The following is a 55743-nucleotide window of genomic DNA, read 5'->3' as shown; positions in this document are numbered from 1 at the left end:
GCGCTTGGCCCCGTAGTTGTAGCTGACGATGGGGGTGAGGCCGTTGTTCATGCCGAAGATGGGCATGAACACGAAGGACTGCACCTTGAAATAGGCCCCCATGATGAAGACGCCGGTATCCGAGAAGAGGGCCAGGATCTTGTTGGTCCCCAGGGTCATGATGGTGAAGAGGGACTGCATCACGATGGCGGGCAGTCCGATGCGGTAGATGTCGGCCACGATGGCCCCCTGGGGGCGGAAGCCCCGGAAGGAGACGTGGACGATGGGGCTGCGTGCCACCATGACCAGGCCGATGACCATGCCCACCACCTGGCCCAGCCCGGTGGCGATGGCCGCGCCGGCCACCTCCAGACGGGGGAAGCCCAAGAGGCCAAAGATCAGAATGGGGTCCAGGATCAGATTGACAATGGCCCCCACGCCCTGGATCACCATGGGGCCGATGGAGTTGCCGCTGGCCTGGAGGACCCGCTCGGCGGCAAACTGCATGCAGGAACCCAGGGAGAACAGCACCACGATGCGCAGGTAGGTCACGCCGTACTCGATGACCCGGGGCACATCGGAGTAGAGCTCCATAAAGGGACGGGCAAAGAGCATGCCCAGGGTGAGAAAGACCACCCAGCACAGGAAGTAGAGGAAATAGCCGTGGCAGGCCACGGCGCTGGCCTCCTCGGGCCGCTTCTGGCCCAGACGGCGGGAGAGCATGGTGTTCACGCCCACGCCGGTACCGGCCTGGATGGCGGTGATCAGGCTCTGCACCGGAAAGACCAGGGAGAGGGCCACAAAGGCGTCGCTGTTGAGCTGTGCCACAAACATGCTGTCCACCATGTTGTAGAGGGCCTGGACCAGCATGGAGAGCATCATGGGCCAGGACATGGTGAGCAGCAGAGGACGGACGGGCATGACGCCCATCTTGTTTTCGCTGGGAGACAAGGGGGAATCCTCCTTTCCATTGGGGGACAGATGGACAAAAACAGCGGGCTTTCCATGGGAAAACCCGCTGTCCGGCTTCTGTCACAGGCTGTGCGGGGGGACGACGGGGCAAAATCAGCACAGCCAGTATGTAAACTTACACGTTTATTATAAGGGAAAAGGAAGGAAAAGTCAACCGGGAAGGCCCCTTACAGGGTTCTGGTATACCGCAGGTCCACACAGATCATGTCGTGGGGGAAGGGGATGTCCTTGTGGGTACCGTCCCAGGCGAAGCCGTGGCGGGCATAGAACCGGCGGGCCCGGGCGTTCTCCTCCAGCACCAGCACGAAGCAGGAGGCGAAGCCGTCCGCCTTCAGGCGGCGGAGGGTCTCCTCCATCAGCATGGAGCCGTAGCCCCGGCCGATCTCGGCGGGCTCGGCATAGAAGGAGCACACCTCGCCCCAGCCGGAATAGGCCGCGTCTCTGGGCAGGGAGAGCCGGGCGGGGCCGTAATTGCAGCAGGCCACCGGGGTGTCTCCCCGGTAGAGGAGCAGTCCGTGGCACTTCCCGGTGCGGTGGTCCTCCCGAAAGATGGGGACCCAGTGGTCCTCGGTGATGACGTCCCGCAGGTAGTCCTCGGGGACGTAGCCGGGGTAGGTGTCGTGCCAGCCCCGGGCGTGGATGGCGCTCATGGCACGGAAGTGCTCCTCCGTGCAGGCGTCCACAAAGTGCAGCTCATCCATCTTAGGCCTCCACGGGTACCCGCTCTTCCCCGGCGGGGGCGTGAGAAGCCGAATCGGCCTCCTTGGCCAGGGCACGGGCGTTGGCCAGCATGAGCTTGATGCGGTTCTCCTGGTTGATCTTGGTGGCACCCGGGTCGTAGTCGATGGCCACGATGTTGGACATGGGATAGTCGTCCTTCAGCTTGCGGATCATGCCCTTGCCCACGATGTGGTTGGGCAGGCACCCGAAGGGCTGGGTGCACACGATGTTGGGGGTGCCGGAGTGGATGAGCTCCAGCATCTCGGCGGTGAGGAGCCAGCCCTCGCCCATCTTGTTGCCCTCGCCCAGGTAGCCCCGGATGAGGCGGCGCAGGTCGTCAAAGGTGCCCGGCGCCCGGAAGCCGCCCGCGCTCATGGCGGCGATCATGGCCCGCTGGCACTTCTTCACATAGTTCTCAAAGAGCTCGCACACCTTCTTCTTGATCCACTTGCCGCCGTAGAGATCCACGTCCACCTCGCGGTTGTTGATCTTGAAGATGATGAAGTCGGTGAGGCCGGGCACCACGGGTTCGGCCCCCTCGGAGAGGAGGAACTGCTCCAGATTGTTGTTGCCCAGGGGGGAGTACTTGATGTAGATCTCGCCGACCACGCCCACACGGACCTTGGGCTCCCCCTGGACGGGGATGTCCCGGAAGGTCTGGACGATCCACTTGAAGTTCTCACACATCTGGGGGTAGGAGAGGCCCTTGCCCTGGTCCATGCCGTCCAGCAGGCGCTGCATGCAGGACTCGATGGCCGCGTCGGTCTGCCCGGCGGTGACCTCGTAGGGGCGGACCTGGTTGGAGGTCTGCACGATGATGTCGCCGTACATCATGGCGAACACCGCCTTGCGGATGAAGGGGAGGGTCAGCTGGAAGCCGGGGTTCTTCTCCAGGCCGGAGAGGTTGACCGACACCACGGGGACGAACTCCAGCCCCGCCTTCTTGAGGGCCTTGCGCAGCAGGTGGATGTAGTTGGAGGCACGGCAGCCGCCGCCCGTCTGGGTGATGAGGAGGGCCACCTTGTGTACGTCGTACCGCCCGCTCTGGATGGCGTCAATGAGCTGGCCGATGACCAGGAGGGCGGGATAGCAGGTGTCGTTGTGGACGTACTTCTGTCCGGCGTCCACGATGCTCTTGCCGGAGGTGTTGAGGGTCTCCACCTTGAAGCCCTCCCGCTCCAGCAGGCGGGCCATCATGCCGAAGTGGACGGGGAGCATCTGGGGCATAAGGAGGGTGTACTCCTCTTTCATCTCCTTGGTGAAGAGGAGCCGCCCGGTCTTATCATATACTAATTCAGCCATAGCTTGCTTCCTTTCGATGGGGTGAGGTTCACTGCCGGGCCTTCCGGGCCTCGATGGCGGCCATCAGGGAACGGATGCGGATGGTCACAGCGCCCAGGTTGCTGATATCGTCGATCTTGAGCTGGGTGTAGAGCTTGCCGCCCTCCTCCAGGATGTCCCGCAGCTCATCGGTGGTGATAGCGTCGGTGCCGCAGCCGAAGGAGACCAGCTGGATGGCCTGCATGTCGTCCTGGGTGCACACATAGCGGGCGGCGTTGTACATCCGGCTCTGGAAGGTCCACTGGTTGAGCACCTTCCGGGGGGCGTAGCCCTCCAGATAGCTCAGGGCGTCCTCGGTGACCAGGACGAAGCCGAAGGAGGTGATGAGGTCGTTGATGCCGTGGTTGATCTCCGGGTCGATGTGGTAGGGGCGGCCGCACATGACCAGGATGGGCATGTCGTGGGCCCGGGCGTACTCGATGTACTCCTTGCCGGTCTCCCGCACCACGTCCAGGTAGTTCTCGTAGGCGGTGTAGGCCGCCTGGGCGGCCATGCGGGTCTCCCGCTTGGGGATCTGGAACTCCCGCTCCATGAGGGCGGAGATCCGCTTGATGAAGTCCTTGTGCCGCCACAGGCCCACATAGGGGTCCAGGAAGCGGGTCTTCTTCAGAGAGGGCACGTTGGCAGCCAGCAGCTCCGGGTAGTAGGCCACCACGGGGCAGTTGTAGTGGTTGTCGCCGATGCCCTCGTCGTTGTTGTAGGACATGCAGGGGTACCAGATGGCGTCCACCCCCTCCTCCACCAGGGCCTCCACATGGCCGTGGAGGAGCTTGGCGGGGTAGCACACCGTGTCCGAGGGGATGGTGCGCTGGCCCTTCAGGTAGAGCTTGCGGGAGGACTCGGGAGAGAGGACCACCTCAAAGTTCAGCTTGGTGAAGAAGGTGAACCAGAAGGGGAGGTTCTCGTACATATTCAGGCCGAAGGGGATGCCGATGCGGCCCCGGGAGCCGTCCCCCACGCCCATGCCCTGGAGGGAGCGGAGCTTCTTGTACTTGAAATTCATCAGGTCGGGCAGCTGGGTCTTCTCCTTGCCCAGGGGGCGGGAGCAGCGGTTGCCCGAGATGAACTTGCGTCCGCCGTCAAACTGGTTGACGGTGAGGGAGCAGTGGTTGGTGCACAGGCCGCAGGTGACGGGCTTGGCGGTGTGGGTGAAGGACGCCAGATCCTCCCGGGTCAGGAGGGTGGAGCGCTCCAGATGGAGGTCCCGGGCGGCCAGGGCCGCGCCGAAGGCCCCCATAAGGCCCGCGATGGTGGGACGGGTCACGTCCCGGCCCAGCTCCTGCTCAAAGGCCCGGAGCACGGCGTCGTTCAGGAAGGTGCCGCCCTGCACCACGATGTGGCGGCCCAGGTCGTCGGCCGAGGCGGCCCGGATGACCTTGTAGACCGCGTTCTTCACGATGGAGATGGACAGTCCCGCGCTGATGTCCTCCACGCTGGCGCCGTCCTTCTGGGCCTGCTTCACGGAGGAGTTCATGAACACGGTGCACCGGGAGCCCAGGTTCACCGGGCGGGGGGAGAAGAGCCCCAGCTTGGAGAAGGAGGCGATGTCATACCCCAGGGCCTTGGCGAAGGTCTCGATAAAGGAGCCGCAGCCGGAGGAGCAGGCCTCGTTGAGCATGATGGAGTCCACCGCGCCGTTGCGGATCTTGAAGCACTTCATGTCCTGGCCGCCGATGTCGATGATAAAGTCCACGTCGGGGTTAAAGTGGGCGGCAGCCTTGTAGTGGGCCACCGTCTCCACCAGACCCAGGTCGCAGCGGAAGGCGTTCTGGATGAGGGCCTCGCCGTAGCCGGTGACCGCCGCGCCCTTGATCTGGATGCGGTCCCCGCACAGCTCGTAGAGCTTGCGCAGCTGCTCCAGCACGATGGCCACGGGGTTGCCCTGGTTGGAGTGGTAGTAGGTGTAGAGCAGTCCGCCGTCCGCCGTGATGAGAGTCATCTTGGTGGTGGTGGAGCCGGCGTCGATGCCCAGCCACGCGGGACCGGCGTAGGTCTCCAGGTCGGCCTTGGGCGGGTGGTTGGCGTTGTGGCGCTCCAGGAAGGCGGCGTAGTCGGCCTCACTGGTGAAGAGGGGGGGCATGGTGTCCACGGTGGTCTTGGCGTCCACGCTCTCCTCCAGCAGCTTGAGGACCTCCTCAAAGGGGCGCTCCCGGTACTCGTCGGCGCAGAGGGCCGCGCCGATGGCGGCGAAGCAGTCGCCGTCCTCGGGGAAGATGGCGTGCTCCCCGTCCAGGTGGAGGGTCTCCACAAAGCGCTCCCGCAGGCCCATGAGGAAGTGCAGGGGGCCGCCCAGGAAGACGATGGTCCCCTTGAGCTCCCGGCCCTGGGTCAGGCCGGCCACGGTCTGGTCCACCACGGCCTGGAAGATGGAGGCAGCCACGTCCTCCTTCCGCCCGCCCTGGTTGAGGATGGGCTGGATGTCAGTCTTGGCGAACACGCCGCAGCGGGAGGCGATGGGGTAGATCTTCTCATGCTGGAGGGAGAGCCGGTCCAGCTCGTCCGCGGTGACGTTCATCAGGGTGGCCATCTGGTCGATGAAGGCACCCGTTCCACCGGCACAGGAGCCGTTCATGCGCTCCTCCAGGGCGCCGCCGAAGAAGATGATCTTGGCGTCCTCGCCGCCCAGCTCGATGACGGCGTCGGTGGCGGGGTAGTACTCCCGGACGGCGGCGGCGGTGGCGTAGACCTCCTGCACGAAATCGATGTTGCTGGCCTTGGCCACGCCCAGGCCGGCCGAGCCGGTGATGACCAGCTTGACCTGCTGGCCCCGGAATCGGTCCTCGATGGAGTGGAGGGTCTCGCAGGCCCGCTCGCGGGTCTTGGAGTAGTGCCGCTCATAAGAACGGAAGAGCAGTTTGTTGGATTCATCCAGCACCACGACCTTGACGGTGGTGGAGCCGATATCAATGCCGATGCGCAGGCTCATAGCCGAAATCTCCTTCATGTTCCCGGGGCCGGACCGGCCCCGCTCGGAAAATATGAAATACACGTAACTTACATAATAGTACAAAATTTTTCATTTTACAACCCCTAAAAGCGGGAATACAGGATGTTCCGGTGTTGGAAATGAATTTGGAATTGTGCAGGATAGACAAAGATAACCGGGTGGGAGAGGGGCTGGTCGACAAGGAAGCAAATCCGGACAGGCGTCTGCGTCCAGGGACATTTTTAATCCGATTTTAAAGAAGGGAGCCTTGTCTGTGGGCCGGGGATATTATATGATAGCACCGAACAACCACAGGACAGCGGGAGGAAAGGAAATATGACGAAGGAAGCCTATTTGCAGGGGCTGTGGAATGCCCTGATCCTCCGGGTGGATCGAGCGGAGGCCGAGCGCCTGGTGACCTATTACGAGCGCACCCTGGCGGAAGCGGGGGCGGAGGGAGAGGCGCGCCTGATGGAGCAGTGGGGCACGCCGGAGGAGCTGGCGGCGCGGCTGTGCGGCGTGTCGGACCAGCGGCGCCGGCCGGACCGGCGGACCCGGTGGACGGTGGGCGCGGTGCTGTGCGTCCTGGTGGCGGCCTCCATCTACTCCGGGGCCCGGCAGATCTCCCGCTGGATGGACTGGGGCGCGCACCGGTCGGTGGACGTGGTGACAGAGGCCCAGACGGAGACCACGGTGCTCCTCCCGGGAGAGAGCGACGAAGCCCATGTCTATTATGAGTACACCCTCACCCCCCAGGAAGGGGTGGCCATGTACGGAGACGCGCAGGAGTCGGGATGGGAAGGCAGCGTCTATATAGACGAGAGCACCGTGCAGATACAGTAAAAAAGAATGGCCCTCCGGCAACAAGCCGGAGGGCCGTTTTCTTATTATGCAGTGGGCAGGCCGAAGGCATCGAAGGCCTTCCGGCTGCCCCGGAAGACGTTCAGGTCGATGCGCTGCTCCCGGCCCTGATAGCCCTCCAGCCGGGCGGCGTGGCTGTACTGCCAGAAGTCCCAGTCGTGGAGCAGGGGGGCCACCAGGGGACTGCTGATCCAGAGGGGGTAGTCCTGATACTCCCGCCCGGAGAGATAGAGCTGGTAGGAGCGGTAGGTGGCGTAGAGGATGGGCTTGACGCCGTAGTGCTCCTCCAGCACCTCCAGGAGGGGGTCCAGAATGGCCTTGGTGGCGGCGGCGTCGGCCGGCTCATCCAGATAGGAGCCGTAAAACTCGATGTCCACCACCGGGGGGAGGGAGCCCGGCGTCACCGGCACGGTCTCGATGAAATTCTGGGCCTGGGTCTCGCCGGGGCTGTCGTAGCTGAAGAAATGGTAGGCCCCGGGGCGGATGCCGGCGGCCTGGGAGCCGCTCCAGTTCTCCGCAAAGCGCACGTCCTTGAGGCCGCTGCCCTCGGTGGCCTTGATGAAGGCAAAGTCCACCCCCTGCCCGGCCAGGGAGGTCCAGTCCACCTCCCCCTGGTAGGTGGACACGTCCACGCCGAAGACCTGCCACTCGGGGGGATGGACCTCGTCGGGCAGGAGGATGTAGCCCCGCCAGCGGAGAAAGGCCAGGGTGAGCGCGGCCAGGGCGGCCAGAGCGGCCGCAATGAGAATGAGCCGCAGTAGGATACGAAAAACAGATTTCACAATGCGCACCGGAAAACGAGCCTCCTGTTCGGTTGGGTTGCTTGCGCTTCTCCCCTATCATAGCGGGCTGTGACCCCTTTGGCAAGGGCCGGGGGATGGAATTTATTCCCGCTCAGGGGTGTAGCAGGTGAGCTCCTCCGCAATATAGTGTTCCCCGTAGAGGATGTCGTAGACCAGGGAGCGGTAGATGGAGACGGTCTCCGCGCTCTCCTCGGGCGGAGCGGCGTAGGGCATCCCCGCGCCGTCCACGAAGAGCCGCTCCCGGTAGAGCAGCATGTCCTCACCGGCCTGGTCCACCCAGGTGAACCAGAGGGGCTTCCAGAGCCCCGCCCAGTCCAGGATCTGGGTTCCCATGCCCGAGACGCTCACCAGATCGGGGGCCTCCAGCTCCGCGCCGTAGTTGTTCCACACCACATAGGAGGTCTGGTGCATCCGGAAGAGCTCCTGGGTGTCCCAGTCCTCGGTGTTGGGGGAGGAGGAGTAGCCCAGCTTGGAGTAGATGGAGTCCGAAGTGCCCAGAGAGAGCCCGGGCAGGTGGTCCCCCAGGAAGACCAGGAGGACGGGCTCCCCGCAGTCCTCCAGGGCGTCCACCAGCTTGCCCAGCATGGCGTCGGCGTCGTGGAGGCCGTGGATCAGGGAGTCCAGGGCCCCCAGGTCGGCTCCGGTCAGACTGGGACAGGTATAGTCTATCCCGGAGGGGGAGGAAAATTTCCCGTCGTAATAGGGCTGGTGGTTCTCCATGGTCAGACCGTAGAGGAAGAGGGGGGCGTCCCCCTTCTCCACGAAGAGGGTAAGGAGCTGGTCGGCCAGGGTGTCGTCCGAGAGGTAGCCGCCCGCATACCGGGGCTCCACGGTGAAGTCCTCGTCGTACACCAGCCGGTCGAAGCCGATGGCGGGCAGGTTGGCGGCGCGGTTGTAGAGGCTGTCGTTGTAGGAGTGCACCATGGCGGTCTCATAGCCCTGCCCTTCCAGGGCCTTGACCAGAGAGGGGAGACGGGAGTAGGTGGTGCGGTCGCTGAGGGTGGTGAGGCTCTCCGACGCGCCGGGGAAGGCGGAGGGGACGCCGGTGAAGAGCTCCATCTCCACATTCCCGGTGCCCCCCGCATAGGCGGAGGAGAGGAAGGTCCCCCCGGCGGCCTCCTGCTGGAGGGCGTGGAAGTTGGGGATGGGGTCCTCCGCAAAGGTGATGCCGGGGAGGGCGGTGATGTCGAAGAAGCTCTCCGACAGGATGAGGATGATGTTGGGCTGCTGGGCCTGGGGATCGGCGGGCTCCTGGGCAGCCTCCAGCTGGAGGAGGATGCGGTTGAGGTTGTTCTCGGTGTAGGCATCGGGGGCCTCCATGGCGCTCTCGCACAGGGCGCTGTACATGCCGGAGAGCAGGCCCAGACGCTGGTTGCGCTCCCCCTGGCTCTCCCCCTCGGGGCCGGAGAGGAGGGCGCGGGAGCCGGGCATCCACAGGAGATTGCCCAGCAGGGAGAGGGTCAGGGTCAGGCAGCCCAGGCGGCGGGGGAGCCGGTTCCAGCGGGGAGAGGGCTCCCCCTTGGAGAAGAGAAAGGCCAGCACCAGCAGGAGGAGGGCAAGCCCGATCCCCTGCCAGGTGGCCGTACCCAGCTCCATCCCGGGGCGGAGAAATCCGGCGATCTGCCCGGCCTGCCCGGTCATGGCCAGGTCGCTGGCCAGGATGGGGGCGCCGTTGAGGACCTCCTTCAAGTGGTTGGCGATGGAGAAGAGGAGCAGGGGCAGCGTGAGCATGGCCGCCGCCGCGAAGAATCGCCGGGTCAGAAGCAGGAGCAGCTGCTGGAGCAAAAAGAGAAAGCAGTATGTAAAAAAGACGGCCTGCACATGGCTGTCCATCCAGGCCGCGGCCTCCGGTGCGCCCTGTAAGGTGATGAGCTGGCACAGGTAGAGGAGGAGCAGCGGGGCAAAGCCGATGACGGGAAGGCGGAGCCATGGATTGCGTCTCCATGGTCCCCGCCAGAAACGGAGGATACGATCACGGGTCACGGGGCACATTCGATCCTTTCTGGCTGGAATATCGCGTTTGAGCAAGTATTTTCCCATTGTAGGCGGAGGAAATGGCATTTGTCAATGGCAAAGAGACACAAAAACAGAAAAAGCACCCAGAAACGCCCGAAAAAAGCCCCGGCCCGGATCAGGGAACCGGGCCGGGGCAAACTGCGTCTCCGCAAGAAAAGACTGCATGTTTGAGAAGTGTTCAGCGGGACTGGTAGTACTGGATCAGGGCCTGGGTCCCCTCGTTCTCCAGGCCGTCCTCCGCCATCTTCTCATAGAGGGCGCAGACGGTGTTGAGCATCTCCAGGTCCACGCCGCGGCTGCGGCACTCCTCCTGGACGATGCGCATGTCCTTGATGAAGTGCTTGATGAAAAAGCCGGGGGCAAAATCGCCCTTGAGCACCCGGGGGGCCATATTGGCGATCTGCCAGGAGCCCGCCGCTCCGCCGCCGATGGCCTGGAGCATGGCCTGGGGATCCAGCCCCACCTGCTGGGCGTAGACCAGCGCCTCGGTATAGGCGGCGGTGGCCCCCGCCACGGCGATCTGGTTGGCGGCCTTGGTGTGCTGTCCGGCCCCGGCGGGGCCCATGTAGTGGATGCTCTTGCCCATGCAGGCGAAGAAGGGGGCGGCCGCCTCAAAGTCGGCCTCGTCGCCCCCCACCATGATGGAGAGGGAGGCGTTGCGGGCGCCGCTGTCTCCGCCCGAGACCGGGGCGTCCAGCACGCGGATGCCCCGCTCCTTTCCCAGGGCGTGGAGCCGCTGGGCCAGCGCGGGGGAGGAGGTGGTCATGTCGATGGCCAGCGCGCCGGGCTTGGCGTGGGCAAAGATGCCCTCCGCGCCGGTAAAAACCTCCTCCACGTCGCGGGGATAGCCGACCATGACAAAGATGGCGTCGGCATCCTGGACCGCCTGGGCGATGGTGGAGCAGGGGGTCAGATGATACTGGGCCGCCACTTCAGAGAGGGTTTCAAAACGGCGGGTATAGACGGAAACGCTGTGTCCATGGGCGGCCAGATGGCCGGCCATGGGGCGTCCCATCACACCGGCGCCGATCCATGCGATATGTGCCATAGGGAGGACCTCCTTGGATGAGTTTGTATTCAGTATAGTGCCTCCCGGCCCGGTCTGTCAACCGGAAGGAAAAGGCCGCAGTCCATCGGACTGCGGCCTTGGTGCAGGATCAACTTAGAGGAAAGCGACCACCTGGTACATGAGGATAAAGTGGCAGACGCTGCCCAGCAGGATGAACACGTGGAAGATCTCGTGACAGCCGAAGCGGGGGTTGTTCCGGCCGGGCCACTTGACCGCGTAGAGCACGCCGCCCACTGAGTAGAGCACACCGCCCGCCAGGAGCCAGAAAAATCCGGCGGCGGGGAGCACCTGGGTGAGGGGGACCAGGGCCACCAGCGCCATCCACCCCATGAAGAGGCACAGCCCGGAGGTCACCCAGCGGGGGGCGTCGATCCAGGCCACCGCCAGCGCGAAGCCCGCCAGGGCCAGCGCCCAGATCACCCCGAAGAGGACCCAGCCCCAGAGACCGTAGGTCCGCAGGGGGACCAGACAGATGGGGGTATAGGACCCGGCGATGAGGAGATAGATGGAGGTGTGGTCGTATTTGCGCAGGGCGATGCGGCCCTTGACGCTGGTGTTGACGCAGTGGTAGAGGGTACTGGCCGTATAGAGCCCGATCATGGACAGCCCATAGATCAGAAAGGACACCACATGCCAGGCGTCCAGACCCAGGGCCCAGGCGCGCAGGAGGAGAGCCACGGTGCCCACCACGCCCAGCAGGGCGCCCGCACCGTGGGTAATGGCCGACCAGGGGCGCAGGCCGTCGTAGGGGTCCCGGCCCTGTTCAGAGATCCGCTTCCGGCGGGGAGCGGGGTGGTAGTAGAGCTTGGAGGAATCGCCAGGCAGGATATGTTCATGGTTCATAAAAGTCACCCGATCACGCATAGATTGAAAGGCGTACACCGCCTCTGCTATGGTTAGTATAACACGCATCGCAAGAAATAGTCAACAGGAGTATTAGATATAATATTTAAAATTAGATTTAAGGAAGGGAGGGGTACCGATGGAAATGATCTGCGTGGCCGCGGCCTTCCGCGCGCCGGAGCCCTATCCGGAGATCCGGGTGGAGGGCAGAAACCTCCGCTATGCCCGGGCCATGCTGAGCAACATGGGGGGCGGGACGTCCGAGATGTCCGCGGCGTCCCTGTATCTGTATGACCAGCTGGTGTGCGCCGGGGAGGAGGCGCTGGCCCAGACCTTCCACGAGGTGGCCATGGTGGAGCTCCACCACCTGGAGATCTTCGGGGCGCTGGCGGTGCAGCTGGGGGGCGAGCCACGCCTGTGGAGCGTACAGCGGGGCCGGCGGGTCTGGTGGTCGCCCGAGTACAATCAGTATAACCGGATGATGGGTCCCTTATTGCAGGCCGCCGTCCGGGCGGAGGAGGCCTCCATCCGGATCTACGAGAACCAGGCCCGCTGGATCGGGGACGAGAACGTGCGGGCCAATCTGCGGCGGATTCTGGCCGATGAGCGGTGCCATCTGGAGCTCTTCCGCCAGCGGTGGCAGGAGCACATGGACCGGCGCAGGTAATCGGGAGACAGACAAACAAAAAACCGGAACTCCAGACGGAGTTCCGGTTTTTTCTTAGAAAACTTAGGCCAGCTTGCTCTTGGCCAGCTCGGTCAGCTGGGTGAAAGCAGCCTTGTCGTGGATGGCCAGCTCGGAGAGCATCTTGCGGTTGATCTCCACACCAGCCTTCTTCAGGCCGTTCATGAAGGTGGAGTAGTTCATGCCGTTCTGCTTGCAGCCGGCGGAGATGCGGGCGATCCAGAGCTGACGGAAATCGCGCTTCTTCAGACGGCGGCCGGTGTAAGCGTACACCAGGGACTTCATGACCTGCTCCTTGGCCATCTTGAAGTGCTTGGACTTCGCGCCAAAGTAGCCCTTCGCCAGCTTCAGGGTCTTATTTCTTCTCTTGCGCGTCATCATCGCGCCTTTAACTCTAGCCATTGTAGATTAGCCTCCTATATCAATGAGTAAAAAGTTCTTATTTATAAGGGATCAGACGCTTGATGGCGGGCTCGTTGGTCTTGTCCGCGTAAGCGCCGGCACGGAGGCCTCTCTTCAGCTTGGTGGTCTTGCCGTGACCGTTGAGCAGGTGACGCTTGTTGGCGTGGGCGCGCTTGACCTTGCCGGTCTTGGTGAGGTTGAATCTCTTCTTCGCGCCGCTGTGGGTTTTCAGCTTAGGCATGGTAGTGATCTCCTTTACTTTAACAATATCCAGGATACAGGTAAGAAGGAAGCCCTCTTACTTCTTGGTCTCCTTCGCGGTCTTGGGGGAGAGGAAGATGGACATGTGCCGTCCGTCCAGCTTGGGCTCCTTATCCAACGTGGCGACCTCGCCGCACTCCTCCGCGAATTTCACCAGCAGATTCTTGCCGATGTCCGTATGCGCCATCTCACGGCCGCGGAAGCGGACGGTGACCTTGACGCGGTTGCCCTCGCCCAGGAACTTCTGAGCGTTGCGCAGCTTGACGTTGAAGTCGTTCACGTCAATGCTGGGAGACATGCGGACTTCCTTGATCTCCACGACGCGCTGATTCTTCTTGGCTTCCTTCTCCCGCTTGGTCTGCTCGAACTTGAACTTACCGTAGTCCATGAGCTTGCAGACGGGGGGGACGGCGGTGGGGGAAATCTTCACCAGGTCCAGATCGGCCTCCATGGCCTTCTCCAGCGCCTCCCGGGCAGACATGATACCAAGCTGCTCGCCGGTGGCAGAGACCAGACGGACTTCCTTGTCGCGGATTTCTTCGTTGATTTGATGACCCTTGTTGCTGATACGACAGCACCTCCCATTCTCAATAAGCAAAACAAAAAAGCGGCTACCAGCCCGGTACCCGCAATCGCACGAAAAACACCGCCGGAATTCCGGCGTGTTCTGCAACGCTATCAACCTCTTCGCTCTGTGCTGGAGGTGAGGACGGGGACCGTTCTGCTTTATTGTGCCTGATCAGTATAGCAGGATTCAAGACGCTTGTCAACGGGAAAATGCGAAAAGAGACTTCCCAAAGAGTGCGGGCCGGGGCCCTTCCCTTTTTGTGCAGGTTATGGCATAATGAGACCAGGAAAGACAGAAAAAAGGGAGGATACTGGAAATGAGAGGAGTCCGGTGCATTCCGGTCCTGGTGCTGCTGGGCGCGGTGCTGGCAGGGAGCGCTGCCCCCGCCCGGGCCCAGGGGGAGCGCGATACCCTGCGCATCCTGTTTACCCACGACACCCACGACCACTGGTACCCCACCGAGTCGGAGGGGGGAGCATATGGGGGATACACCCGCCTGGCCACCCTGCTCCGGCAGGAGCGGGAGGCCTTTCCCAGCGGGGAGGGCCAGGCCCTGGTGACCCTGGACGCGGGGGACTTTTCCATGGGGTCCCTGCTCCAGACCATCTACTCCACCGACGCCCCCGAGCTGCGGGCCCTGGGGGAAATGCGGTATGACGCCACCACCTTTGGAAACCACGAGTTCGACTACCGCGCCGGAGGGCTTGCGGCCATGCTGAACGCGGCGGTGGAGAGCGGGGAGACCCTCCCCGCCATCGTGGAGGCCAACTACCGCCCCCCGGAGAGCGACACCGAGAGCTGGGCGGCCTGGGAGAACTACGGCGTCACCGACTATACCGTCATCGAGCGGGGCCGCTCCGCCGACGGGGACCCCCTGCGCATCGCGGTGTTCGGCGTGATGGGGGAGGAGGCCGACTCCAACGCGCCCATGTCCGGCATGGAGTTTGAGCCGGCGGCCCAGGCCGCCCAGCGGGTGGTGCAGGAGATCCAGGCCAGGGAGGAGGCCGACTTCATCGTCTGCCTCTCCCACAGCGGCACGGACAACGGCAAGGGGGAGGACTACGAGCTGGCCCGGAAGGTGGACGGGATCGACGTGATCCTCTCGGGCCACACCCACACCACCCTGGAGGAGCCCATCCGGGTGGGGGACACCCTCATCGTCTCCTGCGGGGCGGACACGGCCAACCTGGGCCGGCTGACGGTGGAGCGGAAGGAGAACGGCGGGCTGGAGCTGGTGGACTACACCCTCCTCCCGGTGGACGAGACCGTGCCCGAGGACCCGGAGATGGTGGCCATGGCCGAGGTCTTTCAGCGAAAGGTGGAGGAGGGATACCTGCGGGACTACGGCCTGGGGTACGACCAGGTGCTGGCCCAAAACCCCTGGTCCTTTCCCGCCATCCAGACCTTTGGAGAGGCGCAGCAGGAGGAACCTCTGGGCAACCTGATCGCCGACTCCTATCTCTATGCGGTGAAGAAGGCCGAGGGGGCGGACTATGTACCGGTGGACTTCGCCGTGGTGGCCGAGGGCGTGATCCGCAGCTCCTTCACCCCGGGGCCCATCACCACGGCGGACGCCTTCCAGGTGTCCTCCCTGGGGATCGGGGCGGACGGGACGCCGGGCTATCCCCTCATCTCGGCCTACCTGTACGGGCATGAGCTGAAGGACGCCTTCGAGGTGGACGCCTCGGTCACGCCCCTGATGCCCGAGGCCCAGCTCTACGGCGCGGGGATGGGCTGGAGCCTCAACCCCCACCGGCTGATCTTCAACAAGGTCACCGACTGCTGGCAGGTGCTGGAGGACGGGAAGCGGGTACCCATCGAGGATGACCGGCTCTACCGGGTGGTGACGGGGCTCTACTGCGGGCAGATGCTGGGGACGGTCAACGGCCAGTCCTTCGGCATCCTGGGCATCACCCCCCGGGACGAGAACGGCGCGCCGGTGGAGGACCTGGAGGCGCGCATCATCCACAACGCCAGCGGCGCGGAGGTGAAGGAGTGGTACGCTCTGGCCTCCTACCTCCGGTCCATGGGGACGGTGGACGAGCGCTATGCCGCTCCCGAGGGGCGCAAGCAGGTGATCCCCTCCTGGAACCCGGTGGACCTGCTCCGCTCCCCCAACCAGGTGGGCCTGACCGTGTACGGCGTGGTGCTGGGCCTGGTGATCCTGGTGCTGCTGGTGGTCTCCAGCGGGGGCCGGAGAAAACGCCGGGCCTACGGGAAGGGACGGGGCCGGGGGAACGGATACCGGCCCTACCGGGGGTAAGCGCGCCGGATGGACAGCATATACAGCATAGAATAAGGTGAAACCATGAAAGAAAACCACTACGACAACGAGACATTTTTTGAAGCATACAGCCGCTTTCCCCGCTCCGTGGAGGGGCTGCGGGCGGCCGGCGAGTGGCACGAGCTGAAAAAGCTCCTGCCCGATTTCACGGACAAGCGGGTGCTGGACCTGGGCTGCGGGTTCGGGTGGCACTGCCGCTATGCCGCGGAGCAGGGGGCCCGGTCGGTGCTGGGGACCGACCTCTCGGAGAAAATGCTGGAGCGGGCCAGGGAAATGACCCAGGACCCCCGCATCACCTACCGCCGGGCGGCCATGGAGGACCTGGAGGGGGAGGCGGGCTCCTTTGATGTGGCCCTCAGCTCACTGGCCCTGCACTACGTGGACGACCTGCGGCCGGTCTTTCAGAAGGTCCACGACCTGCTGGTACCGGGCGGGGTGTTCGTGTTCTCCTGCGAGCACCCGATCTTTACCGCGGAGGGAAGCCAGGACTGGTACTGCGATGGGAACGGCCGGCCGCTCCACTGGCCGGTGGACCGGTACTTTACCGAGGGGAAGCGCACCGCCCATTTCCTGGGCTGTGAGGTGGTGAAATACCACCATACCCTGACCGACTGGCTCAACACGCTGCTGGAGACCGGCTTTGCGCTGGAGCGGGTGGTGGAGCCCCGGCCCGATCCCGCCCTGATGGACGTGCCGGGCATGGCGGACGAGCTGCGCCGCCCCATGATGCTGCTGGTGCGGGGAAGAAGAATATAATAGAAAGAGAATGGGGGCGCTCCGGTGATCATACCGGAGCGCCCTTAGTGTCAGCGAGTGCATGCGGCGGCCTGAGCCTCCGATCCAAAATGCGCGGATTTGGAGAAGCGCTTACATATTTTTGCGCAGCTGCTTGATGGCGTTTTTCTCCAGGCGGGAGACCTGGGCCTGGGAGATGCCCACCTCGGTGGAGACCTCCATCTGAGTCCGCCCCTCGAAAAAGCGCAGGTTGAGGATGTGCCGCTCCCGGTCGGAGAGCTGGGCCATGGCCTCCTTGAGGGCGATTTGCTCCAGCCAGTTCTCGTCGGTGTTTTTGGAGTCCCGCACCTGGTCCATGACGCAGATGGCGTCCCCGCCGTCGGAGTAGACCGGCTCGTAGAGGGAGACCGGGTCCACGATGGCGTCCAGGGCGAAGATGATCTCCTCCCGGCGCACGTCCAGGGCCTTGGCGATCTCCTCGATGGAGGGCTCCCGCTGGTGCTGGGAGAGGAAGGCCTCCTTGACCTGCAAGACCTTGTAGGCGGTGTCCCGCATGGAGCGGGAGACCCGCACGGCGCTGTTGTCCCGGAGATAGCGGCGGATCTCCCCCACGATCATGGGCACGCCGTAGGTGGAGAAGCGCACGTCCAGGTCGGTATTGAAGTTGTCGATGGCCTTGATGAGGCCGATGCACCCCACCTGAAAGAGATCGTCCACGTTTTCGCCGCGGCCGGAAAATTTCTGAATGACCGAGAGGACCAGCCGGAGATTGCCGGAGATCAGGGCCTCCCGGGCTTCCGCGTCTCCGGCCTTGGCCTGTTTCAGCAGCGCCATGGTCTCCTCATTTTTGAGGACCTTGAGCTTGGACGTATTGACGCCGCAGATTTCCACTTTTCCTATCATTGCGCGGTCCCTCCTGTGCAGAAACGGTCTGTTCCTCAGTATTTCCGGGCAGAGAAGGAACATACCGGAAGGCCGGGGGGGATATTTTTTATTGTGGGACCCGATTCGATGGATTTTGCGCAGGAAAGGGGAGCGGGCCAAAAAGCCGGGACCATCTGGAAAAAAATCACTTGCCAAACCGGATGGGGCGTGCTATAATATCCGAGTCAGTAACCAAGATGCAGGTGTAGTTCAATGGTAGAATGTCAGCTTCCCAAGCTGAACACGCGGGTTCGATTCCCGTCACCTGCTCCATGTCGGGGCAAGCGTGCAAGTGCTTGCTCCGACTTTTTTTCCATATCGAACGGCCCTGGCGCCGCGGTATGATGCTTTCAGGGCCGCCCGGCGGACCGCTTGCAGCGGGTCCTGCCGCCTGCCGGCCCTCCTTCCAGGACCCAACACCGCGGGGAGCCTTCTGACAGGGGCTTCCCGCGGTCTTTCTCTGTGATGGGGGGATTTGGGGCGGGCCTATTCTAATCTATGGAAAAAGCTGTTATAATAAGAGTTATAGACTGGCCGGGCCAACGGGGAAATCCCGGGCGGCGGCGGTCAGAGGATCGATCGTTTGGAGGTTTCCATGGACGTTTATTCCGCATTGATTCAGGCACTCAGAGAGAGGTTTCCCGGCATGGAGCTGCGGGAGCGGGAGCCGATGGAGCGGCACACCTCGTTTCGCATCGGGGGGCCCGCCCGGCTGATGGCGCTGCCCCGCAGTGAGGAGGAGGCCGCGGGCGTGGTCCAGGCGGCCCGCGCCCATGGGATCGAGCCCTTTTTCATGGGCAACGGCTCCAACCTTCTGGTGTCGGACACCGGGTATGAGGGCTTGATTCTCAAGACCTTTGACGGGATGGACCATCTCTCGGTGGAGGGGGAGGTCATCCGGGCCGGAAGCGGGGTGCTGCTCTCCCGGCTGGCCAACTTTGCCCTGGAGCACGGCCTCACCGGGCTGGAGTTTGCCCACGGCATCCCCGGCACCGTGGGAGGCGCCCTGATGATGAACGCGGGGGCCTACGGCGGCGAGATGTGCCAGGTCGCCCAGGAGACCCGGGTCCTCACGCCGGAGGGGACCATCTGCGCCGTGGCGGGGGAGGAGCAGGGCTTCTCCTACCGGCACAGCGCCTTTTCCGACGGCACGCGCCTGATCCTGGGCGGCGTCTTCCGCCTGGAGCGGGGGGAGCGGAGCGACATCCGCGCCAAGATGGAGGACCTGGCCGCCCGCCGCCGGGGGAAGCAGCCCCTGGAGTACCCCAGCGCGGGGAGCACCTTCAAGCGGCCCGAGGGGCACTTTGCCGCCGCCCTCATCGAGCGCTGCGGCCTGAAGGGCAAGCGCGTGGGGGGCGCCCAGGTGTCGGAGAAGCACGCGGGCTTTGTCATCAACCGGGGCGGGGCCACCTGCGCCGACGTGATGGATCTGACCGCCCACATCCGGGAGACCGTCTTCCGGGAGACCGGCGTGACGCTGGAGATGGAGGTTCGTACCCTGGGGATCTGAGCGGTCCCCGCGGGAGAGAGGAGCAAGAGGGATGGAATTTGTGATCATTTCCGGCCTGTCCGGAGCGGGAAAGAGCAAGACGGCGTCCTTTATCGAGGACATGGGATTTTACGTGGTGGACAACATGCCCGCCCCGCTCATCCCCAAGTTTGCCGAGCTGTGCATGGCGGGACAGGGCAAGTATCAGCGGGTGGCCCTGGTGACCGACATCCGGGGCGGACACACCTTTGACGACCTCTTTGAGGCCCTGAGCGCCCTGAAGGAGATGGGGTGCGTGTACAAGATCCTCTTTGTGGAGGCCGCCCCCGAGGCCATCATCAAGCGCTACAAGGAGACCAGGCGCATCCACCCCCTCTCCCGGGACGGGCGGTCCCTGGCCCAGGCCGTCCAGGAGGAGCGGGACGCCCTCCAGCCGGTGCGGCAGCGGGCCGAGTACATCATCGACACCACCGCCCTCTCCACCGCCAAGCTGCGGGGGGAGGTGCTGCGCCTCTTCGGAGACGGGCAGGTCCCCCACGCCATGAGCATCAACGTCATCTCCTTCGGCTTCAAGTACGGCATCCCCATCGAGGCCGACCTGGTCTTTGACGTGCGCTTCCTGCCCAACCCCTATTACATCGCGGAGCTGCGCACCCAGACCGGACTGGACGAGCCGGTGCGCTCCTTCGTGTTCCACTACCAACAGACCCGGGATTTCATGACCCATCTGGAGAACCTGATGAACTTCCTCCTGCCCCAGTACGTGGCCGAGGGAAAGACCGTGCTGGTCATCGCCGTGGGCTGCACCGGCGGACAGCACCGCTCGGTGGCCGTCACCCGGGCCCTGGCCGAGTTCATTCGCCAGAAGGGCTATGACGCCAGCGAGAACCACCGGGACATGACCCGGGCATAAGGCTTGCCGTGGGGCAGGCCCCACCCATTCAGCGCGGAGGAATCGTACATGACAGAACGGAATTGCTGTGAAGTGGGCCGCGGCCCCAAGATCGTGGCCATCGGCGGTGGGACGGGACTGTCCACCATGCTGCGCGGCCTGAAGCTACATACCCGCAATCTCACGGCCATCGTCACCGTGGCCGACGACGGCGGCGGATCGGGGGTGCTGCGGGAGGACCTGGGTATGCCGCCTCCGGGGGACATCCGCCACTGCATGGAGGCCCTGGCCAACGCCGAGCCGGTGATGGAGCAGCTGCTCAGCTACCGCTTTCCCAGCGGCTCGGGGCGGCTGACCGGGCAGTCCTTCGGCAACCTCATCCTGGCCGCCCTCAACGGGATCTACCCCTCCTTCGACGAGGCGGTGGCCCGCATGAGCGAGGTACTGGCCATCTCGGGGCGCATCCTCCCGGTGACCAACGAGAACGTGCAGCTGGAGGCCACCTTCGAAAACGGCACCTCCGTGGTGGGGGAGTCCAAGATCTTCCAGTTCAAGAAGGAGCAGGACTGCCGCATCCGCAGCGTCCGGCTCCTGCCCGAGCGTCCGGCCGCCCTGCCTGCGGCGGTGGAGGCCATTGAGGAGGCCGAGCTCATCCTCCTGGGGCCGGGGAGCCTCTACACCAGCGTGATCCCCAACCTGCTGGTGGACGGGATCGCCGAGGCGGTGTGCCGCTCCAAGGCCCTCAAGCTCTACATCTGCAACATCATGACCCAGGACGGCGAGACCGAGGGAATGACGGCCTCCGACCACGTGGCCGCCCTCCTGGACCACTCCGGCCCGGGGCTGGTGGACCTGTGCCTGTGCAACTCCGCCCCGGTGCGGCCCGGCCTTCTGGAGCGCTACCGGGAGGAGGACGCCATCCCCATCACCGTGGACAAGGAGGCCATCGAGGCCCTGGGGGTGGAGCTGGTCACCCGTCCGGTCTCCTCCGAGACCTCCAACTACGCCCGCCACTCGGTGACCCGTCTGGCCCAGGCGGTGATGGAGATCTACGAAGAGCGGGCCCACACCCGGATCTTTTAAGGGGGGAGCGGCCATGTCCTTCGCATCGGAGACCAAGGGGGAGCTGTGCCGGAATGAGCTCTCCCGCCGCTGCTGCGCCCAGGCGGAAGCCTACGGGGTGCTGCTCTTCTGCAATCAGTTTTCGGCCGCCGGGGCCCGGATCGTCACCGAATCCGAGGAGTTTGCCCGGCGGCTTCCGGCCCTCTTCAAGAAGGCCTTCAAGCTCCGCTTTGACCGCCAGACCGAGCCGGAGCACCGGGGAAAGTACATCTTCGCCATTCAGGATGCGGACAAGCTCTCCGCCATCTGCGAGGTCTTCGGCTACGACCCCGGGGAGACCCTGGCCCACCACATCAATTTCGCCGTGTTGGAGGAGGAGCACTGCCGCACCGCCTTCTTCCGGGGGGCCTTTCTGGCGGGGGGATCGGTGACCGACCCCACCAAGCGCTACCACCTGGAGCTGGCCACCTCCCACTACAACGTGAGCCGGGAGATGAGCGCCCTGCTGCGGGAGGCGGGCTTCTTCCCCAAGGAGACCACCCGCAAGTCCCACTACATCACCTATTTCAAACAGAGCGAGACCATCGAGGACTTCCTCACCGGCATCGGCGCGCCCCTCTCGGCCATGGCCGTGATGAACGCCAAGGCGGAGAAGGCGGTGGTGGGGGGCGTCAACCGCCGGGTGAACTGCGACGCGGCCAACCTGGACAAGGCGGTGGAGGCCGCCCAGGAGCAGATCGAGGCCATCCACCGGCTGGAAGAGCGGGGGATGCTGGACGAGCTCCCCCCCAAGCTGCGCGCCACGGCGGAGGTCCGCCTTGCCCATCCGGAGCTCACCCTCTCCCAGCTGGCCGAGGCCCTGGACCCGCCGGTGACCAAGTCCTGCCTCAACCACCGGCTGCGCAAGCTGATGGAGCTGGGGAAAGCATAACGGAAGGAGGAACACCCATGCAGAGAACACCATCCGGCCGCCAGATGGCGGTGCTGGCAGGAGGGATCGTCCTGCTGCTGCTGGGCGCGGTGAGCCAGACCGCCCTGCAGGCCCAGGCCGTCGCCCTGGTCTGCTATGTGGCGGGCGTGCTGTGCCTGGCCTTCGGCATCCAGGGCGGCGTGCGGCGGAAGACCTGCCCCCTGTGCCGGGCCACCCTGCGCACCCCCACCGACCAGCTGCCCGGACAGACGGAGCAGTACCGCTGCCCCAACTGCGGCAGCATCGTGAAGCCGAAATAAGAAAGGGGCGTCGGGGACGCCGCCCCCGACAACAGACCGTAGGGGCGGGCCTCCGGACCGCCCATTTGCCCCCACACGCATACAGATCCGATCAAAAGGAGGAGACCCATGTCCTTTGTCCATTTACATGTCCATACGGAGTATAGCCTTCTGGATGGCGCGTGCCGCATCGGAGGGCTGGTGCAGCGGGTGAAGGACCTGGGGCAGAGCGCGGTGGCCATCACAGACCACGGCGTGATGTACGGCGTGATCGACTTCTACAAGGCCTGCAAGGCGGCGGGGATCAAGCCCATCATCGGGTGCGAGGTCTACGTGGCCCCCCGCACCCGCTTTGACAAGGTCCACGAGCTGGACTCGGCCGCCCGCCACCTGGTGCTCCTGTGCCAAAACGAGGTGGGCTACCGGAATCTGAGCTATCTGGTCTCCCAGGCCTTTCTGGAGGGCTTTTATATCAAGCCGAGAGTGGACATGGACCTGCTGCGGGCGCACTCCGAGGGGCTCATCGCCCTCTCGGCCTGTCTGGCGGGGGCGGTGCCCCGGCTCCTCCTGGGGAGCAACTACGAGGGGGCCAAGGCCCACGCCCTGGAGATGCAGGAGATCTTCGGGGAGGGGAACTACTACCTGGAGATCCAGGACCACGGCATCCCCGCCCAGCGGGAGGCCGCCGAGGGCATCTTCCGCCTCCACCGGGAGACCGGCATCCCCCTGGTGCTCACCAACGACGCTCACTATCTGACCCGGGAGGACTCGGCCATGCAGGACACCCTCATGGCCATCCAGATGGGCAAGACGGTGGACGACCCCTCCCGGATGCGCTTTGAGACCCGGGAATTCTATATCAAGTCGGAGGAGGAGATGGCCGCCCTCTTCCCCGAGTACCCCGAGGCGGTGGCCAATACAGCCCGCATCGCCGAGCGGTGCCAGGTGGAGTTCGAGTTCGGCAAGTACCACCTGCCCGAGTTCAAGCTCCCCGAGGGGTACACCGACGGGGACGCCTATTTCCAAAAGCTCTGTGACGAGGGCTTTGCCCGGCGCTACCCCGACGCGCCCCCCGCCTACCGGGAGCGGCTGGAGTACGAGATGGGGGTCATCCGCCAGATGGGCTTTGTGGAGTACTTCCTCATCGTCTCCGACTTCATCCACTACGCCAAGAGCCACCAGATCCCCGTGGGACCGGGCCGCGGCTCGGCGGCCGGGTCCATGGTGGCCTACTGCCTGCGCATCACCGAGATCGACCCCATGCGCTACGACCTGTACTTCGAGCGCTTCCTCAACCCGGAGCGGGTGACCATGCCCGACATCGACGTGGACTTCTGCATCCGCCGGCGGCAGGAGGTCATCGAGTACGTCCAGCGCAAGTACGGTCCCGACCACGTGGCCCAGATCGTCACCTTCGGCACCATGGCCGCCAAGGGGGCCATCCGGGACGTGGGCCGGGCCCTCAACATCCCCTACGCCGAGGTGGACGCGGTGGCCAAGCAGGTGCCCAGCGGCCCGGGGGCGCTCCACATCACCCTGGACGAGTCCATCCGGCTCTCCAAGCCCCTGCGGGAGGCCTATGAGGGAGATGGGACCATCCGCCGCCTCATTGACACGGCCAAGGCCATCGAGGGCATGCCCCGCCACGCCTCCACCCACGCCGCGGGGGTGGTCATCACCCGCCGCCCGGTCCACGAGTACGTGCCCCTGGCGAAAAACGACGAATCGGTGGTCACCCAGTACACCATGACCACCCTGGAGGAGCTGGGCCTGCTCAAGATGGACTTTCTGGGCCTGCGCAACCTGACGGTGCTGGACGACGCGGTGAAGCTGGTCCAGGCCCGGGAGCCGGACTTTTCCCTGGAAAACCTGCCCGACCACGACCCGGCCGTCTTCCAGATGCTCTCCGAGGGCAAGACCTCGGGCGTCTTCCAGATGGAGTCGGCCGGCATGACCGGCGTGTGCGTGAGCCTCAAGCCCCAGAACATCGAGGACATCACCGCCATCATCGCCCTCTACCGCCCCGGCCCCATGGAGTCCATCCCCCGGTTCATCGCCTGCAAGCAGAACCCGGAGAAGATCACCTACAAGCACCCCTCCCTCCGGCCCATCCTGGAGGTGACCTACGGGTGCATCGTCTACCAGGAGCAGGTCATCCGCATCTTCCAGGACATGGCGGGCTACTCCCTGGGACAGGCCGACATGGTGCGCCGGGCCATCTCCAAGAAGAAAAAGGACCAGATCGAGCGGGAGCGCAAGGCCTTCATCTACGGCGACCCCGACCGGGGGATCGACGGGTGCATCGCCCGGGGCATCCCGGAGCAGGTGGGCCAGGACGTGTACGACGAGATCTACGATTTCGCCAACTACGCCTTCAACAAGGCCCACGCGGTGAGCTACGCGGTGGTGGCCTACCAGACCGCCTGGTTCAAGCGCCACCGCACCCGGGAGTATATGGCCGCCCTCCTCACCTCGGTGCTGGATTCCAGCGAGAAGGTGGCCGAGTATATCGCCGAGTGCAAGGACTGCGGGATCTCCCTCCTGCCCCCCGACATCAACGAGTCGGGGGCCTCCTTCACCGTGTCCGGGGAGAACCTGCGCTTCGGCCTGGCCGCCGTGAAGGGGGTGGGCTGGGGCTTCGTGCGGGACGTGCTCGCCGAGCGGGAGAAGGGGCCCTTCCGGGACTTCCCCGACTTCTGCCTGCGGCTCTTTGACCACGACCTCAACAAGCGGGTGCTGGAGAACCTGATCCGCTGCGGGGCCTTCGACTCCATGGGGGTGCGCCGCTCCCAGCTGCTGGACGCCTACGAGCAGCTGGTGGACACCATCGCCCAGAACAAGCGGAAAAACCTGGCCGGACAGTTCGACCTCTTCGGCGGCGGAGGGGACGCCATGGAGACCGCCCCCCAGCTGGTATTGCGGGACATCCCGGAGTTCAGCCGGCAGGAGCGCATGACCATGGAGAAGGAGACCACCGGCCTCTACCTGACCGGTCACCCCATGGACGAGTACCGGGCGGCCGCCCGGGCCTGCCGGGCCGTGCCCATCGGCTCCATCACCGCCGACTTCGCCCGGGAGGGCGGACCGGAGCGCTATGCCGACGGGCAGAAGGTGACCATCGCCGGGGTGGTGACGGCCTCCAAGACCCGGACCACCCGGAGCAACAGCCTCATGGCCTACGCCACCCTGGAGGACGACACCGGCGCGCTGGAGGTCCTCATCTTCTCCCGGGTGCTGGGGGAGTGCAGCGCCTGCCTGCAGGAGAACACCCCGGTGGTGGCCGAGGGGCGCATCTCGGTGCGGGATGAAAAGCCCCCCCAGCTCATGTGCGACAGCCTGCGCCCCCTCCAGGGCGCGCCCGAGAGCGGCCCCTCCGCCCCGGCCGAGCCGGAGGCGGGGAAGGTGCGCAAGCTCTACCTCCGCCTGCCCGCCCGGGAGGACCCCCGCTGGCGGCACATCCTGCGGGTTCTCCTCATGTTCCCGGGGAGCGAGCCTTTGCGGGCCAAGTTCGCCGCGGAGGGACAGTGGACCCCGGCCTACCCCTGCCAGATCCACCCCCTGCTCCTGGAGGAGCTGCGGGGCCTGCTGGGGGAGGAGAACGTGGTGGTCCAGTCGGGCAAGCCTGAGGTGCTGACGCCCCTGCCGGGCGGGGAGGCGTTCCTATGATGAAGAAACTGGCTTCCATCCTCTTCCACCGGCTGACCATGACGGCGCTGCTGCTGGTGGTGCAGCTGGCCCTGCTGCTGGCCATGATGGGGCGCTTTTCCGCGTACTTTGTCTATTTCTACTGGTTCTGCATCGCCCTCTCGGTGGCGGCGGTGCTGTGGATCGTGGGGAACAAGAGCGACCCGGGCTATAAGATCGCCTGGATCATCCCCATTCTGCTCTTCCCGGTCTTCGGGGGACTGATCTACCTCCTCCTGGGCGGCAACCGGCTCTCCCCCCGGCAGCAGAGAAAGATGCAGGGCATGGACCGGCAGATGGCCTCCGCCCTGGAGCGGGACTGCAAGGCCGAGGAGCTCTCCGGCTTTGGGGCCGACGCGGTGAACCAGGCCCGCTATCTGGAGCAGTACGCCCACGCCCCGGCCTACAACCACACCGAGGCCACCTATTTCCCCCTGGGGGACGACGCCTTCCCCCGGATGCTGGAGGAGCTGCGCAAGGCCAAGCGGTATATCTTCGTGGAGTATTTCATCATCGAGCAGGGGGTCTTCTGGGACTCCATTCTGGAGGTGCTGGAGGAGAAGGTGCGGGAGGGCCTGGACGTGCGGGTCATCTACGACGACATCGGCAGCCTCTTCACCCTGCCCAAGGACTACGCCGCCCAGCTGGAGGCAAAGGGCATCCGGTGCTGCGTGTTCAACCGCTTCATCCCCATCCTCTCCCTGCGCCTGAACAACCGGGACCACCGGAAGCTGTGCATCATCGACGGCCACACGGGCTTTACCGGCGGGATCAACCTGGCTGACGAGTATATCAACCGGGCGGTCAAGTACGGCCACTGGAAGGACACCGCCATCCTCCTGCGGGGGGAGGCGGTGTGGAGCATGACGGTGATGTTCCTCACCATGTGGGACTACATGCGGGGGGAGGAGTGCATGGAGGATTTCCGCCCGGCCTCCCTGCCGCCCGAGTGCGCCCACTGCGGGGACTACTTCGTCCAGCCCTACACCGACAGCCCCCTGGACGGGGAGCCGGTGGGGGAGACCGTCTACCTCAACCTCATCAACAAGGCCAAGAAGTATATCTACCTGACCACCCCCTACCTCATCGTCAGCAACAGCGTCAACACCGCCCTGTGCAACGCGGCCAAGGCGGGGGTGGACGTGCGCATCATCACCCCCCACATCCCCGACAAGAAGGTCATCTTCGAGGTGACCCGGGCCCACTACGAGTCCCTGCTGGAGGCGGGGGTGCAGATCTTCGAGTACACCCCCGGCTTCATGCACGGGAAGAACTTCGTGGTGGACGACCAGTTCGGCACGGTGGGGACGGTCAACATGGACTACCGCAGCATGTTCCTCCACTTCGAGGACGGCGTGTGGCTGTGCGGCGCGCCCTGCCTGCGGGACATCAAGGAGGACTTCCTCCGCACCCAGGCGCAGAGCGAGCGGATCACCCTCCAGCGCTGCCGGGCCCACTCGGGCGTGCGGCGGCTCTTCCGCGCGGTGCTGCGGATTTTGGCGCCTTTGATGTAAACGTGTTCTCAGATTGCGCTGCAAGAGCCTCGCAGAGTTCCGCCGTCCGCAGACGGCGGAAGAGAATCAAATTGTGTTTTCCGGCGGCGTGTACGTCGGAAAACACTCTGCTCAGGCCGCAAGTGTGCGAGCGTCAGCGAGTGCGCGCGGCGGCCTGCATCCCCCTCGAAAAAATGCTTGCATTTTTGAGAAGCGTGTCGAACCTGTTCGACACGCGGAAGCCCCGCCCCTTCTCCTGTTTTGGGAGAGAGGGCGGGGCCATTTTATTTTATCTATTTGGTTTGGGCGAACTGATAGGCCTCCTCGATCCAGGCGAAGAGGGTGTCGTCCAGCTGCTGGGGCGAGGAGACCACCACGTGGTGGGTCCAGCGGTTGGGATAGGGCTCCACCGCCACGGCCACGCGGGGGGAGTCCAGCCGGTGGGAGAGCCCGAAGGTCACCAGGATGCAGGTCTTGGGCCAGTCCTTCTTCCGCCGGACCGGCAGGGAGGCGGCGGCGAAGAGATGGCGGTTGTAGAAGCTGATCTGGCTCTTCTGCACCTTGACCGAGCAGGCGGGGAACTGGGCGCACAGGCGGCGGAAGAAGGCCTCGTACAGGGCTAGCTCTTCGGCGTGGCCGTCAAAATAGGCCAGCACGTCGCTCTCATAGTAGGGGGAACATTCCATCGCGTACTCCTTTCCAGAGCGGGGCTCAGGGCTGGTAGGGGGGACACTGGTAGCGGGCCTTGCCCCGGGTGGCCTTGCCGTACTCGATGGCCGCCGCGGGGCAGCCGCAGAGACAGGCCATGCAGTGGGTGCAGTTCTTCCCCCAGACGGGGCGGCCGCCCTCCAGGTGGATGTTCCCCAGGGGGCAGTCCTGGGCGCATTTGCCGCAGGAGATGCAGGCGGAGGAGACCGTGAAGGGCTTGGCTTTTACGAAAAAGCGGTAGAAGAGCCGGTTGACCGGGCCGGACTTGAGGCGGTCGGGCAGACCCGCGGCGGGGGGCGGGAAGTCCTCCCCGGCCTGGATGCGCGCGGCCGCCTGCTCCAGCGTGGGCCGGACGGCGGCCAGGAGGCGCTTGCTCTCCCCCTCCTCCGGCGCGGGGAAGAGGACCAGGTAGTTGTCCGGCATGACCACCGGCAGGGTGCCCCGGCAGGCGAGCCCCAGCTCCCCGCACAGGGTCCGGTTGGCCCGGTGGGCGTCCCCGATCTCCGCGCCGCAGGTCATGACGAAATAGGCCTCCCGGCAGCCGGAGAAGGAGCTGCTGCGGAGGAAGTCCCGAAAGACCCGGGGCAGCTGCCAGCTGTACGTGGGGGCCACGAAGACCCAGGGGGATTCGGAGTGCAGGCGGGCCGGGCTCCCCTGGCGCAGGTAGTAGGCCGCGTCCACATACGCGTCCCCCAGCCGGTGGGCGAGCATCTGGGCGCAGTAGCGGCTGTTGCCGGTTCCGGAAAAAGAAAGAATCATGGAATCCCTCGCTTTCACATTTGGAACTCTATCATACCACGGGGAACCGTTTTTTCAAAGGGCGGGCCGTTGCGTTTGAGGGGAAAATGGGGTATCCTGATACTACCAAGGCCCCCGAAAAGGGGGGGAGAGGAGACAGTCCTGGCCGGATGAAGCTTTTATACCATGGTTTATCTTGGGTAATCTCGGGGATTATTGCATGATACTGTGCTGAGATTGGAGGAATCACGTATGAAAGAAAAGCTGATTTGTACATTTCCGGGCTGTGATATGATGCCTCCGATTTTTATGGGGGATCGGGACATATATGCAGTGACCTGGGCGGGAGCGTTCCATTTTCATGACGGCTCCATGCATACCCTGCTTGACTTTGAAGCTTTGGGGCGCATAGCGCTTCCTCGGAATAATATCTATAATCCCTACATGCATGGCGGCGGACCACATCCGCCTCTTCTTGTGAATGATGCGATCTACATTTTGAGTGAAAAATCCGTTGGTGCCGTCCCGCCGATCCTCAGCATCTTTTCCAGAACGGATGAACTGCTTCAAGAGGTTGAGCTGGAAATACGTTCTGTAAGGTGGATGGGAGCTTCCGATGACCACCTGTTTACTTTGGGCTATCAGCAAGCCTTCGTTATGGACACCTCTGGCCGGTGTCTTCATAAAGTTGATATCGACTGGCAGTCAATGGATAAAACACCAGCTGTGATCTACAAAGATTCCATGCTTTTTATTGATAAAAAAGATGGCGGCTATTGGCTGTTTCGCCTTTTTGCAGATGGTACCCTGGAGGCTGTGCACCGCATTGCCGGTTATGAGGTCATGTGTCCAGCAAAAGATTTTGTAGTTTCCGGTTCTGAGATTTACCTGCAATGGTTTGCCGTTGGGGAATTGGAATTTGAGGGGTCTGCCTTTTTCATCTTCCGCGAGTATGAACCCGGACGCCTGTTGCTGCGGAAATGTCTGCTGCTTGGCGGTCAAAATGAAGATGGTATATTGAAAGGGGGATTTCCCGGTGGGTTTTGTGTGAATGGAGACTCTCTGCTCTATACAGACGACTACATGTCAGTGAAACGGACGAAGGCGGATAGATTTCCGTCTGTCCCAAACGGTATATATGGGAGGCTGATCACAGCTTCAACTGTAGATGGCACCTATACCGCGGTCAAAATACCCTTTGATTTTCACAAAGTAGCGCCTGCTCCGATTATCGCGTTGAAAGATGGAACAATCGCTTCTAAGTGGTATAGCGATCAAGACTACCCGCTTTATGTCGTACAGCGGGATGGTACATGGCAGGCGGGACCGACACGCCGGGCGCAATATTTAGTCAAATATAATGAGCAGATCTACGCCTGCGATGTGGGCGGGAAGAACTCCAAGATCCGGCAGATACAGTTCTGAGAAGCGGGGCAGACTGATCCGGAAGCGGCCCGTTGCCTTTGAGGAGAAAATGGGGTATCCTGATACTACCAAGGCCCCCGAAAAGGGGGGAGAGGAGGCGGCGCAAATGGGAACCTGGGACACTTCCCTGTACGGCGGAGACCTTCCGCTGGACATCAAGGACGAATACTATGAGCAGCTTTATGAGGGACACACACCGGAAGAGGCGGCGGCCCTGGTCTGGAAGGAGCTGCAATTGAGCGAGGAAGACCTCCCCGTGTTCCGGCTGATCCTGGCGGATATCCAGTGGAAGCTGGGGCAGATGACGGAGGATACGCTGCGCAACGCGCTGGAGATACTGGACAGCGGGGCGGCGATGGCGGAATGGGAAGGGGCCGATGAGTCGGACCGCCGCAGCCGGGAGCGTGTGCTGGAGCGTCTGCGCAAGAAGCTGGAATCCCCCCAGGGGCCGCGCAAGACCGTGAAGCGTCCCAAGCCCAAGAAATTTAAGTACAAGATAGGAGATATTATCGCAGTTCGGTTTGTGCCAGAACTTGTAGAAGGAAAGCCAGAGCTTGAAGTATACTGTAATAAGTATTTCATGGTCCAGGTAGTCGGATATTCAAATAAGCAGACCAGTTGCAGTCGCTATCCAACGTTTGAACAGTGTGGCGCTCTTGTCCTACTGGATTGGATGGGAGATACCATGCCTGATATGGAAGCGTTTGAGGCTGCTCCTATGCTGGACTTAAAGAAAGCGCTGTATTGGTTTGATAGAAGCTTTTTTATTGCAGGGATGTACCGTACGAAGGATGTCCAGTGTACTGTGATTGGACATGCTGAGGTAAAATTCAGTCAGGATGTTCCGGAATGTGCTGGACCAAACAGTGTACATTGGAATTGGAACTCCATAGTTCTAGACATAGCCAGGGCCTATATGGCGCAGCATTCTATGGGTAACAACTAAACACCCCTATCCGGCCCCCGGGCATTGTCCTGAGGGCCGGACGGAGACAGGAGGAAGCGGATATGGAGATCGAACGCCGCTGGCTGGCCCGTGGCTGGCCGGAGAGAGAGCCCGACGAGGTCTGGCACATGGAGCAGGGGTATGTGACCACCCGCCCCGCCGTCCGGGTGCGCAGCGAGCGCCGGGCGGGCGGAGAGGAGCGCTTTATGCTCTGCCTGAAGCGGGGGAGCGGCCTGAGCCGGATGGAGGTGGAGTTCCCCGTGGAGGAGGCGCAGTTCCGGGCGGTGGCCGCCTTCATCGACAAGCCCTTTATCCAAAAGGAGCAGCGGCGCTACTCCCTGCCGGAGGGGTATACCCTGGAGTGGAACCAGGTGGACGCGGGCACCCCCGAGGGCTACTTCTACGCCGAGGTGGAGTTCCCCACCGAGGAGGCGGCCCTGGCCTGGGACCCCGGGGAATGGCAGCCCTGGCTGCTCCGGGAGGTCACCCAGGAGGGGCAGGAGAGCATGGCGGCCTACTGGGCCCGTACCAGAGGGTAAAAACAAAGGGGTGGCCGGGGTATCCCGGGCCGCCCTCCCTTTACCCTGAAAAAGGGAATAAATGGGATAAACAAGGATAGAACCTTGATTTTTACGGGTAATTTACAAAATATTCTTGATTTCTTCACGGAATCGTAAGAAACAGGGGTTGTAAATTTACATAAAATAGAGTATACTGAGTACAGATCAAACGAGGGAGGTGATACTATGTTGTATGAGAAGAATCGTGGGACCGATATTGACGATATGATTTTTGGCGGCGATGAGAAGGTCATTCGCAGCGATCGCTAAAAAACCGGATTCCGTCAGGGTTTGTTCCACACCAGACTTTGGTGTGGTTTTTGTTTTTATGTACCAAATCAACCGTTTCGAAAGATGGTGAAGGACATGGACACAGAACCGGGCCAGTATTGGAAGTAAGCGGCAGGGAGAGGGCATGAGGCCCCAACCCCTGCCGCTTTTTCATGTCCCGGGGGCCGGGGCGGGGCGCACCATTCTCCCGCCCCCTCATAGAATGGCATGGAAGCAATTCCGAACACGCATTAGGAGGTATTGCAATGCCTGAGAAAGTAACCCCCGGCCCTGTGCAGGAAAACACCTGCATCCGGGAAGCCGTCTGCATTGACACCCGAAAGATCTTTGATTCGTGCAAAGACAAGGACTGCATCGAAGATCTGCGGTTCTATCCCACCCAGGATTCCCAGTGCGCCATCGACCGGGCGGTCAGCATCAAGGCCGGGAAGGCCGAGCTGATCTATGTGTACATCGACGTGGAGCCCATCGGGTTCAACCGCGGCTTTTACACCGTGGACGTCCGCTACTACTACCGGGTCACGGCCGACGCCTTTGTGGGCGCGGTGCGTCCGGTGGAGATCAGCGGCCTGTGCGTCTTTGACAAGCGGGTCATCCTCTTCGGCAGCGAGAGCAGCGCCAAGGTCTTCTCCTCCTGCCTGGACGAGGGGCCGGACGCCCAGATGCGCCGGTGCAGCGTGCCCACCGCCGTGGTGGAGGCGGTGGACCCCATCGTCCTGAACATGAAGCTGGTGGACGTGTGCGAGTGCCACCCCTGCGACTGCGAGCTGACCGAGATCCCGCCCTGCATCTGCGCCTGCTTCTGCAGCGACCTGTGCTTCGGCAACCAGGGCAAGCGGGTCTATGTGAGCCTGGGGCAGTTCTCCATCATCCGGCTGGAGCGGGACACCCAGCTCCTCATGCCCATCTACGACTACTGCCTGCCCGAGAAGGAGTGCACCTGCGGCGGCAACGAGGACGATCCCTGTGAGATCTTCCGCCATGTGAAGTTCCCCGTGGATGAGTTCTTTCCGCCCAACCAGGCCCCCGGCACCCCCGCGTGCTACCGGGAGGTCAAGAACGGCTGCATGGTCTAAATCGTACAAACAGTGGCTCCCCCGGTCGGTTTGGCCGGGGGAGCCGCTGCGTGGAAACCTATCGTTTAATTGACCCAGTGTACGTGCTGCCGGTTCTCCAGCGGATAGCAGGAGAGCGCCTCTCCATCCATCAGCGCCTCGGTAAAACGCACCCCGTTGATCTGATGGTTTTCGTAGGTTTTATAGTAATAGACCCCATGGGAGGCATCGGCGCAGGAGGCATACAGGGTCAGGTCCGGCTTTCCCTCCGGGGTGATGACGCTTCCCCGGACCATGGATACGCCATCCAGGATGTGGAAGAACTGCGTCACATCCTGGAGTTCATCCCCGGTAAAGAGGGCGCTCTCCTTCAAAAAGGCCGCCCGTACAAAGCGGGACATGGGGGAGACATCGCCGGGCAGTCCCAGCGCGCCCATGCCCTGCCCGTATACGGCCAGGGGAAGCTCCGGCGCAAAGGTGTTCTTGGGGGGATGGGGCGAGAGGGTCTGATAATTGCTCAGGTTCATCTGCTGGTACGGAAAGGGCGGATTGTTGGTGAGCACCCCCACCGGGTCGGGATAGAGATGGGCCCCGTCCTCCATGACCTCCAGCACCATAGAGCCGGTGCCGTCGGCAATGTGCCAGTGCAGCGGGGCCACCGGATAGCCCGGTGCAAAGGGAAGGTTCAAGAGGTCGATCCCCTTCAGGATGGCTTCGGCCTGCGCCAGGGTCTCACAGCTGCCCAGCACCAGCGGGATCAGCTCGTAGGGAGCCACGGCGTCCGCTGCGGCCTGTTCCGGCGGGGTGTAATAGGCATTCCCGGGGAAATTCAGGCCCGCCATATAGAGGCCCTTTTCGTTCATCGCCTCCGCATACAGGGCGGTATCCCGATCCACCGTGGCCATGCCGATCATGGCCAGATGGTGCGCCATGGTACTGCGCCGGTGGAAGTGCAGCGGATGGTTTCGGGGGGTGATCACCACCTGCTGTCCAAAGGAATATTCCAGATCCAGCGTGCGGCCAAACAGCTTCCGGGGGGCAGAAAACGCGACGCTCGTACACATAAAACAGGCCTCCTTGCAACCTTTTTTTCAGTATACCCCCGGAGGGGCCAAAAAGCAAACCTTCCGCTGGTTTTCACATTTTTACCGTAAAGTTTTACCGAAAAGAACGGCTGCATGGTCTGAGCACAAAACCGGCTCCCCCGGTCGAGAGGACTGGGGGAGCCGGTCTGTTGTTGGGCTGGTTGGGTCTGGACCTCCAGGTCTTCAGGTCCCGTCCGTTTCCGCTAATAGCACTTCTTGCACGGCTCCCGTCCGCTGCTCTGCGCTTGGCTGATGGGGACCTGCGAGGGATTCTTCATGTTGCTGCAATTTGGATTGGAGTGATATTTCTTCCCGCTGCCAGAGATCCACACCATCGCCTCCTGCGGCGCAGGCTCCGGCGTTGGAGCGGGCGTCGGTGTGGGGGCAGGCGTCGGCGTAGGAGTTGGGGTAGGCGTCGGGGTCGGAGTGGGCGTGGGCGTGGGCGTGGGAGTGGGGGTCGGAGCCGGAGTCGCTGTAACCACCGGCGTGGGGGTAGGCGTGGGGTCTGGAGCCGTACTGGCAGAGCAGCCTGCCAGGGAGAGCACCATCGTACCAGCCAAAAGAAAAGCGGCTATTCGAATATTTCTCATTTTCATATCTCTTTCACTACAATCGTTCCGAAACTTGCAGGCACTCTCTGCTGTGCTATGGACCGGGCGCCCACAGTCGTTTGAACTGGGGGCGCCCGGTTGTTCTCACATCGAATGCGATTCCGTTTACCAAATTAGATCGGATCAATGCTCAGCATGGCAATTCCATCGGAGACCATATACATATATTTTGCACAGGTTCCGGTGGACAGATTCAGAGCCTTGCCGGAGGAAGTTGCATTTACAATATCCAATTCGTCGTCAACCAGCGTGAGCGTATCCGTATCCGGCTCAAAGAGTCCAACCAATGCACCTAAATAAAGAAGGACATCCGTCGAGTTTTCTTCGGTCAATTTGTCAAGAGAGACGATCATGGTAACGCTCTGGACGTTGCCGGTTTCCTTCGAATCCAAGAGAAGGATTGTCACGCCGTCATAGGGGATATAAGAGTAGCTGGTACCTGCCACGCTGCTTCCTTCGCTCTCCTTCTCTGTGGTTTCCACCTTCATGTCGGCCGGGAGGACTTGGACATAATCCTTGACATAGTTGGACAGCGTATCGATCGTCTCATCGACGGTGACAGGGAACGACTTTTCAACGATCTGGCTTTCCGTGGACTCCGGCTGTGCGGCAGGGGACGGAGTGGGTGCAACCGCAGCAGAGGGCGTTGGACTGACGGAAGCGGGGGATGCGGTGGGAGCAGTTGCGCTGCAAGCGGACAGCCCCGCAGGGAAGCGCAGAGCACAGCGGTGATACTTTTTTTCATAATACATTTCTCTCTCTATGCAGGGTCCGACATGGACCCCTGTTATACCTTAACAAGATACTAAAAATGGGGTATCATGGCACTGGTATAGATCTTAAAAAGAGACAGAGGAATACCGGCGGATCTGTCCCCGCCGGATAGGCCAGGGGAACACCCTGACGCCGGAAGAGACGCGGATGATTTATCTTTCCCATTTACACAACACCTTTTAACCGAGACAACATCCGATTTTGTTGCTCTGTTATCGGCGGATCGAACAGGTGACCGGCCAAGATATCTTCCAATTCCACAGGAACGATCCGTCTTTTTTTGCCACACACATCGCAGGGAGATAAAACCAATAGGCATCATATCACAATCGCCCGGAAAGGGCAACTGGGAGCACCCCCCCTCCCGACAAAATTGTCGGGACCCTCCTGACAAAAATGGCGGGACCCCTCCCGACAAAAATGGCGGAGAGAGTAAGTCAAGATAAGAGAATAAAAAAGAAAACCGAAAAAGAGCGTCCCCGGTCTGAGAGGACCGGAGACGCCTAAGCTGTCTTCTCAGCCCTGGATCTCCACGTCGGAGTCCAGGGGGACGATGTTCACATAGCTGTGCCCGGCACCCAGGGAGATGGGGTTGCCGTTCAGGTCGGTATAGCGCAGCTGCTCATTCCGGCCCCCCTTGCTCCAGAGGATGTCGATGAGCTGGCCGCCGCAGGCATAGTAGCCGGTGCCGCCGCTGGTGAGGTCCACCGTGATGCGGCCCTTGTCGTCCCCGCGGATGGCGGAGCACCGGGTCTTGAGGATGAGCACGTTGGTGACTCCCACCTGCTCGCCGGTGTTGCCGTCCACATAGGGCTTTCCGTACTCCTCCACCAGATAGAGCTCCTGCTCCGGGTCGTAGGTGAACACGCCCGTCTTTACGTTGGAGAAGGGGACGGTGATGGTGTTGGCCGTCACCCCGCCGGAGGGGGTGCCGTCGGGCAGGAAGTTCATCTCGTAGGTATAGCCCTCCTTGTGCTCCTGCCGGAAGGAGTAGCCCGCAAAGCGCTCCACGATGGTCTCGCCGGTGGTGATGACGCTGTGCTCATAGCCCATGTTGCGCCGCCGGTCGGCGTCCCGCCACATCAGGTTGGAGCCGGGGCTGGAGCCGCAGTAGGGCCCGTTGACCCCGTCCAGGGCGGTGACGTTCCAGGCGCGGATCTTCTCATAGGCGTCGGGGCTGCCGCCGGCGTGGATGTAGACCGCGTCGTGGCCCAGGGCCAGCTCCAGATAGTAGGGCCGGGAGGAGCGGATGGAGCCGATGGCCCCCGCCTGACTGAGGTCCTGATAGACCCCCAGCATCCGGGTGATGCCGCCCTCGGCCAGGCACTCATAGATGATGTCGGCGTCGGAGACCCCCACCTGGGGAAGGGCCTGCTTGAGGTTGTTGAGCATGATGGCCACCGGGCGGCGGTTCGCATACTCCTCGGCGATGGGCAGTCCCGTGAGGGGATTCACCGGGCCGGTATACTCCGGCTCGGGGGTAGGCGTGGGAATGGGCTCGGGCGTCCGGACCGGGAGGGAGTGCTCCGGCGCGGGGGAGACCTGGGCCGTGGGCTTCCCGCAGGCGCTCAGGCCCAGCAGCAGAGCGAGACAGAGTGGGGCGAGCTTCTTGGTCAGCATGGAAGAAAGCCTCTCTTTCCTGGTAATTCCGGGATAATTTTATGATACCCTCCCGGCCGAACTCTGTCAAGAAAGACAAAAACGGCGGGAAATATGGGACCGCGGGGCGGCGGAGGAGGGAAAGCCCGCCACGCTCTTGCCAAGCCGGAAAAAATACCGTATAATGACTTTAACTGAGCAGTACAGAGAAAAGACTGCAAACGCAGAAAGGTGGTCCCTTCCATGAGCCGTTTTGGTTTCATCCACGACAAAATGGAGATCAAGTTCCTGGTCCTCTACATTATGGCCCGGGTGGCCTCACCCATCGACTTTCCCACGCTGACCGAGCTGACCATGTGCGACGAGGGCGTGGACTATTTCGATTTTGCCGAGGCGGTGGCCGAGCTGGTGGAGACCGGGCATATGACCCTGGAGGATGGGCTCTATGCCATCACCGACAAGGGCCGCCAGAACGGCGAGGCCTGCGAGAGCAGCCTGCCCTACTCGGTCAAGCACAAGTGCAACGCCAACCTGGCCAAGGTCAACGGCATCCTGCGGCGCAACGCCCAGGTCCGCACCGAGGTGCTGCCCCGGCCGGACGGGAGCCTCACCGCCCGCATGACCCTGGACGACGAGGGGGGCAACATCATGACCATCGAGCTGCTGTGCGTCAACCGGGACCAGGCCGCCCGCCTGTCCGAGGGGTTCCAGGCCAAGCCCGAGCGGGTCTACAACGAGGTGCTGGCCGCCCTGCTGGACAAAGAGGACAGCAAGGACGAATAAGGATACCGCCCCCGGGGATGGAGTGTTCCGTTCCGCGGGGGCGGACTTGTGCCGGGCGGAAAAAGCGGATATAATAGAAGGAATCAGATTCGGGACGGAGGCATCCTATGAAAAAACTCATGGCCATTGACGGCAACTCCATCATCAACCGGGCCTTTTACGGCATCCGGCCCCTCACCACCAAGGACGGCACCCCTACCAACGCCGTCTACGGCTTTGTGACCATCCTGCTCAAGCTGCTGGAGGAGGAGAAGCCAGACGCCCTCTGCGTGACCTTTGACCGGAAGGCCCCCACCTTCCGCCACCTGGCCTATGAGGGCTACAAGGCCCAGCGCAAGGGTATGCCCGAGGAGCTGGCCGCCCAGATGCCCATTCTGAAGGACGTGCTGGACGCCATGAACATCCCCCGCTATGAGCTGGACGGCTGGGAGGCCGACGACCTCTTGGGGACCATCGCCGCCCGGGACACCGCGGCCGGGTGGGAGACCGTCATCGTCACCGGCGACAAGGACTCCCTCCAGCTGGTGAGCGACCACGCCACCGTCAAGCTGGTGACCACCCGCATGGGCCAGACCACCACCCGCAACATGACCCCGGCGGTCTTCCGGGAGGAGTACGGCTTCGACCCCATCCACATTGTGGACCTGAAGGCCCTGATGGGGGACAGCAGCGACAACATCCCCGGCGTCAAGGGCATCGGGGAGAAGACCGCCATGGACCTCATCCAGCGCTACGGCTCGGTGGAGGCCATCTACCAGGGCCTGGACACTCTGGAGGCCAAGCCCGCCGTGCTGAAAAAGCTGCGGGAGGGGGAGGAGGGCGCCCGGCTCTCCTATGACCTGGCCACCATCCGGTGCGAGGCCCCCATTCCGTTTGCCCCCGAGGACAACCTCCGGCAGGAGAGCCACACCGCCGCCCTCTACGACCTCTTCCTCAAGCTGGAGTTCCAGAAGCTCATCGACAAGCTGGGCCTCAAGGCCCCCCAGGGGGAGACCCCGCAGGAGGAGCAGTTTACCGGCACCTGCACCAGCGAGGTGGTGGAGGACCGGGCCCGGGCCGAGGAGCTGCTGGCGCTCTGGCGCGGGCAGGAGAGCGTGAACGTGCTGGCCCTGCCGGGGCTGAACGTGGTGGCGGTGGAGCACCGGGTGAACGAGAGGGAGTGTCACGCCGCCGTCCTCCGCGCCGACAAGCTGGAGGGGTACAACGACCTCTTAAAGGCCCTCTTCGCCGGGGACATCAAAAAGAACACCCACGACGTGAAGAGCCTCCTCTCCCGGTTGCTGGAGGAGGGCATCGAGGGGGATGGCTTTGTCTTCGACACCGCCCTGGCCGCCTACCTCCTGGCCCCCACCGACGGCAGCTATGACCTGGAAAAGCTGGGTATGAGCTGGTTCAACCACGAATACCCCAAGGCCAAGGAGACCTACCTGGCCCCCGACGCCTTCTCCCCCCTGGGGGACGAGGGGACGGTGCTGGGCGCCCTCCTGTCCCACTGCGCCCTCATCGGGGCGCTGAAGGAGGCCATGGCCCCCCGGCTCACCGAGCTGGGGATGGACAAGCTCTATTATGAGGTAGAGCTCCCCCTGTGCGCCGTGCTCAGCCGCATGGAGCGGGAGGGCTTCCTGGTGGACCGGAAGGCCCTGGGGGAATTCGGAGAGATGCTGGAGGGGCGCATCCAGGCCGTCCAGCAGCGCATCTATGAGGAGGCGGGGGAGACCTTCAACATCCTCTCGCCCAAGCAGCTGGGGCACATCCTCTTTGACAAGCTGGGGCTGCCCCCCGTGAAAAAGACCAAGACCGGCTACTCCACCAACGCCGAGGTGCTGGAAAAGCTCCGGGGACAGGCCCCCATCGTGGACGCCGTGCTGGAGTACCGGCAGTACACCAAGCTCTCCTCCACCTATGTGGAGGGGCTGACCAAGGTCATTGCCCCGGACGGGCGCATCCACACCTCCTTCCAGAACACGGTGACCGCTACGGGGCGGCTCTCCTCCACCGAGCCCAACCTCCAGAACATCCCCATCCGCACCGAGCTGGGGGCCGAGCTGCGCAAGATGTTCGTGGCCGGGCCGGGGAACGTGCTGGTGGACGCCGACTACTCCCAGATCGAGCTGCGGCTGCTGGCCCACATCGCCGGGGACGAGCACATGATCTCCGCCTTCCGCAGCGGGGAGGACATCCACACCATCACCGCCGGACAGGTCTTCGGCGTGCCCCCCGAGATGGTGACCCGGCAGATGCGCTCGGCGGCCAAGGCGGTGAACTTCGGCATCGTGTACGGGATTTCGGACTTCTCCCTCTCCCAGGACATCGGCGTCACCCGGAAAGAGGCCAAGGCCTACATGGAGCGCTACTTTGAACGGTATTCCGGCGTCCACGCCTATATGACCGATATTGTGGAGCGGGCCCGGAAAGACGGCTTTGTCTCCACCCTGATGGGCCGCCGCCGCTGGCTGCCCGAGCTCAAATCCTCCAACTTCAATATGCGCTCCTTCGGGGAGCGGGTGGCCCTCAACATGCCCATCCAGGGCACGGCGGCCGACATCATCAAGCTGGCCATGATCCGGGTGGATGCCCGGCTGCGGGCCGAGGGCCTGAAGGCCCGGCTGGTCCTCCAGGTCCACGACGAGCTCATCGTGGAGTGCCCCGAGGAAGAGGCCGAGACCGTGAAGAAGCTGCTCACGGAGGAGATGGAGGGGGTCGTCTCCCTGGCGGTCCCCCTGACGGCGGACGCCCACGTGGGCAAGAGCTGGGCCGAGGCCCACTGAGCAACGAGAAAAAGGAGCGGATCACCATGAATTACCAACTGGTCCCCATGGACCGGAGCCATCTGGAGGGCATCGCGGAGCTGGAGCGGACCTGTTTTTCCCACCCCTGGAGCGTGGATATGCTGGCCGAGGAGCTCTACAACGAGACGGCCTCCTTCCTGGTGGCCGAGGGGGAGGACGGCAGCGTCCTGGGCTACGCGGGGCTCCATGTGGTGCTGGACGAGGGCTATATCGACAATGTGGCGGTGGACCCGGCCTACCGGCGGCAGGGGATCGCCGACGCCCTCATCGACACCTTTGTCCGGTTCGGCGCGGCCAAGCTGGCCTTCCTCACCCTGGAGGTGCGGGCGGGCAATGCCCCCGCCATCGCCCTCTACGAGAAGCACGGCTTCTACGAGGTGGGCCGCCGGAAGGACTACTACGACGACCCGAAGGAGGACGCCATCCTCATGACCCGGGAGTGGGACCGGGCATGATGGAGCTGGACATGCGCGTCCTCTCCCGGCAGCAGATGCGGCGCATCTACCGCTGGGAGATGCAGGAGGCCTTTCCCCGGGTGGAATTGAAGCCCCTGTGGACTATCCTGCGCCTGATGGAGCGGGGCGAGTACGACGCCCTGGGCTTCTACCGGGGGGAGGAGCTGGTGGGATACGCCCTCCTGCGCCTGGGGGAGCGCTTTGTGCTCCTGGACTATCTGGCCGCCTGCCAGGGAAAGCGGGGCGGGGGCGTGGGAAGCGCCATGCTGGGGCAGCTCCAGCGGCGCTACGCCGCCACGGGGGGCCTATTGGCCGAAGTGGAGGCCCTGGAGGAAGATCTCTCCCCGGAGGAGGGGGAGAAGCGCCGCCGCCGTCTGGCCTTCTATACCCGAAACGGCTTTTTTGACCTCAACTACCAGTCCGACATCTTCCGGGTGCGGTATGCCATGCTGGGCTGGTCGGCCTCCGGGTCCATGGACACCGGGGAGGCCATGGAGGCCCACCGGGCCCTCTACCGCCTGGGGACGCTGCTGCCCCTCTACCGGCGCTATGTACACATCCCCATCCAAGAGAAAGAAGGAACGAAACCATGATTATTCTGGCTGTGGAGTCCTCCTGTGACGAGACCGCCGTGGCCGTGGTGCGGGACGGGCGGACGGTGCTCTCCGACGCCATCGCCTCCCAGGCCGATATGCACGCCACCTACGGGGGCGTGGTCCCGGAGATCGCCTCCCGCAAGCATGTGGAGGCCATCGCCGCCCTGGCCGACCGGGCCCTGCGGGAGGCCGGGATCGGAAAGCAGGACATCGACGCGGTGGCGGTCACCTACGCCCCCGGCCTCATCGGCGCGGTGCTGGTGGGGGTGAACTTTGCCAAGTCGGTGGCCTACGCCCTGAAAAAGCCCCTCATCGGGGTACACCACGTGCGGGGCCACATTGCGGCCAACTACATCACCCATCCCGATCTGGAGCCCCCCTTTGTGTGCCTGTGCGTCTCCGGGGGCAACACCATGATCGTGGACGTGAAGAGCTATACCGAGATGGAAATTTTGGGGGCCACCCGGGACGACGCGGCGGGGGAGTGCTTTGACAAGGCGGCCCGGGTCCTGGGGATCGGCTACCCCGGCGGGGCCCCCATGGACAAGCTGGCCCAGGGGGGAGACGATACCCGCTACGACCTGCCCCGGGCCCATGTGGCGGGGGCCGAGCTGGACATGTCCTTCTCCGGGCTCAAGACGGCGGTGGTCAACCTGGTCCACAACGCCAACCAGAAGGGGGAGGCGCTGGACCTGCCCGGCCTGGCGGCCTCCTTCGGCGCGGCGGTGAGCGACACCCTGGTCCCCCGCACCATGGCGGCCGCCCGGAAGTGCGGCTACGGCAAGATCGCCATTGCCGGCGGCGTGGCGGCCAACTCCCGGCTGCGGGCCGACCTGGAGCGGGCCTGCGCCAAGAGCGGGGACAAGCTCTATCTCCCGGCCCTCTCCCTGTGCGGGGACAACGGGGCCATGATCGGCTGCCAGGGCTACTATGAGTATCTGGCCGGAAAGCGGGACAGGATGGACCTGAACGCCTACGCCACCCGGGATATCAGCCGCGGGTAACTGCGTGCCGACCGCACGCGTCTTAAAATACAGTTTGGCATGTAAAAAAGAGGGCCGGTTCCCATTATGGGAGCCGGTCCTCTCAGTCTGTCGATAAAGTGTATTTCTGCGATTTGTGCTGCAAGAGCCTCGCAGAGTTCCGCCGTCCGCAGACGGCGGAATCAAATCCAGTCGTGTTTTCCGGCGGCGTGTACGTCGGAAAACACTCCTCTCAGGCCGCAAGTGTGCGAGCGCCAGCGAGTGCGCGCAGCGGACTGCATCCCTCTCGAAAAAATGCTTGCATTTTTGAGAAGCGTGTCGAATTTTTTCGACACGCTGAAAGGGGCGGGGTCATTGGACGGCATTTTTGATGCCGTCGCCCACATCCCGGGCGGCGTTGCTCACTCCGTTGCCCACGTCCCGGGCCGCGTCGCCCACGCCGTCGGCCGCGCCCCGGACCACATCGCCCGCGCCGTCCAGCACACCCTTGGCCGCGTCCCCGGCGCCGTCGATGGCGTCCTGGACCGGGTGGTCGGAGTTGGTGGGCGCCATGGTGGGCGTAGGCGTGGGGGAGGACATGGGCTCCGTGCCGGAACAGCCCGCCAGCCCCATACCGATCACAAGGGTAAGCGCAAGGATACAGAAAATCCGTTTCATGGGATAGCCTCCTCAATGGTTTCAAATACTTGAGATGTGCATCTGACGCTAGTCTGCGCAAAACCGGGGACATTCATACCGGAAGTTTTTCAAAATTAGGGCTTGCCAAACGGCGCAACATCTGCTATATTAATAACAGTAATAATTACTGATTTAAAGAAAGGAGACGGTCGATGAAAGGAAAACGCTATTCCAGACAGCGTGAACTGATCTATGAGGCCCTGATGGGGAGCACCGAGCATCCCACCGCCGAGATGATCTATCAGTGGCTGAAACCGGAAAATCCAAACCTGAGCCTGGGGACCGTCTACCGGAATCTGAATCTGATGGCAGATGAGGGAAGGATCACCCGCATGGCCTTCCCCGTGGAGCGATATGACGCAAATACCAAGTCCCATCCCCATTTTCAGTGCGACCGGTGCGGAGGGGTCTATGACATGGACCTGCCCTACCGGGCGGATCTGGACGAGGAGGCCCTGGCCCACAGTGAGCACCAGGTCACAAGACATGATCTGCTCTTCCACGGGATCTGCGCCCAGTGCAAGACCCTCCACTGAGTCCCCGTATCCCTTGCATTTTGCCCGTTAAAATGTTACAATTGGAGAAGCTGAGAGAAAACATTTGACTATTTTATAAGGAGGATTTTATCATGGAAATGAAGCTGTACCGCTGCGCCCACTGCGGCAACATCGTGTTCAAGGTCGTCGACAAGGGCGTGCCCGTGGTCTGCTGCGGCGAGCCCATGCAGGAGCTGGTCCCCAACACCACCGACGGCGCTCTGGAGAAGCACGTCCCCGTGGTGGAGAAAACCGCCCACGGCAGCGGCTATTCCGTCACCGTGAAGGTGGGCTCCGTGACCCATCCCATGCTGCCGGAGCACTATATCAATCTGATCGCGGCCGTGTCCGGCGACACCGTGACCTTCCGCTTCCCCCAGCCCGGGGACGAGCCCGAGCTCAAGACCTTCACCCGGAACGAGAAGGTGGAGGCCTATGAGTACTGCAACCTGCACGGCTTCTGGAAGGGCGAAGGCTAACGCCCAGCGGGCCGAACCCGTTCGGCCCGCTTCTCAAAAATGCAGGCTTTGACCGCCTGTGATTGGATCTAAATTTTGAATCAAAGAATAGAAAGGAAGGACAGAACGATGGAACTGAAGGGCAGCAAGACAGAGGCCAATCTGTGGAAGGCGTTTGCCGGAGAGAGCATGGCCCGCAACAAGTATACCTACTTTGCCAGCAAGGCCAAGAAAGAGGGCTTTGAGCAGATCGCAGCCATCTTTGAAGAGACCGCCGGCAATGAGAAGGAGCATGCCAAGCTCTGGTTCAAGGAGCTGGGCGAGCTGGGCGATACGGCCGCCAACCTGAAGTCCGCCGCCGCCGGCGAGAACGAGGAATGGACCCAGATGTACCGTGAGATGGCCGAGACCGCCAAGGAAGAGGGTTTCGAGCGCCTGGCCTTCCTGTTCGAGGGCGTGGGCAAGATCGAGAAGGAGCACGAGGAGCGCTACCTGGCTCTCCTGAAGAACCTGGAAGAGGGCGCCGTGTTCCAGAAGGGCGACGTCTACGTCTGGAAGTGCCGCAACTGCGGCCACCTGCACGTGAGCAAGGAGGCCCCCGAGGTCTGCCCCGTGTGCGCCCATCCCCGCGCCTATTTCGAGCTCCAGTGCAAGAATTACTAATCGCTTGAATCAGCAAAAAGCCTCCCGAACCATGTTCGGGAGGCTTTTTTATGTCAGTGGGTGGATGCGGGTGCAAAGCCGCTCCAGCAGGAGGGTGTTGTGGCTGACGATGACCAGCCCCAGCTCTCTCTGCCGGGCCTCTTCCAGGAGGAAATCCCAGATCTGGGCCTGGGTGATGAGATCCAGCATGGCGGTGATCTCGTCGCACAGGAGGTAGCGCACCCCTTCCCGCAGGGCCCGGGCGATGCAGAAGCGCTGAAGCTCCCCGCCGGAGAGCTCCAGGGGATAGCGCTCCAGCCAGGCGGGCTGGATGTGCAGGGCATCCAGCAGGCGGTCCTCCACCGGACCCGCCTCATAGAGGGTCTCGCCCAGGCGGAGGAGGGGGTCCACCGCCGTCTCCGGGTGCTGCCAGATCATCTGCACCGGGCAGAAGCCCTTGTAGGAGGAGAGGGGGCGGCCGTCCAGCAGGACCTCCCCCCGGTCGGGCCGCTCATAGCCGGAGAGGAGCTTGCACAGGGTGGTCTTGCCCCGGCCGCTGGGGGCGGAGAGCCCTACACGCTCGCCGGGCTCCACCGCGAGGGAGACCCCCTCCAGCACGCTCCCCCGGCTCCGGCGGGGATAGCGGAAGGTGAGATCTTTGGCCTCCAGACTCATTCCATCACCTCCCCGGGGAACGTACAGCGGACCATGCCGCCCCGGAAGGAGCGGTAGGCCGGATGGGTCTCCTGACAGTCCTCCCGGCAGCGGGGACAGCGGGGGGCGAAGCGGCACCCGGTTGGTATCTCGCCGGGGGCGGGCTGGCTGCCCGGGATGGGCCGGAAGCCGTTCTGGGGGAGGGCCGCCCAGAGCGAGCGGGTATAGGGGTGGCGCAGGCCCCCCGGCGTGGTGAAGTCTGCGGCGGCGGCCTCCTCCACCGTCTCGCCGGCGTAGAGGACGGCCACCCGGTCGGCGATGGTGAGGGCCAGCTCCAGATCGTGGGTGATGAGGAGGACCCCGGCCCCGCCGTCGGCCAGCTCCCGGAAGTGGCCCAGGATGCGCCCGGCGGCCCGGGCGTCCAGGCCGGGGGTGGGCTCGTCGGCGATGACCAGGCGGGGGGACTCCATCACGGCGGTGGAGATGAGCACCCGCCGGGCCATGCCGCCCGAGAGCTCAAAGGGATAGCGCTCCTCCGTGTCGGGGGGGAGGCCGTAGCGGGCGAGGACGGCCCGGCAGGCTTCCCGGACGCGCCCCTCCCGCCGCCCCTTGCAGATCTGGGGCCCCACCTTCATCAGGGGGTCCAGATAGGTCACGCCCTGGGGGACCAGCACGATCTCCGTCCCTCGCAGGGCGGCGGTCCGGGCGGGGGTGAGGGGCTCCCCCCGGTAGCGGATGACCCCCTCCCGGGCGCTGTTGGCGGGGAGGATGTCCAGAAGGGCGTGGGCCAGCAGGCTCTTGCCCGAGCCGCTGGAGCCCACCACGGCCACCACCTGCCCCGGCGCGATGGACAGGGACAGGTCGTGGATCACCGGGAGGGTGCGCTGGTGGGCGCCCCGGTCGTATTGCCGGAAGGAGATGGAGAGTCCTTCCACGTCCAGAATTGGTTCCATGGCGGAACCTCCTTTCCTCATTGATGGGCGCTGGCGGGGTGGAGCAGGCGGCGCACACCCTCCCCCAGCGCGGCGAAGAGCAGCACCACCAGCACCAGGGACAGCCCCGGGAAGAGGGCCAGCCACCATTTCCCGGTGGTGAGGTAGCGCATGCTCTCGGACAGGATCACCCCGATGGCGGGCTGCTCCGGCGAGAGGCCGAACCCCAGGAAGGTCACGCTGGCCTCGTGGAGGATGGCGTGGGGGAACTGGAGGATGAGCCCGGTGAGGAACTGGGGCAGCAGGTGGGGGAGCATGTGCCGCCGGATGATCCGGCCCCGGGGCACGCCCAGGCGCTCGGCGGCGCGGACATAGGTGGTCTGGCGCAGCTGGAGGACCTCCCCCCGGATGACCCGGGCCAGGGAGGGCCAGTGGCTCAGGGAGACACCGGCCACCACCCCCACAAAGCCCCGGCCGAAGGCCAGGGAGATGAGCATGACCAGCAGGATATGGGGGATGCCCAGAAAGAGGTCGATGCACCAGGAGATCACGGCGTCGGCCCGGCGGCCCAGGGCGGCGGTCACCCCCAGCAGGACCGAGAGGAGGGCGCTCACCACTGCGGTGAGAAGGCCGATGCGGATGCTCAGGGAGAGGCCGGTGAGGGTGCGGGCCAGCATGTCCCGGCCCATCCAGTCGGTGCCGAACCAGTGGCCGGGAGCGGGGGCGAGCTGTTTGTTTGCAAAGTCGGTCTCCATGGCCAGGGGCTGGAACAGGAGCCCGGCCACGGTGACGGCGCACAGGAGAAGGGCGGCGCAGCCCAGCAGGGCCAGGGTGCGCTTGCGCTGATTCCAACGGCTCATGAGTGACGGGCCACCCCCCTTCGGATGCGGGGGTCCACCGCGCCGTAGAGGAGGTCTGCGCTCAGACTCCCCAGAAAGACGATGGCGGCGGTGACCACGGTGATGCCCAGCAGGAGGGGCAGATCGCTCCCCAGGCCCGCCGTGACGGCGGCCTGCCCCAGACCGGGGTAGGAGAAGACCTGCTCCACCAGCACCGAGCCCCCGATGATCTCACTGATGGAGGTGAACTGGAGGGTGATGGCGGGCAGCAGGATGTTGCGCAGGCCGTGGCGCAGCAGGATGGCCCGTCCCGACTCCCCCCGGGCCCGGGCGAAGAGGACATAGTCGGACTCCAGCACGTCCACCACCTTCTCCCGGGTGTGCAGGGCGATGTTGGCCACCCCCGTGATGCTCAGGGTCACGGCGGGGAGGATGGCGTGGGAGAGCAGGTCCTGCCAGGTGACCTGGGAGGCCTCCATCCCGATGGGAACGGCCAGCCCGATGGGGAGCCAGCCCAGCCACACCGAAAAGATCATCAGCAGCAGCAGGGCCAGCCAGAAGGCGGGGGTGCTGGAGATGATGAGGCAGTACCCCCGGATGAGCCGGTCGGGGAGCCTTCCCCGGGTGGCCCCGGCCAGCAGGCCCAGGGTTACCCCCAGGACGCCGGACAGGACCCAGGCCGTGACCATCAGGCCCAGGGAGCTCACAAGGCGCTGTCCGATGACCTCCATGACGGGCTGGCGGTAGAGCAGGGAGGTGCCGAAGTCCAGCCGGAGGGCGTCGGACAGCCAGCCCAGATAGCGCTGGGGGAGGGGCTCGTTGACCCCCCAGTACTCCTCGAGGCGCTGGATCTGCTCCTCACTCATGGAGCCCAGGGCGGCCTGGCCCACGTTGGTCTGGAGGGGGTCCAGGGGGGAGAGGGACATGAGCAGAAAGGCCACCAGGCTCACGCCCAGCAGGAGCAGCGCCATGCGCAGGAGTTTTTTGCCCGCAAATTGCAGACGGTGTTTCACAGAAAGGCCTCCTCTTGCAGCGGCAGAACGCCGGGGATCAGGACCAGCTCCACTGGTCCACGTTGTTCACGATGGACCAGCCGTGGCCGTGGGGGTGGATCTTCTGCTCGGCCACCTGGAGCCCCTCCCGAACCCAGTAGAGGTGATCCACGTTGACCAGCCACACCCAGGGGGTGTCGCCCTCCTGGGTGACGCCGGTGGAGCCGTCCCACTGGGCCTTCTGCCAGAGCTCGTAGGAGGTCTCCAGGTCGGTGCACTGGAGGGCCTGGTCCATGTAGGAGTCCACGGCGGCGTTGGCGTAGGGGGAGTACCCGGCAAGGCCGGTGTCCGCCGACGTGTGGTAGATGTTGTAGAGCTCCATGGGGGTGTGGGCGCCCCAGCCCCAGATGAGGGGCTCGGACTGGGCCCGGTCATAGGCGGTGTCCCAGCCCACCCCCTCGATGGAGGTGGAGATGCCCAGCTCCTGGAGCTGCTGGGCGAAGTCGGCGCACAGGGCCTGGCGGACCGAGTCGCTGCTGGGATAGAGCAGATGGAGCTCGGCCTTCACGCCGCTCCGTTCCCGGATGCCGTCGCTGCCCAGGGTCCAGCCGGCCTCGTCCAGCAGGGCGGCGGCCGCCTCGGGGTCGTACTCCACCTGGGAGGCGGGGTTGTACCAGGGGAGCTGGTCACACACGCTGTACGCCGGGGTGCCGTAGCCGTTGAGGACGTTCTCGATCATCTCCTCCCGGTCGATGCCGATGTTGATGGCCCGCCGGACGAGGACGTCAGAGGTGAAGTCGTTGCCGATGGCCTGGCCCTGGGCGTTGGTCCCGGCGGGGACGGCGGGGAGGTTGAAGCCCCGGTTGTCCACGGTGCGGTAGGCCGTGAGGGAATACCCCGCCACACTCTGGTCGGAGTAGGTGGCCGAGGTGTAGGCCAGGTCCACCTGTCCGGCCTGGACGGCCAGGAAGGCGGCGTCCTCCTCCAGGAAGAGGATGGTGAAGCGGCGGATGGCGGGGGCCTCGCCGTAGTAGTCGGGGTTGGCCTCCAGGATGATCTGCTGGCCCTTGTCCCACTGCTTGAGGACGTAGCGGCCCGAGCCGATGGGATTCTGGCCGTAGGTGGCGCTGTCATAGGCGTGCTCCGGCACGATGCCCACCACCGCCATGGTGTAGGGCCAGATGGAGAAGGGGGTGTTCATGTGGAAGGCCACGGTGGTCTCGTCCACCGCCTCGGCCCGGTCCAGCATGGTGAAGTCGTTGACCGAGCTGGACTCCTTCACGGTGTTGTAGGTGAAGGCCACGTCCTCGGCGGTGAGGGCCTCCCCGTCGGTGAAGCGGGCGTCGTCCCGGATGGTGACCGTCCAGGTGAGGCCGTCATCGCTGACCGAGTAGCCGGTGGCCAGGTCGTAGCCGATGGTGAGGTCGGGCTTGGTGACGGTGAGGGTGCTCTGGATGAGGGGTTCATGGACGTGCTCCCCGGCGCCCCAGCCGAAGGCGGGGTCGAAGCCGGCGGCCGGCTCGGAGTTGGTGTCCATGGCGATGACCACCGAGTCCTTCCCGGCGGACGAGGCGGGCGTGGGGGAGGGGGAAGCCGTCCCCTGGCAGCCCGTGAGGATGCCCGCCCCCAGGGCGGCGGTGAGGAGCAGGGAGAGAAGGGATTTCTTGGACATAAGGACCTCCTGGATCAGACGTGGCGGAGGATGTCCCGGGCCATCTCCTCCAGGGAGACGCCGCGGCTGCGGGCCAGGGCGGCCACATCCTCATATTCGGGCTTCACGTGGGTCACGCCATATCCCTGGGCGGTCTTGACCCGGACCGCGCCCCAGGGGGTCTCCGCCTCCCGGACCGAGGGGGTGAGGAAGTACTTCCCGCACCGGCGGGCGCGCAGGCCGTTGGTGGTGGTGAGGGAGAGGATGTGCCGGGCCAGGTCGCCCTCCTGCTCGGGGGCGCACAGGACGGTGAGCACCTGGCCGCTGCGGCCCTTCTTCATGGTCCCGGGCAGGGTGTACACGTCCAGGGCGCCCAGCTCCAGCAGGCGGGCGCAGGCGAAGGAGAGGGACTCGGCGGTCATGTCGTCGATGTTGCACACCAGCTCCACGATCTCGCCGTTGGCCTCCTCGGCGCTCTCGCCCCAGAAGGCCCGGACGCAGTTGGCCTGCTCAAAGACCTTGGTGCCGATGCCGTAGCCCACCTTCTGGGTGCACATCACGGGCATGGGGCCGAAGGAGTCGGCAAAATGGGCCAGAAGGGCGGCCCCGGTGGGGGTGCACAGCTCGCCCTGGACCGCCCCGCCGTAGGTGGGGACCCCGGCAAGAAGGGCGGCGGTGGCGGGCGCGGGGACGGGCATGATGCCGTGGGCGCAGCGGACGGTACCGCTGCCCACGTGGATGGGGGAGACCACAATGCGCTCGGGCCGGAGCAGGTGGAGGGCGTAGCACACGCCTGTCACATCGGCCACGGCGTCCAGCGCGCCCACCTCGTGGTAGTGGACGTCGCCCACCGGGCAGCCGTGGGCCTGGGCCTCGGCCCGGGCGATGGCGTCATAGACCCCGCGGGCGTGGTCCTTCACCTCCTGGGGGAGGGGCAGATGGTCGATGAGATGGGCAATGGCGCCGGGGGTGGCGTGGTGGTGATCGTGGCCGTGGTCATGGTCATGGTGATGGCCGTGCTCGTGGTCGTGGTCATGATGATGCTCATGACCGTGCTCGTGCTCATGGTCGTGGTGATGGTCATGCTCATGGTCATGCTCATGGTCATGGTCATGCTCATGGTCGTGGTGGTGGTCATGCTCATGATCATGGTGATGATCGTGACCATCGGTCCCCTCCTCGACGCCGTGGACGGTCACATGCATGTGGGTGCCCGCGATGCCCGAGGTGACGCCCCGCTCGGCCTCCAGGTGCACGCCGGGGAGGGGCAGGTGGTTCATGGTGTCCAGGAAGGCCTCTTTGTCCTCCAGGAGCTCATAGAGGGCGGAGAGCAGCATATCGCCGGCCGCGCCCATATTGCATTCCAGATACAGTGTTTTCATCTCAGGATTCCTCCAAACCTTCCATTTGATTGATCATACTGGCCAGATACCCGGCCCCGAAGCCGTTGTCGATGTTGACCACGCTGGTGCCCGACGCGCAGGAGTTGAGCATGGAGAGCAGGGCGGAGAGTCCCCCGAAGCTGGCCCCATACCCCACGCTGGTGGGGACGGCGATGACGGGGCAGTCCACCAGACCGCCCACCACGGAGGCGAGGGCCCCCTCCATCCCGGCCACGGCCACCACGCAGCGGGCGCTCATGAGCACGTCCAGGCGGGAGAGCAGGCGGTGGAGCCCCGCCACCCCCACGTCGTAGAGCCGGGTGACCTGGTTGCCCATGGCCTCGGCGGTGAGGGCGGCCTCCTCAGCTACCGGCATGTCGCTGGTGCCGCCGGTGGCCACCACGATGTTGCCCAGAGAGGTCCGGGGACCGGGGAAGGCGATGCCCAGCCGGGGAGAGGGGTGGTACTCCAGGGGGAGGGCGTCGGCCACCTGCCGGGCGGCGTCGGCCTCCATGCGGGTGATGAGGATGTTGCGGCAGCCCCGCTCTCCCATGGCGGAGGCGATGCCGATGATCTGCTCCGGCGTCTTGCCGGCGCCGTAGAGGACCTCAGCCGCCCCCTGGCGGATATTGCGGTGGAAGTCCACCTTGGCATACCCCAGGTCCTCAAAGGGGGACTGCTTGAATTCCAGCAGGGCCTGCTCCGGGGAGGTGTCCCCGGAGGCTACCGAGCGCAGGAGCTGTAAGATCTCATGCTTGTTGTCCATAAAAACTCCTTTCTCAGCGGGAGGGGGTGCGTGCGTCCAGATCCAGCAGCACCGCGGAGAAGTGGGGGGCGAGCTGCTTCAAAATCTCCTCCCGGCGCTTGAGGAGGCCATCCATCTGCCCGGCCGGGATCTGAATACGGGCGGCATCCCCCGCCAGACGTACCCGGAAGTCGGAGAAGCCCAGGGCGAAGAGGGCGTCCTCTGCACGCTCCACCCGCTCCAGATCGGCGGCGGTGATGGGGGTGCCGGTGGGAATGCGGGTGGCCAGACAGGCATAGGCGGGCTTGTCCCAGGTGAAGAGCCCGGCCTCCCGGGAGCGGGCGCGGACCTCTTCCTTGGTCAGGCCGCACTCCCGCAGGGGGGAGCGGACCTCCAGCTCCCGCAGGGCCCGCATGCCGGGCCGGTCCCCGGCGTCGTCCGAGGCGTTGGTGCCGTCCAGGAGCAGGGTGTGGCCGTCGGCGCGGGCTCGCTGCCAGAGCAGGGAGAAGAGGGCCCGCTTGCAGTGGTAGCAGCGGTCGGGGCCGTTGGCCGCGGCCTCGGGGACGGCGAGGACGTCGGTCTCGATGACCGTCATGGGCACGCCCAGCTCCTGGGCCAGCCGGCGGGCGTCCTCCCGCTCAAAGGCGGGCTGGAAGGCGGTGCTCACATAGTAGGCGTGCACGTCGCAGCCGTAGGCCCGGGCGGCCCAGAGCAGAAAGGCGGAGTCCACGCCGCCCGAGAAGGCGATGGCGGCTCTGGGGTGGTCGTGGAAGAATTGTTCCAGTGTCATAGAGTCTCCTTTCATAGAAAAAGAAGGTATCTGTCCTCCTGCCGGGGGACAGATACCTTCCTGGTATCGACAATCGTAGAATACGCGGGGACGGAGGTCCGGGAGGGCTGCGGCGGCTTCTGCCGATCTGCCCGGCTTCCTGCCGGGGCGCGCAGCTTCGTTCTGCGGACTTCTATTTAGTATACCGAAAAAATTGCGCTTTGGCAAGAGCCATCGTGGGACGGCGGGGGAAATTCTTAACAATTCATTTACAGACGGAACCGTCTATTTATGCTATACTGAAAAACAGACGAACTCGTCTATAATTGAAAAAGGAGAAGACTGCTATGGACCTCTTGTTTTCTGTGCTGCGGCTGCTGGTCTCCATCTTCCTGGCGTTTGCTGCGGGCAAGCTGATCTCGAAACTGAAATTGCCGGCCATTCTGGGCTGGCTGATCGCCGGCATGGTGATCGGGCCCCACGGGCTGGACCTGCTGAACGAGGCCGTCCTGGAGTCCGGGTGGTTCGATGTGACCGAGCGCATACTGGAGAGCGTGTTCGGCCTGATGATCGGCACCGAGCTGATCTGGAGGCAGATGAAAAAGGCCGGGCCCAGGATCCTGGTCACCACCATCACCGAGTCCCTGGGGACCTTTGTGGTGGTGAGTCTGGTCTTTGGCGTGCTCTTTGCCTGCACGGGGGTGCCGGTCTATCTGGCCTTTGTCTTCGGGGGGATCGCGCTGGCCACCGCGCCGGCCCCCTCGCTGTCGGTGGTGCGGGACCTGAAGACCGACGGCCCGGTGACCAAGACACTGATTCCCATGGCCGCCCTGGACGATCTGGTGGGGGCGCTGGTGTTCTTTGTGGTCATGGGCCTGGTCTCGGCCCAGGTGTCCGCCGTGGGCATCCCTCTGCCGGCGGTGATGCTGCTGGTCTTCCTGCCGGTGGTGCTGGGGGGCGTGACCGGTGCGGCGGCCGGGCTTCTGATGCGCCGCGTCCGCAGCCGGGCGGGCGTGCTGGCGGTGATGGGGTCCATGCTGCTCCTCACGGCGGGGCTGGGCTTTTTCATCAACAGCCTGCTGCCCGTTCCGGTGCTGAACTTCATGCTCATCGGCATGGCCTACTCCACCGCCTTCTCCAATCTCATTGACACGGAGAAGCTATATGGTATGATGGAGGTAGTGAACCCGGCCATCGGCTTTGCCATGATCGTGGTCATTCTGAACCTGGGCGCGCCGCTGGACTACCACCTTATTTTTGGCGCGGGGATCTATACGGCGGTCTACATCCTGGCGCGGGCGGTGGGGAAGTACAGCGGCGCCTATCTGGGCGCGGCGGTCACCCATGCGCCGGCGACGGTGCGGCGCTATCTGGGCTTGACGCTGCTGCCCCACTCGGGCGTGTCGCTGGTGTTCACCGGCATCGCCGTGTCGGTGCTGCAGAACGCGGCGCCCGAGTCTGCGTCCATGCTCCAGGGGACCATCGCGGCCGCGGCGGTGATCAACGAGGTGATCGCCGTATTTGCGGCCAAGAAGGGCTTTGAATGGGCCGGGGAGCTGCACAAGGCAGAAGGAGGTCTGACCGCATGACACAAAAGGAGCGGCAGGAACACAGCAGACAGGGGATCTTGCGGGCGGCCCTGGAGGAGTTCGGGCGCCGGGACTATGATGCCGTCAATATGGAGCAGATCTGCAAAAACCACGGCATTTCCAAGGGCATGATGTACCACTACTACTCCGGCAAGGACGAGCTGTTCCTGCTGTGCGTCCGGGACACCTTTGAGCGGCTGACCGCCCATGTGGAGGCGGGGATGGCCCAGCTGGGAGAGGGGGACGCCCTGGGGAGTATCCAGCGCTTTTTCCTGCTGCGGGAGTCCTATTTCCAGGACCACCCGGAGCGCAAGCGGATCTTTGAAAACGCCATGCTCCGCCCCCCGGAGCACCTGCGGGAGGAGATCTGGAGGCTGTGGGAGCCCCTGCGCCGGATGAACCGGGCCTTTCTGGAGCGGATGGTGCGCACTATGCCTCTCCGCCCGGGGCTGGAGCCCGAGCGTGTGATCCGGTATCTGGAGAGCACGGAGGCCTCCTTCCGCAGCCTGCTGCTCCACGATCAGGAGGAGAGCGAGGGCAAAGACCTCCACACTGTGCTGGGCGTGGGGGCGGAGATGCTGGACCTGATCCTCTTCGGCGTCCTGCGGCAGTCTGCCGATCAAGTATAGTTTTGTGACTTAGGGAAAAGAGCCTCTTTGAGACACATGTCGAACGTGCTCCTCATGCGAAACGCCCCCGGAAGCCATGGCTTCCGGGGGCGTGTGTTCTGTTGGGGGAGGAAATTACAGCATACCGTCCCGCAGGATGTTGTGGTCCCGCAGCAGCTTTTCCACCACGGTACCCTGCACGGCCTTGAGCAGGGGCTTTTTCAGCAGGTTCAGGGGGCCGGGCAGCTCGATCTCCAGGGGAGAGCGGCCGTCCATCAGGCACACGGAGCTGTCCAGCAGGGCGCGCACATCGTAGACGCTGCCCCACACCTCGGGCACGCCGCGGTCCACGCCCAGCAGGCCGTAGACGGCCTCCATGGCGGTGCGCACGGAGTACTCGGTGGTGAACACGGTGTCCCGGGGGGTGTCGGCGAACTGGCCCAGGAAAGCGAAGTTCACGCAGCCGTCGGGGATCACGTCGGGGCGGTCCCCTTTGGTCCGGGGCATGAAGAAGGCGGTGATATAGGGCATCATGGTGGGCACGCACACCGCGCTCTCATCGGCCAGCCGGGGGATTTGGTCCACCGGCACGCCGATGTGGTAGAGCCACTCCTGGGTGATCTCCCGGCCGGTACACTCCCGCATAGGCTTT

The 55743-nt window shown here is 64.0% G+C and carries 54 protein-coding genes and 1 tRNA gene (2 of these 55 running past the window's edge); 26 read left to right on the top strand and 29 right to left on the bottom strand.

What is annotated here, in order from left to right:
- The 4 genes from H8S34_RS08565 to H8S34_RS08550 all read right to left on the bottom strand — a co-directional run.
- Nucleotides 1-930, bottom strand: partial view of an MATE family efflux transporter gene (locus H8S34_RS08565; RefSeq protein WP_235964289.1) — the 5' portion only. It extends 429 nt beyond the left edge of the window; 930 of the gene's 1359 nt are visible here — the first part of the coding sequence; the start codon lies at nucleotides 928-930; its stop codon lies beyond the left edge, outside the window.
- A 188-nt stretch (nucleotides 931-1118) separates the two neighbouring features.
- Complete coding sequence (locus H8S34_RS08560) at nucleotides 1119-1652, bottom strand: GNAT family N-acetyltransferase (protein WP_101692746.1); 534 nt, start codon at nucleotides 1650-1652, stop codon at nucleotides 1119-1121.
- A gap of 1 nt (nucleotide 1653) precedes the next feature.
- Entirely contained in the window at nucleotides 1654-2973 is a 1320-nt protein-coding gene (locus H8S34_RS08555; protein WP_186963724.1) for a 2-hydroxyacyl-CoA dehydratase, read from the bottom strand.
- A 28-nt stretch (nucleotides 2974-3001) separates the two neighbouring features.
- On the bottom strand, nucleotides 3002-5938 hold the full coding sequence (locus tag H8S34_RS08550) for an acyl-CoA dehydratase activase (protein ID WP_101692748.1): 2937 nt from the start codon (nucleotides 5936-5938) through the stop codon (nucleotides 3002-3004).
- Between the two features lie 336 nt (nucleotides 5939-6274).
- On the opposite strand from H8S34_RS08550, the gene H8S34_RS08545 reads away from it, so the two are divergent.
- On the top strand, nucleotides 6275-6781 hold the full coding sequence (locus H8S34_RS08545) for a hypothetical protein (RefSeq protein WP_101692749.1): 507 nt from the start codon (nucleotides 6275-6277) through the stop codon (nucleotides 6779-6781).
- Between the two features lie 44 nt (nucleotides 6782-6825).
- On the opposite strand, the gene H8S34_RS08540 is transcribed toward H8S34_RS08545, so the two are convergent.
- The 4 genes from H8S34_RS08540 to trhA all read right to left on the bottom strand — a co-directional run bounded on the left by H8S34_RS08540 (nucleotide 6826) and on the right by trhA (nucleotide 11530).
- The gene (locus H8S34_RS08540; RefSeq protein ID WP_366485804.1) at nucleotides 6826-7590 is read right to left on the bottom strand and encodes a glycoside hydrolase family 25 protein; all 765 of its coding nucleotides are present in this window, start codon (nucleotides 7588-7590) and stop codon (nucleotides 6826-6828) included.
- A 93-nt stretch (nucleotides 7591-7683) separates the two neighbouring features.
- Entirely contained in the window at nucleotides 7684-9585 is a 1902-nt protein-coding gene (locus H8S34_RS08535; protein WP_186963723.1) for an LTA synthase family protein, read from the bottom strand.
- Between the two features lie 211 nt (nucleotides 9586-9796).
- The gene (locus H8S34_RS08530) at nucleotides 9797-10666 is read right to left on the bottom strand and encodes an NAD(P)-dependent oxidoreductase (RefSeq protein WP_186963722.1); all 870 of its coding nucleotides are present in this window, start codon (nucleotides 10664-10666) and stop codon (nucleotides 9797-9799) included.
- A gap of 114 nt (nucleotides 10667-10780) precedes the next feature.
- Nucleotides 10781-11530 (bottom strand): PAQR family membrane homeostasis protein TrhA, encoded by a 750-nt coding sequence (gene trhA, locus H8S34_RS08525; RefSeq protein WP_101693954.1) that lies wholly within the window; start codon nucleotides 11528-11530, stop codon nucleotides 10781-10783.
- Nucleotides 11531-11669: 139 nt separating this feature from the next.
- On the opposite strand from trhA, the gene H8S34_RS08520 reads away from it, so the two are divergent.
- Nucleotides 11670-12197: a ferritin-like domain-containing protein gene (locus H8S34_RS08520; protein WP_186963721.1), complete on the top strand. Its 528-nt coding sequence runs from the start codon at nucleotides 11670-11672 to the stop codon at nucleotides 12195-12197.
- 63 nt (nucleotides 12198-12260) lie between these two features.
- Here the strand turns inward: H8S34_RS08520 and rplT are convergent, their stop codons facing one another.
- Genes rplT through infC form a run of 3 tightly spaced genes read right to left on the bottom strand, consistent with a single transcriptional unit; the run spans nucleotide 12261 to nucleotide 13476 of the window.
- A complete protein-coding gene (gene rplT, locus H8S34_RS08515) occupies nucleotides 12261-12617 on the bottom strand; it encodes a 50S ribosomal protein L20 (protein WP_087259349.1) in 357 nt (118 codons plus the stop codon).
- A 37-nt stretch (nucleotides 12618-12654) separates the two neighbouring features.
- Nucleotides 12655-12858, bottom strand: a complete 204-nt coding sequence (gene rpmI, locus H8S34_RS08510; protein WP_101692753.1) for a 50S ribosomal protein L35 — start codon at nucleotides 12856-12858, stop codon at nucleotides 12655-12657.
- 57 nt (nucleotides 12859-12915) lie between these two features.
- Nucleotides 12916-13476, bottom strand: a complete 561-nt coding sequence (gene infC, locus H8S34_RS08505; RefSeq protein WP_207724933.1) for a translation initiation factor IF-3 — start codon at nucleotides 13474-13476, stop codon at nucleotides 12916-12918.
- Nucleotides 13477-13762: 286 nt separating this feature from the next.
- Here infC and H8S34_RS08500 point away from each other — a divergent pair, with 286 nt between their 5' ends.
- Both H8S34_RS08500 and H8S34_RS08495 read left to right on the top strand, forming a co-directional pair.
- Nucleotides 13763-15709, top strand: coding sequence for a bifunctional metallophosphatase/5'-nucleotidase (locus tag H8S34_RS08500; protein ID WP_186963720.1), 1947 nt, complete (start codon nucleotides 13763-13765; stop codon nucleotides 15707-15709).
- A gap of 45 nt (nucleotides 15710-15754) precedes the next feature.
- Nucleotides 15755-16486 carry a class I SAM-dependent methyltransferase gene (locus H8S34_RS08495; RefSeq protein ID WP_101692755.1) on the top strand — a complete coding sequence of 244 codons (732 nt, stop codon included), beginning with the start codon at nucleotides 15755-15757 and terminating at the stop codon, nucleotides 16484-16486.
- A 111-nt stretch (nucleotides 16487-16597) separates the two neighbouring features.
- Here H8S34_RS08495 and sigG read toward each other — a convergent pair whose 3' ends face one another.
- Entirely contained in the window at nucleotides 16598-17368 is a 771-nt protein-coding gene (gene sigG / locus H8S34_RS08490) for an RNA polymerase sporulation sigma factor SigG (protein ID WP_101692756.1), read from the bottom strand.
- A gap of 220 nt (nucleotides 17369-17588) precedes the next feature.
- Here sigG and H8S34_RS08485 point away from each other — a divergent pair.
- The 8 genes from H8S34_RS08485 (at nucleotide 17589) to cls (ending at nucleotide 27239) form a co-directional block, all read left to right on the top strand.
- Nucleotides 17589-17662 (top strand) — tRNA-Gly (locus H8S34_RS08485).
- Nucleotides 17663-17984: 322 nt separating this feature from the next.
- Entirely contained in the window at nucleotides 17985-18899 is a 915-nt protein-coding gene (gene murB / locus H8S34_RS08480; protein WP_186963719.1) for a UDP-N-acetylmuramate dehydrogenase, read from the top strand.
- Nucleotides 18900-18930: 31 nt separating this feature from the next.
- Nucleotides 18931-19791, top strand: a complete 861-nt coding sequence (rapZ, locus tag H8S34_RS08475; protein WP_101692758.1) for an RNase adapter RapZ — start codon at nucleotides 18931-18933, stop codon at nucleotides 19789-19791.
- A gap of 48 nt (nucleotides 19792-19839) precedes the next feature.
- Entirely contained in the window at nucleotides 19840-20853 is a 1014-nt protein-coding gene (locus H8S34_RS08470) for a gluconeogenesis factor YvcK family protein (protein WP_101692759.1), read from the top strand.
- 13 nt (nucleotides 20854-20866) lie between these two features.
- On the top strand, nucleotides 20867-21763 hold the full coding sequence (gene whiA, locus H8S34_RS08465; RefSeq protein ID WP_101692760.1) for a DNA-binding protein WhiA: 897 nt from the start codon (nucleotides 20867-20869) through the stop codon (nucleotides 21761-21763).
- Between the two features lie 17 nt (nucleotides 21764-21780).
- The gene (locus tag H8S34_RS08460; RefSeq protein WP_145996860.1) at nucleotides 21781-22062 is read left to right on the top strand and encodes a hypothetical protein; all 282 of its coding nucleotides are present in this window, start codon (nucleotides 21781-21783) and stop codon (nucleotides 22060-22062) included.
- A 108-nt stretch (nucleotides 22063-22170) separates the two neighbouring features.
- Complete coding sequence (locus H8S34_RS08455; RefSeq protein WP_186963718.1) at nucleotides 22171-25707, top strand: DNA polymerase III subunit alpha; 3537 nt, start codon at nucleotides 22171-22173, stop codon at nucleotides 25705-25707.
- A complete protein-coding gene (gene cls, locus H8S34_RS08450; RefSeq protein ID WP_186963765.1) occupies nucleotides 25707-27239 on the top strand; it encodes a cardiolipin synthase in 1533 nt (510 codons plus the stop codon). Before H8S34_RS08455 ends, cls begins: the two co-directional genes overlap by 1 nt.
- A gap of 272 nt (nucleotides 27240-27511) precedes the next feature.
- On the opposite strand, the gene H8S34_RS08445 is transcribed toward cls, so the two are convergent.
- Both H8S34_RS08445 and H8S34_RS08440 read right to left on the bottom strand, forming a co-directional pair.
- Complete coding sequence (locus H8S34_RS08445; protein WP_186963717.1) at nucleotides 27512-27904, bottom strand: DUF5655 domain-containing protein; 393 nt, start codon at nucleotides 27902-27904, stop codon at nucleotides 27512-27514.
- Between the two features lie 25 nt (nucleotides 27905-27929).
- Nucleotides 27930-28685 carry an EFR1 family ferrodoxin gene (locus H8S34_RS08440; protein WP_186963716.1) on the bottom strand — a complete coding sequence of 252 codons (756 nt, stop codon included), beginning with the start codon at nucleotides 28683-28685 and terminating at the stop codon, nucleotides 27930-27932.
- A gap of 231 nt (nucleotides 28686-28916) precedes the next feature.
- On the opposite strand from H8S34_RS08440, the gene H8S34_RS08435 reads away from it, so the two are divergent.
- The 3 genes from H8S34_RS08435 (at nucleotide 28917) to H8S34_RS08425 (ending at nucleotide 31574) form a co-directional block, all read left to right on the top strand.
- A complete protein-coding gene (locus H8S34_RS08435) occupies nucleotides 28917-30089 on the top strand; it encodes a hypothetical protein (RefSeq protein ID WP_101692765.1) in 1173 nt (390 codons plus the stop codon).
- 106 nt (nucleotides 30090-30195) lie between these two features.
- Nucleotides 30196-31035: a hypothetical protein gene (locus H8S34_RS08430; protein WP_101692766.1), complete on the top strand. Its 840-nt coding sequence runs from the start codon at nucleotides 30196-30198 to the stop codon at nucleotides 31033-31035.
- Between the two features lie 62 nt (nucleotides 31036-31097).
- Complete coding sequence (locus H8S34_RS08425) at nucleotides 31098-31574, top strand: CYTH domain-containing protein (protein WP_186963715.1); 477 nt, start codon at nucleotides 31098-31100, stop codon at nucleotides 31572-31574.
- 186 nt (nucleotides 31575-31760) lie between these two features.
- On the opposite strand, the gene H8S34_RS15350 is transcribed toward H8S34_RS08425, so the two are convergent.
- Nucleotides 31761-31895 (bottom strand): hypothetical protein, encoded by a 135-nt coding sequence (locus H8S34_RS15350; protein WP_279287847.1) that lies wholly within the window; start codon nucleotides 31893-31895, stop codon nucleotides 31761-31763.
- A gap of 236 nt (nucleotides 31896-32131) precedes the next feature.
- On the opposite strand from H8S34_RS15350, the gene H8S34_RS08420 reads away from it, so the two are divergent.
- Nucleotides 32132-32962, top strand: a complete 831-nt coding sequence (locus H8S34_RS08420) for a hypothetical protein (protein ID WP_186963714.1) — start codon at nucleotides 32132-32134, stop codon at nucleotides 32960-32962.
- Between the two features lie 65 nt (nucleotides 32963-33027).
- Here the strand turns inward: H8S34_RS08420 and bsh are convergent, their stop codons facing one another.
- The 4 genes from bsh to H8S34_RS08400 all read right to left on the bottom strand — a co-directional run bounded on the left by bsh (nucleotide 33028) and on the right by H8S34_RS08400 (nucleotide 37031).
- Nucleotides 33028-34005, bottom strand: a complete 978-nt coding sequence (gene bsh, locus H8S34_RS08415; protein ID WP_186963713.1) for a choloylglycine hydrolase — start codon at nucleotides 34003-34005, stop codon at nucleotides 33028-33030.
- A gap of 224 nt (nucleotides 34006-34229) precedes the next feature.
- Nucleotides 34230-34586, bottom strand: a complete 357-nt coding sequence (locus H8S34_RS08410; RefSeq protein WP_186963712.1) for a hypothetical protein — start codon at nucleotides 34584-34586, stop codon at nucleotides 34230-34232.
- Between the two features lie 164 nt (nucleotides 34587-34750).
- A complete protein-coding gene (locus tag H8S34_RS08405) occupies nucleotides 34751-35389 on the bottom strand; it encodes a hypothetical protein (protein WP_186963711.1) in 639 nt (212 codons plus the stop codon).
- A 538-nt stretch (nucleotides 35390-35927) separates the two neighbouring features.
- Nucleotides 35928-37031 carry a DUF3048 domain-containing protein gene (locus H8S34_RS08400; protein ID WP_186963710.1) on the bottom strand — a complete coding sequence of 368 codons (1104 nt, stop codon included), beginning with the start codon at nucleotides 37029-37031 and terminating at the stop codon, nucleotides 35928-35930.
- A 222-nt stretch (nucleotides 37032-37253) separates the two neighbouring features.
- On the opposite strand from H8S34_RS08400, the gene H8S34_RS08395 reads away from it, so the two are divergent.
- From H8S34_RS08395 to tsaD, 5 genes are all read left to right on the top strand, one after another.
- Nucleotides 37254-37793, top strand: coding sequence for a DUF4364 family protein (locus H8S34_RS08395; protein WP_101692868.1), 540 nt, complete (start codon nucleotides 37254-37256; stop codon nucleotides 37791-37793).
- A 107-nt stretch (nucleotides 37794-37900) separates the two neighbouring features.
- Complete coding sequence (gene polA / locus H8S34_RS08390; protein ID WP_186963709.1) at nucleotides 37901-40561, top strand: DNA polymerase I; 2661 nt, start codon at nucleotides 37901-37903, stop codon at nucleotides 40559-40561.
- Nucleotides 40562-40587: 26 nt separating this feature from the next.
- Nucleotides 40588-41037, top strand: coding sequence for a ribosomal protein S18-alanine N-acetyltransferase (rimI, locus tag H8S34_RS08385; protein ID WP_186963708.1), 450 nt, complete (start codon nucleotides 40588-40590; stop codon nucleotides 41035-41037).
- Nucleotides 41034-41630, top strand: coding sequence for a GNAT family N-acetyltransferase (locus H8S34_RS08380; RefSeq protein ID WP_186963707.1), 597 nt, complete (start codon nucleotides 41034-41036; stop codon nucleotides 41628-41630). The genes rimI and H8S34_RS08380 overlap by 4 nt, the downstream gene beginning before the upstream one ends.
- Nucleotides 41627-42637, top strand: coding sequence for a tRNA (adenosine(37)-N6)-threonylcarbamoyltransferase complex transferase subunit TsaD (gene tsaD / locus H8S34_RS08375; RefSeq protein WP_186963706.1), 1011 nt, complete (start codon nucleotides 41627-41629; stop codon nucleotides 42635-42637). The genes H8S34_RS08380 and tsaD overlap by 4 nt, the downstream gene beginning before the upstream one ends.
- Before the next feature lie 330 nt (nucleotides 42638-42967).
- On the opposite strand, the gene H8S34_RS08370 is transcribed toward tsaD, so the two are convergent.
- Complete coding sequence (locus H8S34_RS08370; protein WP_101692873.1) at nucleotides 42968-43273, bottom strand: hypothetical protein; 306 nt, start codon at nucleotides 43271-43273, stop codon at nucleotides 42968-42970.
- Nucleotides 43274-43446: 173 nt separating this feature from the next.
- On the opposite strand from H8S34_RS08370, the gene H8S34_RS08365 reads away from it, so the two are divergent.
- The 3 genes from H8S34_RS08365 to rbr all read left to right on the top strand — a co-directional run bounded on the left by H8S34_RS08365 (nucleotide 43447) and on the right by rbr (nucleotide 44951).
- Entirely contained in the window at nucleotides 43447-43830 is a 384-nt protein-coding gene (locus H8S34_RS08365) for a Fur family transcriptional regulator (protein WP_186963705.1), read from the top strand.
- 92 nt (nucleotides 43831-43922) lie between these two features.
- Nucleotides 43923-44309: a desulfoferrodoxin family protein gene (locus H8S34_RS08360; protein WP_101692875.1), complete on the top strand. Its 387-nt coding sequence runs from the start codon at nucleotides 43923-43925 to the stop codon at nucleotides 44307-44309.
- Nucleotides 44310-44417: 108 nt separating this feature from the next.
- On the top strand, nucleotides 44418-44951 hold the full coding sequence (gene rbr / locus H8S34_RS08355) for a rubrerythrin (protein ID WP_101692876.1): 534 nt from the start codon (nucleotides 44418-44420) through the stop codon (nucleotides 44949-44951).
- Between the two features lie 48 nt (nucleotides 44952-44999).
- Here the strand turns inward: rbr and H8S34_RS08350 are convergent, their stop codons facing one another.
- From H8S34_RS08350 to larE, 8 genes are all read right to left on the bottom strand, one after another.
- Nucleotides 45000-45605: an ABC transporter ATP-binding protein gene (locus H8S34_RS08350; protein ID WP_186963704.1), complete on the bottom strand. Its 606-nt coding sequence runs from the start codon at nucleotides 45603-45605 to the stop codon at nucleotides 45000-45002.
- Nucleotides 45602-46537 (bottom strand): ABC transporter ATP-binding protein, encoded by a 936-nt coding sequence (locus H8S34_RS08345; RefSeq protein ID WP_186963703.1) that lies wholly within the window; start codon nucleotides 46535-46537, stop codon nucleotides 45602-45604. The genes H8S34_RS08350 and H8S34_RS08345 overlap by 4 nt, the downstream gene beginning before the upstream one ends.
- Nucleotides 46538-46554: 17 nt before the next feature.
- The gene (locus H8S34_RS08340) at nucleotides 46555-47376 is read right to left on the bottom strand and encodes an ABC transporter permease (protein ID WP_186963702.1); all 822 of its coding nucleotides are present in this window, start codon (nucleotides 47374-47376) and stop codon (nucleotides 46555-46557) included.
- A complete protein-coding gene (locus H8S34_RS08335; RefSeq protein ID WP_186963764.1) occupies nucleotides 47373-48326 on the bottom strand; it encodes an ABC transporter permease in 954 nt (317 codons plus the stop codon). Before H8S34_RS08335 ends, H8S34_RS08340 begins: the two co-directional genes overlap by 4 nt.
- 79 nt (nucleotides 48327-48405) lie before the next feature.
- Nucleotides 48406-50019, bottom strand: coding sequence for an ABC transporter substrate-binding protein (locus H8S34_RS08330; protein WP_186963701.1), 1614 nt, complete (start codon nucleotides 50017-50019; stop codon nucleotides 48406-48408).
- A gap of 14 nt (nucleotides 50020-50033) precedes the next feature.
- A complete protein-coding gene (gene larC / locus H8S34_RS08325) occupies nucleotides 50034-51380 on the bottom strand; it encodes a nickel pincer cofactor biosynthesis protein LarC (RefSeq protein ID WP_186963700.1) in 1347 nt (448 codons plus the stop codon).
- Nucleotide 51381: 1 nt separating this feature from the next.
- Nucleotides 51382-52146, bottom strand: a complete 765-nt coding sequence (gene larB / locus H8S34_RS08320) for a nickel pincer cofactor biosynthesis protein LarB (RefSeq protein WP_101692881.1) — start codon at nucleotides 52144-52146, stop codon at nucleotides 51382-51384.
- A 13-nt stretch (nucleotides 52147-52159) separates the two neighbouring features.
- Nucleotides 52160-52915, bottom strand: a complete 756-nt coding sequence (gene larE, locus H8S34_RS08315; RefSeq protein WP_186963699.1) for an ATP-dependent sacrificial sulfur transferase LarE — start codon at nucleotides 52913-52915, stop codon at nucleotides 52160-52162.
- Between the two features lie 326 nt (nucleotides 52916-53241).
- Between larE and H8S34_RS08310 the strand changes: the two genes are divergently transcribed.
- Nucleotides 53242-54483, top strand: coding sequence for a cation:proton antiporter (locus H8S34_RS08310; RefSeq protein ID WP_186963698.1), 1242 nt, complete (start codon nucleotides 53242-53244; stop codon nucleotides 54481-54483).
- On the top strand, nucleotides 54480-55112 hold the full coding sequence (locus H8S34_RS08305) for a TetR/AcrR family transcriptional regulator (protein WP_186963697.1): 633 nt from the start codon (nucleotides 54480-54482) through the stop codon (nucleotides 55110-55112). Before H8S34_RS08310 ends, H8S34_RS08305 begins: the two co-directional genes overlap by 4 nt.
- Before the next feature lie 114 nt (nucleotides 55113-55226).
- Here H8S34_RS08305 and H8S34_RS08300 read toward each other — a convergent pair whose 3' ends face one another.
- Nucleotides 55227-55743 carry the 3' end of an oleate hydratase gene (locus H8S34_RS08300; protein WP_186963696.1) on the bottom strand. It continues 1454 nt past the right edge of the window, so the window shows 517 of its 1971 coding nt (coding positions 1455-1971); the start codon falls outside the window, past its right edge — the gene reads right to left on this strand; its stop codon occupies nucleotides 55227-55229.

The organism is Pseudoflavonifractor hominis (genome assembly GCF_014288125.1).
Classification (GTDB): Bacteria; Bacillota; Clostridia; order Oscillospirales; family Oscillospiraceae; genus Pseudoflavonifractor_A; species Pseudoflavonifractor_A gallinarum.
Note: the sequence above shows the minus strand (reverse complement) of the source record. Positions and strands in the feature narration are given on the sequence as shown.

What these genes read in the sequence shown, in the direction of transcription:
- H8S34_RS08560 (WP_101692746.1), bottom strand. Translation starts at nt 1,652, where the DNA reads ATGGATGAGCTGCACTTTGTGGACGCCTGCACGGAGGAGCACTTCCGT.
- H8S34_RS08555 (WP_186963724.1), bottom strand. Translation starts at nt 2,973, where the DNA reads ATGGCTGAATTAGTATATGATAAGACCGGGCGGCTCCTCTTCACCAAG.
- H8S34_RS08550 (WP_101692748.1), bottom strand. Translation starts at nt 5,938, where the DNA reads ATGAGCCTGCGCATCGGCATTGATATCGGCTCCACCACCGTCAAGGTC.
- H8S34_RS08545 (WP_101692749.1), top strand. Translation starts at nt 6,275, where the DNA reads ATGACGAAGGAAGCCTATTTGCAGGGGCTGTGGAATGCCCTGATCCTC.
- H8S34_RS08530 (WP_186963722.1), bottom strand. Translation starts at nt 10,666, where the DNA reads ATGGCACATATCGCATGGATCGGCGCCGGTGTGATGGGACGCCCCATG.
- trhA (WP_101693954.1), bottom strand. Translation starts at nt 11,530, where the DNA reads ATGAACCATGAACATATCCTGCCTGGCGATTCCTCCAAGCTCTACTAC.
- H8S34_RS08520 (WP_186963721.1), top strand. Translation starts at nt 11,670, where the DNA reads ATGGAAATGATCTGCGTGGCCGCGGCCTTCCGCGCGCCGGAGCCCTAT.
- rplT (WP_087259349.1), bottom strand. Translation starts at nt 12,617, where the DNA reads ATGGCTAGAGTTAAAGGCGCGATGATGACGCGCAAGAGAAGAAATAAG.
- rpmI (WP_101692753.1), bottom strand. Translation starts at nt 12,858, where the DNA reads ATGCCTAAGCTGAAAACCCACAGCGGCGCGAAGAAGAGATTCAACCTC.
- H8S34_RS08500 (WP_186963720.1), top strand. Translation starts at nt 13,763, where the DNA reads ATGAGAGGAGTCCGGTGCATTCCGGTCCTGGTGCTGCTGGGCGCGGTG.
- H8S34_RS08495 (WP_101692755.1), top strand. Translation starts at nt 15,755, where the DNA reads ATGAAAGAAAACCACTACGACAACGAGACATTTTTTGAAGCATACAGC.
- sigG (WP_101692756.1), bottom strand. Translation starts at nt 17,368, where the DNA reads ATGATAGGAAAAGTGGAAATCTGCGGCGTCAATACGTCCAAGCTCAAG.
- murB (WP_186963719.1), top strand. Translation starts at nt 17,985, where the DNA reads ATGGACGTTTATTCCGCATTGATTCAGGCACTCAGAGAGAGGTTTCCC.
- rapZ (WP_101692758.1), top strand. Translation starts at nt 18,931, where the DNA reads ATGGAATTTGTGATCATTTCCGGCCTGTCCGGAGCGGGAAAGAGCAAG.
- H8S34_RS08470 (WP_101692759.1), top strand. Translation starts at nt 19,840, where the DNA reads ATGACAGAACGGAATTGCTGTGAAGTGGGCCGCGGCCCCAAGATCGTG.
- whiA (WP_101692760.1), top strand. Translation starts at nt 20,867, where the DNA reads ATGTCCTTCGCATCGGAGACCAAGGGGGAGCTGTGCCGGAATGAGCTC.
- H8S34_RS08460 (WP_145996860.1), top strand. Translation starts at nt 21,781, where the DNA reads ATGCAGAGAACACCATCCGGCCGCCAGATGGCGGTGCTGGCAGGAGGG.
- H8S34_RS08455 (WP_186963718.1), top strand. Translation starts at nt 22,171, where the DNA reads ATGTCCTTTGTCCATTTACATGTCCATACGGAGTATAGCCTTCTGGAT.
- cls (WP_186963765.1), top strand. Translation starts at nt 25,707, where the DNA reads ATGAAGAAACTGGCTTCCATCCTCTTCCACCGGCTGACCATGACGGCG.
- H8S34_RS08445 (WP_186963717.1), bottom strand. Translation starts at nt 27,904, where the DNA reads ATGGAATGTTCCCCCTACTATGAGAGCGACGTGCTGGCCTATTTTGAC.
- H8S34_RS08440 (WP_186963716.1), bottom strand. Translation starts at nt 28,685, where the DNA reads ATGATTCTTTCTTTTTCCGGAACCGGCAACAGCCGCTACTGCGCCCAG.
- H8S34_RS08435 (WP_101692765.1), top strand. Translation starts at nt 28,917, where the DNA reads ATGAAAGAAAAGCTGATTTGTACATTTCCGGGCTGTGATATGATGCCT.
- H8S34_RS08430 (WP_101692766.1), top strand. Translation starts at nt 30,196, where the DNA reads ATGGGAACCTGGGACACTTCCCTGTACGGCGGAGACCTTCCGCTGGAC.
- H8S34_RS08425 (WP_186963715.1), top strand. Translation starts at nt 31,098, where the DNA reads ATGGAGATCGAACGCCGCTGGCTGGCCCGTGGCTGGCCGGAGAGAGAG.
- H8S34_RS08420 (WP_186963714.1), top strand. Translation starts at nt 32,132, where the DNA reads ATGCCTGAGAAAGTAACCCCCGGCCCTGTGCAGGAAAACACCTGCATC.
- bsh (WP_186963713.1), bottom strand. Translation starts at nt 34,005, where the DNA reads ATGTGTACGAGCGTCGCGTTTTCTGCCCCCCGGAAGCTGTTTGGCCGC.
- H8S34_RS08405 (WP_186963711.1), bottom strand. Translation starts at nt 35,389, where the DNA reads ATGTATTATGAAAAAAAGTATCACCGCTGTGCTCTGCGCTTCCCTGCG.
- H8S34_RS08400 (WP_186963710.1), bottom strand. Translation starts at nt 37,031, where the DNA reads ATGCTGACCAAGAAGCTCGCCCCACTCTGTCTCGCTCTGCTGCTGGGC.
- H8S34_RS08395 (WP_101692868.1), top strand. Translation starts at nt 37,254, where the DNA reads ATGAGCCGTTTTGGTTTCATCCACGACAAAATGGAGATCAAGTTCCTG.
- polA (WP_186963709.1), top strand. Translation starts at nt 37,901, where the DNA reads ATGAAAAAACTCATGGCCATTGACGGCAACTCCATCATCAACCGGGCC.
- rimI (WP_186963708.1), top strand. Translation starts at nt 40,588, where the DNA reads ATGAATTACCAACTGGTCCCCATGGACCGGAGCCATCTGGAGGGCATC.
- H8S34_RS08380 (WP_186963707.1), top strand. Translation starts at nt 41,034, where the DNA reads ATGATGGAGCTGGACATGCGCGTCCTCTCCCGGCAGCAGATGCGGCGC.
- tsaD (WP_186963706.1), top strand. Translation starts at nt 41,627, where the DNA reads ATGATTATTCTGGCTGTGGAGTCCTCCTGTGACGAGACCGCCGTGGCC.
- H8S34_RS08370 (WP_101692873.1), bottom strand. Translation starts at nt 43,273, where the DNA reads ATGAAACGGATTTTCTGTATCCTTGCGCTTACCCTTGTGATCGGTATG.
- H8S34_RS08365 (WP_186963705.1), top strand. Translation starts at nt 43,447, where the DNA reads ATGAAAGGAAAACGCTATTCCAGACAGCGTGAACTGATCTATGAGGCC.
- H8S34_RS08360 (WP_101692875.1), top strand. Translation starts at nt 43,923, where the DNA reads ATGGAAATGAAGCTGTACCGCTGCGCCCACTGCGGCAACATCGTGTTC.
- rbr (WP_101692876.1), top strand. Translation starts at nt 44,418, where the DNA reads ATGGAACTGAAGGGCAGCAAGACAGAGGCCAATCTGTGGAAGGCGTTT.
- H8S34_RS08350 (WP_186963704.1), bottom strand. Translation starts at nt 45,605, where the DNA reads ATGAGTCTGGAGGCCAAAGATCTCACCTTCCGCTATCCCCGCCGGAGC.
- H8S34_RS08345 (WP_186963703.1), bottom strand. Translation starts at nt 46,537, where the DNA reads ATGGAACCAATTCTGGACGTGGAAGGACTCTCCATCTCCTTCCGGCAA.
- H8S34_RS08340 (WP_186963702.1), bottom strand. Translation starts at nt 47,376, where the DNA reads ATGAGCCGTTGGAATCAGCGCAAGCGCACCCTGGCCCTGCTGGGCTGC.
- H8S34_RS08335 (WP_186963764.1), bottom strand. Translation starts at nt 48,326, where the DNA reads ATGGCGCTGCTCCTGCTGGGCGTGAGCCTGGTGGCCTTTCTGCTCATG.
- H8S34_RS08330 (WP_186963701.1), bottom strand. Translation starts at nt 50,019, where the DNA reads ATGTCCAAGAAATCCCTTCTCTCCCTGCTCCTCACCGCCGCCCTGGGG.
- larC (WP_186963700.1), bottom strand. Translation starts at nt 51,380, where the DNA reads ATGAAAACACTGTATCTGGAATGCAATATGGGCGCGGCCGGCGATATG.
- larB (WP_101692881.1), bottom strand. Translation starts at nt 52,146, where the DNA reads ATGGACAACAAGCATGAGATCTTACAGCTCCTGCGCTCGGTAGCCTCC.
- larE (WP_186963699.1), bottom strand. Translation starts at nt 52,915, where the DNA reads ATGACACTGGAACAATTCTTCCACGACCACCCCAGAGCCGCCATCGCC.
- H8S34_RS08310 (WP_186963698.1), top strand. Translation starts at nt 53,242, where the DNA reads ATGGACCTCTTGTTTTCTGTGCTGCGGCTGCTGGTCTCCATCTTCCTG.
- H8S34_RS08305 (WP_186963697.1), top strand. Translation starts at nt 54,480, where the DNA reads ATGACACAAAAGGAGCGGCAGGAACACAGCAGACAGGGGATCTTGCGG.